57 protein-coding genes (2 of these 57 running past the window's edge) are annotated in these 56073 nt (G+C 60.1%); 26 read left to right on the forward strand and 31 right to left on the reverse strand.

All coding sequences use genetic code 11. The features are described 5' to 3' along the window. On the reverse strand, nucleotides 1–97 hold the 5' portion of the coding sequence (locus D8U71_RS03940) for a S1-like domain-containing RNA-binding protein (protein WP_130887198.1). The gene continues 740 nt to the left of window position 1, outside the view; the window shows 97 of its 837 coding nt (coding positions 1–97); it begins with the start codon at nucleotides 95–97; the stop codon falls past the left edge of the window. A 339-nt stretch (nucleotides 98–436) separates the two neighbouring features. Between D8U71_RS03940 and D8U71_RS03945 the strand changes: the two genes are divergently transcribed. The 3 genes from D8U71_RS03945 (at nucleotide 437) to D8U71_RS03955 (ending at nucleotide 2492) form a co-directional block, all read left to right on the forward strand. After that, on the forward strand, nucleotides 437–625 hold the full coding sequence (locus D8U71_RS03945; protein ID WP_016985943.1) for a hypothetical protein: 189 nt from the start codon (nucleotides 437–439) through the stop codon (nucleotides 623–625). 203 nt (nucleotides 626–828) lie between these two features. Next, nucleotides 829–1545 (forward strand): TorF family putative porin, encoded by a 717-nt coding sequence (locus D8U71_RS03950; RefSeq protein WP_016771158.1) that lies wholly within the window; start codon nucleotides 829–831, stop codon nucleotides 1543–1545. A gap of 77 nt (nucleotides 1546–1622) precedes the next feature. Next, the gene (locus D8U71_RS03955; RefSeq protein WP_130887199.1) at nucleotides 1623–2492 is read left to right on the forward strand and encodes a DUF6279 family lipoprotein; all 870 of its coding nucleotides are present in this window, start codon (nucleotides 1623–1625) and stop codon (nucleotides 2490–2492) included. A gap of 120 nt (nucleotides 2493–2612) precedes the next feature. On the opposite strand, the gene D8U71_RS03960 is transcribed toward D8U71_RS03955, so the two are convergent. Continuing rightward, on the reverse strand, nucleotides 2613–3005 hold the full coding sequence (locus D8U71_RS03960) for a transcriptional regulator (protein ID WP_130887200.1): 393 nt from the start codon (nucleotides 3003–3005) through the stop codon (nucleotides 2613–2615). 172 nt (nucleotides 3006–3177) lie between these two features. Between D8U71_RS03960 and D8U71_RS03965 the strand changes: the two genes are divergently transcribed. Then, nucleotides 3178–3912 (forward strand): thioredoxin family protein, encoded by a 735-nt coding sequence (locus D8U71_RS03965; protein WP_130887201.1) that lies wholly within the window; start codon nucleotides 3178–3180, stop codon nucleotides 3910–3912. An 89-nt stretch (nucleotides 3913–4001) separates the two neighbouring features. Further along, nucleotides 4002–4277, forward strand: coding sequence for a hypothetical protein (locus D8U71_RS03970; protein ID WP_073472880.1), 276 nt, complete (start codon nucleotides 4002–4004; stop codon nucleotides 4275–4277). A 50-nt stretch (nucleotides 4278–4327) separates the two neighbouring features. Here D8U71_RS03970 and D8U71_RS03975 read toward each other — a convergent pair whose 3' ends face one another. After that, entirely contained in the window at nucleotides 4328–5668 is a 1341-nt protein-coding gene (locus tag D8U71_RS03975) for a DEAD/DEAH box helicase (RefSeq protein WP_024012040.1), read from the reverse strand. A 191-nt stretch (nucleotides 5669–5859) separates the two neighbouring features. On the opposite strand from D8U71_RS03975, the gene D8U71_RS03980 reads away from it, so the two are divergent. Then, nucleotides 5860–7158, forward strand: a complete 1299-nt coding sequence (locus tag D8U71_RS03980; RefSeq protein WP_056783642.1) for a mechanosensitive ion channel family protein — start codon at nucleotides 5860–5862, stop codon at nucleotides 7156–7158. A 106-nt stretch (nucleotides 7159–7264) separates the two neighbouring features. Here the strand turns inward: D8U71_RS03980 and D8U71_RS03985 are convergent, their stop codons facing one another. The 3 genes from D8U71_RS03985 to D8U71_RS04000 all read right to left on the reverse strand — a co-directional run bounded on the left by D8U71_RS03985 (nucleotide 7265) and on the right by D8U71_RS04000 (nucleotide 9639). Further along, nucleotides 7265–8131, reverse strand: a complete 867-nt coding sequence (locus D8U71_RS03985) for a carboxylate/amino acid/amine transporter (RefSeq protein ID WP_016771196.1) — start codon at nucleotides 8129–8131, stop codon at nucleotides 7265–7267. A gap of 361 nt (nucleotides 8132–8492) precedes the next feature. Further along, a complete protein-coding gene (locus D8U71_RS03990) occupies nucleotides 8493–9092 on the reverse strand; it encodes an FMN-dependent NADH-azoreductase (RefSeq protein ID WP_130887202.1) in 600 nt (199 codons plus the stop codon). 232 nt (nucleotides 9093–9324) lie between these two features. Continuing rightward, on the reverse strand, nucleotides 9325–9639 hold the full coding sequence (locus D8U71_RS04000; protein WP_016771198.1) for a hypothetical protein: 315 nt from the start codon (nucleotides 9637–9639) through the stop codon (nucleotides 9325–9327). Between the two features lie 49 nt (nucleotides 9640–9688). Here D8U71_RS04000 and D8U71_RS04005 point away from each other — a divergent pair, with 49 nt between their 5' ends. From D8U71_RS04005 to D8U71_RS04020, 4 genes are all read left to right on the forward strand, one after another. Further along, a complete protein-coding gene (locus D8U71_RS04005) occupies nucleotides 9689–10612 on the forward strand; it encodes a LysR family transcriptional regulator (protein ID WP_016771199.1) in 924 nt (307 codons plus the stop codon). Between the two features lie 14 nt (nucleotides 10613–10626). Beyond that, nucleotides 10627–11430 (forward strand): alpha/beta hydrolase, encoded by an 804-nt coding sequence (locus D8U71_RS04010; RefSeq protein WP_123442890.1) that lies wholly within the window; start codon nucleotides 10627–10629, stop codon nucleotides 11428–11430. A 3-nt stretch (nucleotides 11431–11433) separates the two neighbouring features. Then, complete coding sequence (locus D8U71_RS04015) at nucleotides 11434–11997, forward strand: peptidylprolyl isomerase (RefSeq protein WP_041478824.1); 564 nt, start codon at nucleotides 11434–11436, stop codon at nucleotides 11995–11997. An 88-nt stretch (nucleotides 11998–12085) separates the two neighbouring features. Then, nucleotides 12086–13918, forward strand: a complete 1833-nt coding sequence (locus tag D8U71_RS04020; protein ID WP_130887203.1) for an ABC transporter ATP-binding protein — start codon at nucleotides 12086–12088, stop codon at nucleotides 13916–13918. A gap of 117 nt (nucleotides 13919–14035) precedes the next feature. Here D8U71_RS04020 and D8U71_RS04025 read toward each other — a convergent pair whose 3' ends face one another. Next, the gene (locus D8U71_RS04025; protein ID WP_130887204.1) at nucleotides 14036–15160 is read right to left on the reverse strand and encodes a GNAT family N-acetyltransferase; all 1125 of its coding nucleotides are present in this window, start codon (nucleotides 15158–15160) and stop codon (nucleotides 14036–14038) included. A 281-nt stretch (nucleotides 15161–15441) separates the two neighbouring features. On the opposite strand from D8U71_RS04025, the gene D8U71_RS04030 reads away from it, so the two are divergent. Beyond that, a complete protein-coding gene (locus D8U71_RS04030) occupies nucleotides 15442–16764 on the forward strand; it encodes a putative porin (RefSeq protein WP_016771204.1) in 1323 nt (440 codons plus the stop codon). 143 nt (nucleotides 16765–16907) lie between these two features. On the opposite strand, the gene D8U71_RS04035 is transcribed toward D8U71_RS04030, so the two are convergent. The 5 genes from D8U71_RS04035 to aceK form a co-directional block, all read right to left on the reverse strand. After that, nucleotides 16908–17144 carry a zf-HC2 domain-containing protein gene (locus D8U71_RS04035; protein WP_016771205.1) on the reverse strand — a complete coding sequence of 79 codons (237 nt, stop codon included), beginning with the start codon at nucleotides 17142–17144 and terminating at the stop codon, nucleotides 16908–16910. Further along, a complete protein-coding gene (locus D8U71_RS04040) occupies nucleotides 17138–17749 on the reverse strand; it encodes an RNA polymerase sigma factor (RefSeq protein ID WP_130887205.1) in 612 nt (203 codons plus the stop codon). Before D8U71_RS04040 ends, D8U71_RS04035 begins: the two co-directional genes overlap by 7 nt. Before the next feature lie 135 nt (nucleotides 17750–17884). Beyond that, entirely contained in the window at nucleotides 17885–19006 is a 1122-nt protein-coding gene (locus D8U71_RS04045) for a beta-ketoacyl-ACP synthase III (RefSeq protein ID WP_016771207.1), read from the reverse strand. A 452-nt stretch (nucleotides 19007–19458) separates the two neighbouring features. Beyond that, entirely contained in the window at nucleotides 19459–23370 is a 3912-nt protein-coding gene (gene hrpA / locus D8U71_RS04050; RefSeq protein WP_130887206.1) for an ATP-dependent RNA helicase HrpA, read from the reverse strand. A gap of 232 nt (nucleotides 23371–23602) precedes the next feature. Further along, complete coding sequence (aceK, locus tag D8U71_RS04055; protein WP_130887207.1) at nucleotides 23603–25324, reverse strand: bifunctional isocitrate dehydrogenase kinase/phosphatase; 1722 nt, start codon at nucleotides 25322–25324, stop codon at nucleotides 23603–23605. Between the two features lie 214 nt (nucleotides 25325–25538). On the opposite strand from aceK, the gene D8U71_RS04060 reads away from it, so the two are divergent. Next, nucleotides 25539–26447 (forward strand): DMT family transporter, encoded by a 909-nt coding sequence (locus tag D8U71_RS04060; RefSeq protein ID WP_122505875.1) that lies wholly within the window; start codon nucleotides 25539–25541, stop codon nucleotides 26445–26447. Nucleotides 26448–26560: 113 nt separating this feature from the next. On the opposite strand, the gene D8U71_RS04065 is transcribed toward D8U71_RS04060, so the two are convergent. Further along, the gene (locus D8U71_RS04065; protein ID WP_130887208.1) at nucleotides 26561–27424 is read right to left on the reverse strand and encodes a DMT family transporter; all 864 of its coding nucleotides are present in this window, start codon (nucleotides 27422–27424) and stop codon (nucleotides 26561–26563) included. A gap of 550 nt (nucleotides 27425–27974) precedes the next feature. Here D8U71_RS04065 and D8U71_RS04070 point away from each other — a divergent pair. Together D8U71_RS04070 and D8U71_RS28325 are read left to right on the forward strand one after the other, a co-directional pair. Then, nucleotides 27975–28397 (forward strand): hypothetical protein, encoded by a 423-nt coding sequence (locus D8U71_RS04070; protein WP_307845087.1) that lies wholly within the window; start codon nucleotides 27975–27977, stop codon nucleotides 28395–28397. Nucleotides 28398–28432: 35 nt separating this feature from the next. Beyond that, nucleotides 28433–28594: a hypothetical protein gene (locus tag D8U71_RS28325; RefSeq protein WP_016771212.1), complete on the forward strand. Its 162-nt coding sequence runs from the start codon at nucleotides 28433–28435 to the stop codon at nucleotides 28592–28594. A 54-nt stretch (nucleotides 28595–28648) separates the two neighbouring features. Here D8U71_RS28325 and D8U71_RS04075 read toward each other — a convergent pair whose 3' ends face one another. After that, nucleotides 28649–29587 (reverse strand): aspartyl/asparaginyl beta-hydroxylase domain-containing protein, encoded by a 939-nt coding sequence (locus tag D8U71_RS04075; protein WP_041478836.1) that lies wholly within the window; start codon nucleotides 29585–29587, stop codon nucleotides 28649–28651. 184 nt (nucleotides 29588–29771) lie between these two features. Then, nucleotides 29772–30746, reverse strand: coding sequence for a cysteine synthase A (gene cysK, locus D8U71_RS04080; RefSeq protein WP_016771214.1), 975 nt, complete (start codon nucleotides 30744–30746; stop codon nucleotides 29772–29774). Between the two features lie 141 nt (nucleotides 30747–30887). Between cysK and D8U71_RS04085 the strand changes: the two genes are divergently transcribed. The 3 genes from D8U71_RS04085 (at nucleotide 30888) to D8U71_RS04095 (ending at nucleotide 34183) form a co-directional block, all read left to right on the forward strand. Continuing rightward, a complete protein-coding gene (locus tag D8U71_RS04085) occupies nucleotides 30888–31964 on the forward strand; it encodes a DUF748 domain-containing protein (protein WP_122611698.1) in 1077 nt (358 codons plus the stop codon). Between the two features lie 182 nt (nucleotides 31965–32146). Then, a complete protein-coding gene (locus D8U71_RS04090; protein WP_007911294.1) occupies nucleotides 32147–32992 on the forward strand; it encodes a MoxR family ATPase in 846 nt (281 codons plus the stop codon). Nucleotides 32993–33004: 12 nt separating this feature from the next. Beyond that, entirely contained in the window at nucleotides 33005–34183 is a 1179-nt protein-coding gene (locus D8U71_RS04095; RefSeq protein WP_016771218.1) for a VWA domain-containing protein, read from the forward strand. A gap of 143 nt (nucleotides 34184–34326) precedes the next feature. Here D8U71_RS04095 and D8U71_RS04100 read toward each other — a convergent pair whose 3' ends face one another. From D8U71_RS04100 to D8U71_RS04115, 4 genes are all read right to left on the reverse strand, one after another. After that, the gene (locus D8U71_RS04100) at nucleotides 34327–35250 is read right to left on the reverse strand and encodes a biotin-dependent carboxyltransferase family protein (protein WP_130887209.1); all 924 of its coding nucleotides are present in this window, start codon (nucleotides 35248–35250) and stop codon (nucleotides 34327–34329) included. Continuing rightward, on the reverse strand, nucleotides 35247–35951 hold the full coding sequence (gene pxpB / locus D8U71_RS04105; RefSeq protein WP_130887210.1) for a 5-oxoprolinase subunit PxpB: 705 nt from the start codon (nucleotides 35949–35951) through the stop codon (nucleotides 35247–35249). The genes D8U71_RS04100 and pxpB overlap by 4 nt, the downstream gene beginning before the upstream one ends. Then, the gene (locus tag D8U71_RS04110; RefSeq protein WP_130887211.1) at nucleotides 35948–36700 is read right to left on the reverse strand and encodes a 5-oxoprolinase subunit PxpA; all 753 of its coding nucleotides are present in this window, start codon (nucleotides 36698–36700) and stop codon (nucleotides 35948–35950) included. Before D8U71_RS04110 ends, pxpB begins: the two co-directional genes overlap by 4 nt. Nucleotides 36701–36762: 62 nt before the next feature. Beyond that, nucleotides 36763–38049, reverse strand: a complete 1287-nt coding sequence (locus D8U71_RS04115; protein WP_125925308.1) for an MFS transporter — start codon at nucleotides 38047–38049, stop codon at nucleotides 36763–36765. 159 nt (nucleotides 38050–38208) lie between these two features. Here D8U71_RS04115 and D8U71_RS04120 point away from each other — a divergent pair, with 159 nt between their 5' ends. After that, nucleotides 38209–39123: a LysR family transcriptional regulator gene (locus D8U71_RS04120; RefSeq protein ID WP_071174694.1), complete on the forward strand. Its 915-nt coding sequence runs from the start codon at nucleotides 38209–38211 to the stop codon at nucleotides 39121–39123. Nucleotides 39124–39375: 252 nt separating this feature from the next. Here D8U71_RS04120 and D8U71_RS04125 read toward each other — a convergent pair whose 3' ends face one another. Genes D8U71_RS04125 through D8U71_RS04135 form a run of 3 tightly spaced genes read right to left on the reverse strand, consistent with a single transcriptional unit; the run spans nucleotide 39376 to nucleotide 41220 of the window. Beyond that, entirely contained in the window at nucleotides 39376–39918 is a 543-nt protein-coding gene (locus tag D8U71_RS04125; RefSeq protein ID WP_016771223.1) for a DUF2937 family protein, read from the reverse strand. A 12-nt stretch (nucleotides 39919–39930) separates the two neighbouring features. Next, nucleotides 39931–40707 carry a class II glutamine amidotransferase gene (locus tag D8U71_RS04130; protein ID WP_024012022.1) on the reverse strand — a complete coding sequence of 259 codons (777 nt, stop codon included), beginning with the start codon at nucleotides 40705–40707 and terminating at the stop codon, nucleotides 39931–39933. Between the two features lie 15 nt (nucleotides 40708–40722). Then, nucleotides 40723–41220, reverse strand: coding sequence for an MFS transporter (locus tag D8U71_RS04135; protein WP_125917781.1), 498 nt, complete (start codon nucleotides 41218–41220; stop codon nucleotides 40723–40725). A 236-nt stretch (nucleotides 41221–41456) separates the two neighbouring features. Between D8U71_RS04135 and D8U71_RS04140 the strand changes: the two genes are divergently transcribed. Together D8U71_RS04140 and D8U71_RS04150 are read left to right on the forward strand one after the other, a co-directional pair. Further along, nucleotides 41457–43511 (forward strand): S9 family peptidase, encoded by a 2055-nt coding sequence (locus D8U71_RS04140; RefSeq protein ID WP_130887212.1) that lies wholly within the window; start codon nucleotides 41457–41459, stop codon nucleotides 43509–43511. 236 nt (nucleotides 43512–43747) lie between these two features. Then, nucleotides 43748–44221, forward strand: a complete 474-nt coding sequence (locus tag D8U71_RS04150) for a cyclic nucleotide-binding domain-containing protein (protein ID WP_130887213.1) — start codon at nucleotides 43748–43750, stop codon at nucleotides 44219–44221. On the opposite strand, the gene D8U71_RS04155 is transcribed toward D8U71_RS04150, so the two are convergent. After that, on the reverse strand, nucleotides 44218–44502 hold the full coding sequence (locus D8U71_RS04155; RefSeq protein ID WP_016771228.1) for a hypothetical protein: 285 nt from the start codon (nucleotides 44500–44502) through the stop codon (nucleotides 44218–44220). The genes D8U71_RS04150 and D8U71_RS04155 overlap by 4 nt on opposite strands. 80 nt (nucleotides 44503–44582) lie before the next feature. Between D8U71_RS04155 and D8U71_RS04160 the strand changes: the two genes are divergently transcribed. From D8U71_RS04160 to D8U71_RS04175, 4 genes are all read left to right on the forward strand, one after another. Then, nucleotides 44583–45269, forward strand: a complete 687-nt coding sequence (locus tag D8U71_RS04160) for an MnmC family methyltransferase (RefSeq protein WP_016771229.1) — start codon at nucleotides 44583–44585, stop codon at nucleotides 45267–45269. Between the two features lie 49 nt (nucleotides 45270–45318). Continuing rightward, nucleotides 45319–45690: a YajD family HNH nuclease gene (locus tag D8U71_RS04165; protein WP_007944009.1), complete on the forward strand. Its 372-nt coding sequence runs from the start codon at nucleotides 45319–45321 to the stop codon at nucleotides 45688–45690. 130 nt (nucleotides 45691–45820) lie between these two features. After that, nucleotides 45821–46291, forward strand: a complete 471-nt coding sequence (locus tag D8U71_RS04170) for an RNA methyltransferase (RefSeq protein ID WP_007911337.1) — start codon at nucleotides 45821–45823, stop codon at nucleotides 46289–46291. An 81-nt stretch (nucleotides 46292–46372) separates the two neighbouring features. Beyond that, nucleotides 46373–46750, forward strand: coding sequence for a DUF2892 domain-containing protein (locus tag D8U71_RS04175; protein ID WP_110645006.1), 378 nt, complete (start codon nucleotides 46373–46375; stop codon nucleotides 46748–46750). Nucleotides 46751–46871: 121 nt separating this feature from the next. On the opposite strand, the gene D8U71_RS04180 is transcribed toward D8U71_RS04175, so the two are convergent. From D8U71_RS04180 to D8U71_RS04200, 5 genes are all read right to left on the reverse strand, one after another. Continuing rightward, entirely contained in the window at nucleotides 46872–47321 is a 450-nt protein-coding gene (locus D8U71_RS04180) for a YcgN family cysteine cluster protein (RefSeq protein ID WP_016771232.1), read from the reverse strand. A 252-nt stretch (nucleotides 47322–47573) separates the two neighbouring features. Then, entirely contained in the window at nucleotides 47574–48506 is a 933-nt protein-coding gene (locus tag D8U71_RS04185; protein ID WP_016771233.1) for a D-2-hydroxyacid dehydrogenase, read from the reverse strand. 105 nt (nucleotides 48507–48611) lie between these two features. Further along, nucleotides 48612–48905 (reverse strand): YcgL domain-containing protein, encoded by a 294-nt coding sequence (locus D8U71_RS04190; RefSeq protein ID WP_016771234.1) that lies wholly within the window; start codon nucleotides 48903–48905, stop codon nucleotides 48612–48614. Then, complete coding sequence (rnd, locus tag D8U71_RS04195; protein WP_125925306.1) at nucleotides 48902–50035, reverse strand: ribonuclease D; 1134 nt, start codon at nucleotides 50033–50035, stop codon at nucleotides 48902–48904. The genes D8U71_RS04190 and rnd overlap by 4 nt, the downstream gene beginning before the upstream one ends. A gap of 163 nt (nucleotides 50036–50198) precedes the next feature. Next, nucleotides 50199–51848, reverse strand: a complete 1650-nt coding sequence (locus D8U71_RS04200) for a phosphoethanolamine--lipid A transferase (RefSeq protein WP_130887214.1) — start codon at nucleotides 51846–51848, stop codon at nucleotides 50199–50201. Between the two features lie 403 nt (nucleotides 51849–52251). On the opposite strand from D8U71_RS04200, the gene D8U71_RS04210 reads away from it, so the two are divergent. Continuing rightward, nucleotides 52252–53424, forward strand: a complete 1173-nt coding sequence (locus D8U71_RS04210) for a cyanate transporter (protein ID WP_130887216.1) — start codon at nucleotides 52252–52254, stop codon at nucleotides 53422–53424. A gap of 177 nt (nucleotides 53425–53601) precedes the next feature. Further along, nucleotides 53602–54537: a LysR family transcriptional regulator gene (locus tag D8U71_RS04215; protein WP_130887217.1), complete on the forward strand. Its 936-nt coding sequence runs from the start codon at nucleotides 53602–53604 to the stop codon at nucleotides 54535–54537. Between the two features lie 3 nt (nucleotides 54538–54540). On the opposite strand, the gene D8U71_RS04220 is transcribed toward D8U71_RS04215, so the two are convergent. The 3 genes from D8U71_RS04220 to D8U71_RS04230 form a co-directional block, all read right to left on the reverse strand. After that, nucleotides 54541–54906 carry a 5-carboxymethyl-2-hydroxymuconate Delta-isomerase gene (locus tag D8U71_RS04220; RefSeq protein WP_016771238.1) on the reverse strand — a complete coding sequence of 122 codons (366 nt, stop codon included), beginning with the start codon at nucleotides 54904–54906 and terminating at the stop codon, nucleotides 54541–54543. Nucleotides 54907–55072: 166 nt separating this feature from the next. Then, nucleotides 55073–55993, reverse strand: coding sequence for a LysR substrate-binding domain-containing protein (locus tag D8U71_RS04225; protein WP_024012013.1), 921 nt, complete (start codon nucleotides 55991–55993; stop codon nucleotides 55073–55075). Nucleotides 55994–56068: 75 nt separating this feature from the next. Further along, nucleotides 56069–56073 carry the 3' end of a DUF6311 domain-containing protein gene (locus D8U71_RS04230; protein WP_130887218.1) on the reverse strand. Its footprint extends 2092 nt past the window's final position, so 5 of the gene's 2097 nt are visible here — the last part of the coding sequence; its start codon lies off the right edge, out of view; its stop codon occupies nucleotides 56069–56071.

The raw sequence follows: 56073 nt of genomic DNA on the forward strand, positions 1-56073 counted from the left end.
GCAAAAGAATTTCGCCGTCGGCACCGCCGTCCAGATATAAACCGAAGTTAGTGTGTTTAACCACTTGCAAACTGTTGTAACGCCCGACTAAAGCCATTTCCGAAACCCTCAATACGTGGGCGGCATTCTACCCGTTTTTGCCGCCAACGTCGGGCGACAGATCCTCGCAGCGGAAAATCTGCGTCAACCTGTTGATTTTGCTTGATCACTGCCCTACGGGGTGCCGCTCGTCAGTCCGGTCCGACGCTTCACAGCCGTGCTGATTTGCCTCACTTCAATTAAATGTTCTTATTTAAAACAGCAGGTTAGCTGCTTATTACGAGTGAGCGGCCGGTAATAATGCAGCGTTACGGTTGGTTAATCCGGGGGATATTTACCAAGCTATTGTCAAGTTATTCCTGTACGATGCCTGGCCGAGTTACTTTTCTAAAGGTTAATGGCCGCCATGCGTGTAAAAGCATCCACCAGCAAAGCAAAGCCAGCTCCAGCCGTTGAAACCAGCGAATCGATCAACGATCAGATCGCAGCATTCCTCAAGTCCGGCGGCGAGATCCAGCAAATTGCCAAAGGCGTCAGCGGCCAGACATTCGGCCCGTCCAAGCAGATCAGCCTGGGCAAGAAGTAATACCGGTTTCACCCCGTCCAGAGGCGCTTTGAGCTTCGAAGCGCCTGGACTGGCACCGCGCAATCCCCCTTCGCTTTAAACAAAAATTCCCGAAAATCGACGAACGGCCATCAATGCCGGGCATTCGCCGGTATCCTTGCACGCGTCTAGATCAAGCGTTTCAGCAGGCCTTCGCCCTGCGCTCGCGGTTCACGGAGTGACGCATGCGCCCATTTCCCTGTTTATTGTTCGTCAGCCTGCTGTCAGGCGCGACCGCGCACGCGCAGGTTTTTCAGGGTGAACTGGGTGACTTCGATCTCAAGCTCGGCACTACGCCCAGCCGCAGCATGGCCCAAGGTCTGGTGAAACCGGCGGCGGTCGGCTCGTTCCACGGTGGCCTCGACCTGAGCCACGACAGCGGCGTGTATTTCGGCCAGTACGCGCCGAGCATGGGCATCAGCCCGGGCAAGAACCTCGAGATCGATTCCTATGTCGGCTTCAAGCAGCCGTTCGATCAGGTGCTCGGCTATGAAGTCGGGATGATCCATTACAGCTATCCCCGCGTGGACACCCTCGACAGCCAGGAGCTGTTTGGGGGCCTGACTCTGCTCGGTAGTCGCTTTGGCATTGCCCTGAGCAACGACCCGGATAAACAGAACAACACCTTGTTTGCCGACCTCACTGGCAATCAGCCGTTCGGCATTGGCGTGAGCATGAAATACACCACGCACCAGTTGAATACACCGGCGGCGGTGGACGGTGGCTATATCAGCAGTTTCACTGATTGGTCGGTGAAACTGTCGCGGCCGTTCATGGGCGTCGATCTTGATCTGATCTACAGCGACTCCAGCCTCAGCGGCAGTGATTGCTCGGCCTATTCCGGGCACAACAGCGAGTGCGACGGCCTCGTCACCCTTAAGGCTGTACGCACGTTCTATTGATCGGCTGAACTGCCGCGCGCATCCTGCATCACATAAGAATCAGATTTCCGACGCCAGGCTCTCGCAAGGATTTGCCCATGTCTCGCTGGTTCAAACAGATTGCCGCCCTGCTGATCTTCACCCTCGCCCTCGGCGCTTGCAGCCGCGTGGGCCTGGCCTACCGCAACCTCGACGTAATCATCCCGTGGTCGCTGAGCGACTACGTGGACATGAACGGCGAACAGAAAGACTGGTTCAATGAACGCCTCAAGGAACATCTGAGCTGGCACTGCACCACGCAGTTACCGGGTTACCTCGACTGGCTGGACCGTTTGCAGGCCATGGTCGAGAGCAATCAAGTGAGCGACGCCGCGCTGCAGGAGCGCACCGCCGAAGCCAAACAGGCCATCGCCGAAACCGCCCGGGAAATCACCCCTTCGGCCATTGAGTTGCTGCAAGGCCTGGACGATAAACAGGTGGCTGAAATGAACGACGCGTTTGCCAAGGATTTGCGCAAACGTCAGCAGGAATACGTGAAACCGCCGCTGGCTCAGCAGATCAAGGAACGCGGCGAGCGCATGGAAAAACGCCTGAACGATTGGCTAGGCCCGCTCAGTGACACGCAGAAACAACGCGTCGTGGCCTGGACCAACGCCTTGGGCGACCAGAACACCCAATGGATCGCCAACCGCGCGCACTGGCAGCAACAGTTCAGCGCCGCCGTTGCGCAACGCCAAAGCCCCGAATTCCCACAACGCATCGAGACACTTCTGGTCAATCGCGAGCGCTTGTGGACAGCGGACTACCGCAAGGCCTACGCCAACACCGAAGCCCAGGCGCGCTCGCTGTTTGTCGACTTGATGGCCGAGAGCACGCCGCAACAGCGTCAGCGTTTGTTGAAGAAAATCGAGGGAGTGCGTAAGGACTTCAATGACCTCAAGTGCCTGAAGGCCGCGCAGAAACCTTGAAATCACTGGAATCCAATGTGGGAGCGAGCCTGCTCGCGAAAGCGGAATATCAGACAGATCAAATGTCACTGACAGACCGTATTCGCGAGCAGGCTCGCTCCCACAGGGGATTTCGCTGGCTCAGGCGATTTGAGCCTTCGAGGCGACTTCATCAAACGTCACCTCATCCAGCGCATCCTCCTGCTCATCCAGCACCTGACGCGGATGGTCGTTGCCGGGGATGCTGCTGTCGATCAGGCTCAGCAGGCTGGAGCCGCGCGGGGTCAGAATGAAGTTGTTGCCAGTACTGCCCTCGTGATCCGGCCGCGGCTCGATGAATCCGCGCTCCAGCAACATCTTTTCATAATCACAGGCCAGGGTTTTCAAGTGATCGAGATTGTCGATCGGCTCGCCGGCGCTGGCTTTCTCGGCCGCGTGGTCTTCGGCATACGCGCGGGGAGCGAAGCTGTGGCCAGCGCTGTTCTGCACTTCATGCAGCAAACGTTCAATCAAATCCCAGTTATAAGTCGTCATCCTGATCCAACCTCCGGTGCGGGTGATTTTGTGCCGCGTTCAAGGTTGTGACCGAAGCGCTGCGCAGCCGTTCAGCAGTATTTCCGGCCCCGACCGACCGACGGCTGTCGATTAGCTCGCACGTTGAACGACTAGGCTGAAACAGCCGGTTCAACCCGCAGGAGACATCGTCATGAACGTTGCAAACCATCCGGTGGTATCACGCGAAGAATGGCTCGCCGCCCGTCAACAGCATCTGGCCCACGAAAAAGCCTTCACCCGGGAACGCGATCGCCTCAGCGCCGAGCGCCGCGCCCTGCCGTGGGTGAAAGTCGACAAGGACTATCATTTTCAAGGGCCGAACGGCGAGCTCAAGCTCAACGACCTGTTTGGCACCAACAGCCAGTTGATCATCTACCATTTCATGTTTGCCAAAGGCTGGGAGCAAGGCTGCCAGGGCTGCTCGTTCCTCAGTGACCACATTGATGGCGCCAACCAGCACCTGGCCCATCACGACGTCGCGGTGGTTGCAGTTTCCCATGCGCCATTCAACGAGTTTCAGGACTTCAAAAAGCGGATGGGCTGGAAGTTCGACTGGGTCTCGTCAGAAGGTTGCGATTTCAATTACGACTTCGGCGTCTGCGCCCGGGCTGAGGACGTCGCGGCGGGAAAGGCTACCTACAACTACGAAAGAACCGACAGCGCCGAGGAAGAAATGCCGGGGCTGAGCGTGTTTTATCGCAATGACGAAGGCGAGATTTTCCACACCTATTCCACATACGCGCGCGGTCTGGACATGCTGGTTGGCGCTTACCACTACCTTGATCTGACGCCCAAAGGCAGGAACGAGGACGAGATCATGGAATGGGTGCGGCATCATGATCGCTATGACGGTGCGCCGAAGTCGGGCTGCTGCCATGCCGATTGAGCGCAACCCTGCCCCCACAGTTTCTGAACTTTTACCAGGCTTCAGCCCTCAACCGGTTAACCCGCCTTAACCGGAACTGAGGCCTGCCCATGAAAACCCTGATCAAGCTCTCCCTCGCCGCCACCCTTGCCTGCGCCCTGCCCGTCTGGGCTTGCACGCCGGAAGAGGCGACGATCAAACGCGAACAACTGGCCAAGGAAGTCTCCAAGCTCACCGAGCAGAATCCGGCAAAAGCCAAGGAGATCAACGCCGAGTTGCAGAAAATGGATCTGGGCACGGCCAGTGCGGATCTGCCGGACAAGTGCCAGTTGATCGATCAGCGTTTGAAGGAACTGGGTTCGGCGGAGAAAAAGGCCGACAGTTGAGGCGAAAAAAAACCGGACAATGTCCGGTTTTTTTATGCGCGGTCTAAAGCTTACTCAGCCGCAGGTTCAGCTGGCTTGCGACGCTTGAGCGGGGCCATGCCGTCGCTGCTCACCAGAGAATCCGGCTTTGGACGGTTGACGCTCTTGCGCTTGGTCGGCGTCTTGGCGGCGGTTTTCTTTTTGTCGCCCTTGGCGTCAGTCTTTTTCTTCTTCACACCAACCGCTTTACCCGAAGCCTTGACCTTTTTAGGGCCGCCGTAGGTGCCTTTGACTTCCTTGATGGTGCGGCGCTCGAAGCTCTGCTTCAGGTAGCGCTCGATGCTCGACATCAGGTTCCAGTCGCCGTGGCAGATCAGCGAGATCGCCAGACCATCGTTGCCGGCGCGGCCGGTACGACCGATGCGGTGTACGTATTCGTCGCCGCTGCGTGGCATGTCGAAGTTGATCACCAGATCCAGACCGTCGACGTCCAGACCACGGGCTGCAACGTCGGTAGCGACGAGGATCTTCACACCGCCCTGCTTCAGACGATCGATCGCCAGTTTGCGATCCTTCTGGTCTTTCTCGCCGTGCAGCACGAACGCTTTGTATTCCTGAGCCACGAGGCGGCCGTAGATGCGGTCGGCCATGGCGCGGGTGTTGGTGAAGACGATGGCCTTCTGGTAGGTCTCGTTGGCCAGCAGCCAGTTCACAATCTGCTCTTTGTGCTGATTGTGGTCGGCGGTGATGATTTGCTGACGAGTCGTCGAGTTGAGCTGGCTGACGGCGTTGAGCTGCAAGTGCTCAGGGTTGTTCAGGACCTTGGCGATCATCTCGCGCAGACCGGAACCGCCGGTGGTCGCGGAGAACAGCATGGTCTGCTGACGGTTCGGGCACTCGTCGACCAGACGCTGCACGTCTTCGGCGAAACCCATGTCGAGCATGCGGTCGGCTTCGTCGAGCACCAGCACTTCGACTTCTTTCAGGTCGAGGTTGCCGGCATTGAGTTGCTCGATCATTCGCCCCGGAGTGCCAATGAGGATGTCTGGCACTTTGCGCAACATGGCGGCCTGGACTTTGAAGTCTTCGCCGCCAGTGATCAGGCCGGACTTGATGAAGGTGAACTGCGAGAAGCGTTCGACTTCCTTCAAAGTCTGCTGGGCCAGCTCACGGGTTGGCAGCAGGATCAGCGTCTTGATGCTGACGCGGATCTTCGCCGGGCCGATCAGGCGATTGAGGATCGGCAGGACGAAAGCGGCGGTTTTGCCGCTACCGGTTTGCGCCGTCACCCGCAGATCACGCCCCTGGAGCGCCAGCGGAATGGCCGCGGCTTGCACAGGCGTTGGCTCGACAAATTTCAGCTCGGCCACGGCTTTGAGCAGGCGTTCGTGCAGGGCGAATTGGGAAAACACGGGTGCTACCTCGAAGATATGCAAAAAAACAGCTGCATAGGTTACCGGTTTCGAGCGCTCAGGCCGAGTTTCTTTGTGCAAACGCCGACAATCAGTGGTTTTTTTGTTGCCCGATTTGTCACTCGCTGCAATACACAGCGTCTTAAATGCTCTAATCGGCCCTCGCGTCTTACAGAAGAAATGTTTCGCTTATGGATATCAAACAGCTCTGGCTCAAAGCCCAAGGCCTCTGGGGCACGCTCGAAGAGCACCCACTTCTGCAATCGGGACTGGCGCTGCTGGTGCTGCTGGTCATCGCGCTGGTGCTCGGACGGGTGGCGCGTTACCTGATCCTGCACGCCAGCCGCATGCTCGGCCGCCAGCCGGCGCTGCACTGGATCAACGACTTCCGCCACAACAAGGTGTTTCAACGACTGGCGCAGATGACGCCGTCGCTGGTGATCCAGTTCGGCCTGCACCTGGTGCCGGAGCTGAGCAAAACCGCGATGAATTTTCTCGGCAACGTCGCGCTGGCGTTCACCATCCTGTTCCTGCTGCTGGCGGTCAGCGCCCTGCTCAACGCCCTGCTCGACATCTACGCGCGCACCGAGCATGCGCGTACACGCTCGATCAAAGGCTACGTGCAACTGGCGAAAATGGTTTTGTACGTGTTCGGCGCGATCATCATCGTCGCCACCCTGATCGACCGCTCGCCGCTGTTGCTGCTGTCGGGTCTGGGTGCGATGTCGGCGGTGATTCTGTTGGTCTACAAGGACACGCTGCTGTCGTTCGTCGCCAGCGTGCAGCTGACCAGCAACGACATGCTGCGCGTCGGCGACTGGATCGAAATGCCACAAGTCGGCGCCGATGGCGACGTGGTCGACATCACGTTGCACACCGTCAAAGTGCAGAATTTCGACAAAACCATCGTCTCGATCCCGACCTGGCGGCTGATGTCCGAGTCGTTCAAGAACTGGCGCGGCATGCAGCAGTCCGGCGGTCGGCGGATCAAACGCAGCCTGTTCATCGATGCCAGCGGCGTGCGCTTCATCCGCGACGACGAGGAAGAAAAGCTTTCCCAGGTGCACCTGCTGACCGACTACATGGGCCGCAAGAAAGCCGAGCTCAAGGCCTGGAATGAGGCCCAGGGCAATGTCGCGGCAATGTCGGCCAACCGCCGCCGCATGACCAACATCGGCACCTTCCGCGCCTACGCGCTGGCGTATCTGAAGAGTCATCCGGAGATTCAGCCGAACATGACCTGCATGGTCCGGCAGATGCAGACCACCGCGCAGGGCATTCCGCTGGAAATCTACTGCTTCACCCGCACCACGGTGTGGGCCGATTACGAGCGGATTCAGGGGGATATTTTCGATTACCTGCTGGCGGTTTTGCCGGAGTTTGGCTTGAGCCTGTATCAACAGCCGAGTGGCGGGGATTTGCGCGCAGGCTTGCTGCCAGCGGTGTTGGGCTCGGCGAGTATTCCGGAGCCGGAAAAACACCTGATGTAACCCAAAGATCCAATGTGGGAGCGAGCCTGCTCGCGAATGCAATGTGTCAGTCGCCCCATACTTATCTGACCCAACGCCTTCGCGAGCAGGCTCGCTCCCACAGGGGTTATGCGGCGGCCGGAGATTTACGGATGCCCAACCGACTGATCCACACAGCCGCCAGAATCACACCCCCGCCAAGGAACAATCTCCCCAGTTCCTCATGCTGATTCCAGATCAGCAGATTCAACAACAATCCCACCGGCACATGCAGGTTGTTCATCACCGCCAGTGTGCCGCCGTTGACCATGCATGCACCTTTGTTCCACCAGTACAGACCCAGCGCCGTCGACACCAGTCCGAGAAACAGCAACACCGCCCATTGCAGCGGCGCTTCCGGCAGGAAGTTCGACTTGCCGAATAACAGGAACGCTGGCAGCACAACCGCCAATGCACCGAGGTAGAAATAACCGAAGCGGCGGTAATGCGGCAGATCGCTCGGATGCTTGGCCACCAGATGCTTGTACAACACTTGCCCGGCGGCATAAGTGAAGTTGGCCAGTTGCAGCAGCAGGAAGCCCATGAAGAAGTCGGGACTGATGCTGTCGAAGCGAATCACCGCCGCACCGCCCACGGCCACCAGCGCAGCAACCAATGCCCACGGATTAAAGCGGCGGTTCAGCGCGTCTTCGATCAACGTCACGTGCAGCGGCGTGAGAATGGTGAACAGCAACACCTCCGGCACCGTCAGCACGCGGAAGCTCAGGTACAGGCAGACGTAAGTGACCCCGAACTGCAACGCGCCGATCAGCAACATGCCACGCATGAACGCCGGCTCCACCGAACGCCAGCGGGTCAGCGGAATGAACACCAGCCCCGCCAGCACCACACGCACCAGCACCGCGAAGTAACTGTCGACATGCCCGGCCAGGTATTCGCCGATCAGACTGAAGGAAAACGCCTGGATCAGCGTGACAAAAAGTAGATAGCCCATGTTCGCCTCGAAAATCGAATGGCGGCGACGATAGCGGGTTTTGCGCCAGACCGCGAACCCTCGAACAGCACAAATCCCTGTGGGAGCGGGCTTGCCCGCGATGAGGGAGGGTCAGGCAAGTATTTGTCGACTGACACTCCGCCATCGCGGGCAAGCCCGCTCCCACAGGGACTTATGTGAAATTCGGATGTGCAGTGTTCAGAAAAATCGCAGGCAAAAAAAAGCCCGATCTCGCTAAAGCGTTCAATCGGGCTACAGCACTCAGGAGCAAAAGTGCAAAGGGAGGTTCGATGCGCGTGGAACCTTGAAGGGGTAGCGCCAGGTCACTAGACCATCCAGCGATTATCTGGCGATTAACCGATCAAGCGACCTGAGACAGTTTGGCGTTGGCCTGATTCAGGCCCTTCTCCTGGAAGTCACCGCCCAGGTTCATGCCCTCGGCATGGATAAAGGTCACGTCGTTGATGCCGATGAAACCCATCACCTGGCGCAGGTACGGTTCCTGATGATCCGCAGGACCACCGGCATACACACCACCGCGAGCAGTCAGGACAAAGGCGCGCTTGCCGTTGAGCAGACCTTGCGGACCGGTTTCGGTGTACTTGAAGGTCACCCCGGCGCGCAGCACATGATCCAGCCAGGCCTTGAGCGTGCTCGGGATCGCAAAGTTGTACATCGGTGCCGCCAGCACCAGCACGTCGGCGGCAAGCAGCTCATCAGTCAATTGGTTGGAGCGGTCCAGCGACGCCTGTTCGCTGTCGTTGCGCTGTTCGGCGGGCTTCATCCAGCCACCCAGCAAGTCGGCGTCCAGATGCGGCACCGGGTTCGCGGCGAGGTCACGCACGGTGATCTGATCGGCAGGGTGCGCGGCTTTCCACTGAGCGATGAAGGTCTGGGTCAGTTGACGGGAAACCGAGTCTTGCTGGCGGGCACTGCTTTCGATGATCAGAACGCGGGACATGGTGTGTAGCCTCCATCCGAATATGTTGTAAGTCGATGGAGTGAAGGTTAAACAGAGTCGAATCGATGAAAAAGCGCAAATAATTGCTGCAAAGCATCGAATAATTAGTTTAGATGCTGACACATACCCTGTGGGAGCGAGCTTGCTCGCGAATTGGCCGTATCAGTCGACATCATTGTTGAATGACATACCGCCTTCGCGAGCAAGCTCGCTCCCACAAGGGTTCGCGGTGCTATTTCGGGGTGCAGGTCAGTTTGATGCGCAGCTTGATGATCTCGCGGGTGAACTTGGCCGTGGCGTTTTTATGCTTGCCCGCCGGCACATCGATGCTGCGCGTGCGTGGTGCTTCCGGGCCGTTGCTGAACACCGCACGGCAGGTCGCATCGACATCACCGTAGTTGGCCACGCGGATTGAGCCGATGTCGTTGTCCGTGTCGTAAGTCTCGTAATCGATCTTCATGCCGTTGAGATCCTTTTGCACGTCGATCGGATAGGCAAACGCGGTCAACGGCAGCAGCGCCAGCACCACACAACAGAATTTTTTCATTCGGCAGTCTCCATGAGGGACGGCCAGCTTAGGACAAGAGGAGCTATTGATGAAAGCGCCCCGCGTGACCCTTGATCAATGGCGAACGTTGCAGGCCGTGGTCGACCACGGCGGATTCGCCCAGGCCGCCGAGGCCCTGCACCGTTCGCAATCGTCGGTGAGCTACACCGTCGCCCGCATGCAGGATCAGCTCGGTGTGCCGTTGCTGCGCATCGACGGGCGCAAAGCTGTGCTCACCGAAGCCGGCGGCGTATTGCTGCGCCGTTCGCGGCAATTGGTCAAACAGGCCAGCCAACTGGAAGACCTCGCCCATCACATGGAGCAAGGCTGGGAAGCGGAAGTGCGGCTGGTGGTCGACGCCGCCTACCCGAGCGCGCGGATCGTCCGCGCCCTGACCGCGTTCATGCCGCAGAGTCGCGGCTGCCGCGTGCGTCTGCGCGAGGAAGTGTTGTCGGGCGTCGAGGAAGTGCTGCTCGAAGGCGTGGCGGACCTGGCGATCACCGGCCTGAGCATTCCGGGCTACCTGGGTGCGGAGTTGAGCGATGTCGAGTTCGTCGCCGTTGCCCATCCTGATCACCCGCTGCATCGGCTCAACCGCGAGCTGAGCTTTCAGGATCTGGAAACCCAGATGCAAGTGGTGATCCGCGACTCCGGCCGCCAGCAGCCGCGCGATGTCGGCTGGCTCGGCGCCGAGCAGCGCTGGACCGTCGGCAGCCTCGCCACCGCCGCGACCTTCGTCAGCAGCGGCCTGGGCTTTGCCTGGCTACCGCGGCACATGATCGACCGCGAACTCAAGGATGGTTCGCTCAAGCTGCTACCGTTGGACCGAGGCGGCAGCCGCAATTCGAGTTTCTATCTGTATTCGAACAAGGACAAACCCTTGGGCCCAGCCACGCAAATCCTCATCGAACTGCTGCGCACCTTCGACACCTTGCCGCTGGACGCACCGTTTGCCGCACCTGAACAAGCCTGACACGGAGTTCACCGATGGCGTATTTCGAGCACGAAGGTTGCAACCTGCACTACGAGGAATATGGCCACGGTGCGCCGTTGCTGCTGGTTCACGGGCTCGGCTCGAGCACCCTGGACTGGGAAATGCAGATCCCCGCGCTGGCCGCGCACTACCGGGTGATCGTCCCGGACATACGCGGCCACGGGCGCTCGGACAAACCCCGCGAGCGCTACAGCATCGCCGGGTTCAGCGCCGACCTGCTGGCCTTGATCGAACACCTGCGCCTCGGCCCGGTGCACTACGTCGGGCTGTCGATGGGCGGAATGATCGGTTTTCAACTGGCCGTCGATCAGCCGCAGGTGCTCAAGAGCCTGACCATTGTCAACAGCGCACCACAGGTCAAATTGCGCAGCCGCGATGATTATTGGCAGTGGTTCAAACGCTGGAGCCTGATGCGCCTGCTCAGCCTGGAAACCATCGGCAAAGCCCTCGGCAGCAAACTTTTCCCCAAGCCGGAACAGGCCGATCTGCGACGGAAAATGGCCGAACGCTGGGCAAAAAACGACAAACGTGCTTATCTCGCCAGCTTCGATGCGATCGTGGGCTGGGGCGTTCAGGAACGACTTTCCCGGGTGTCCTGTCCAACGCTCGTCATCAGCGCCGACCGTGACTACACACCGGTGGCGTTAAAGGAAACCTATGTAAAACTGCTGCCGGATGCGCGGCTGGTGGTCATTGACGACTCGCGCCATGCCACCCCGCTCGATCAACCCGAACGCTTCAATCACACGCTGCTGGATTTTCTCGCCACAGCCGACCTTCACTCTCAGGATCACTGACCCATGCTGAAAAAACTCGCCCTCGCCGCCGGCTCCGTACTGTTTGCCGCCAACCTGATGGCTGCTACCCCGGCCAAGGCGCCTCACGTGCTGCTGGACACCACCAACGGCCAGATCGAAATCGAACTGGACCCGGTCAAGGCACCGATCAGCACGAAGAACTTCCTTGAATACGTCGACAGCGGCTTCTACAACAACACCATTTTCCACCGCGTGATCCCGGGCTTCATGGCTCAGGGCGGCGGCTTCACCCAGCAGATGCAACAGAAAGAAACCAAGGCGCCGATCAAGAACGAGGCCAGCAATGGCCTGCACAACGTTCGTGGCACCCTGTCGATGGCGCGTACTTCCAACCCTGATTCGGCGACCAGCCAGTTCTTCATCAACGTTGCCGACAACGCATTCCTTGACCCGGGCCGTGACGCCGGTTACGCGGTGTTCGCCAAAGTGGTCAAGGGCATGGACGTCGTGGACATCATCGTCAACTCGCAGACCACCACCAAAAGCGGCATGCAAAACGTGCCTGTCGACCCTGTGATCATCAAGTCGGCCAAGCGCATCGACTGAGTTTCGCCGGGCATATCGAGCGGCGCCCGGCTGAGCTTGCGCCGCTCGCACTGATAAAAGGAGAGCCCGGATTCCGGGCGGTTATCTGATGCTCTATCGCCGTTTCGAACAACTGATCGATATCTTCCGCGACGCCCCGACGGCGTCCCCGCCGGACCGCGTCTGGCCCTTCTACGTCTATTACCTGAAGCAGGTCTGGCCAAGTTTTGCTGCCCTGCTCGTCATCGGCCTGTTTGCCTCATTGATCGAAGTAGCGCTGTTCAGCTACCTGAGCCGCATCATCGATCTGGCCCAAGGCACGCCCAACCCGAATTTCTTCAGCGACCACGCCCTCGAATTGACCTGGATGCTGGTGGTCGCTCTGGTGCTGCGACCGATCTTCTTTGCCCTGCACGACCTGCTGGTGCATCAGACCCTGAGCCCCGGCATGACCAGCATGATCCGCTGGCAGAACCACAGCTACGTGCTCAAGCAGAGCCTGAATTTCTTCCAGAACGACTTCGCCGGGCGCATCGCCCAGCGCATCATGCAGACCGGCAACTCGCTGCGCGATTCTGCCGTGCAAGCGGTCGACGCGCTGTGGCACGTGGTGATCTATGCGATCAGCTCGCTGGTGCTGTTCGCCGAGGCCGACTGGCGCCTGATGATCCCGTTGCTGACCTGGATCGTCGCCTACATCGGCGCGCTGTATTACTTCGTGCCACGGGTGAAGGAGCGCTCGGTGGAAGCCTCTGACGCGCGCTCGAAACTGATGGGGCGCATCGTCGATGGCTACACCAACATCGCCACGCTGAAATTGTTTGCCCACACCAACTTCGAACAGCACTACGCCAAGGAAGCCATCGAAGAACAGACCGTCAAAGCGCAGATGGCCGGTCGTGTGGTGACCAGCATGGACGTGGCGATCACCACCATGAACGGCCTGCTGATCGTCGGCACCACGGCGCTGGCGTTGTGGCTGTGGACGCAGTCGCTGATCACCGTCGGCGCGATTGCCCTGGCCACCGGCCTGGTGATTCGTATCGTCAACATGTCCGGCTGGATCATGTGGGTGGTCACCGGCATTTTCGAAAACATCGGCATGGTTCAGGACGGTCTGCGCACCATTTCGCAACCGGTCAGCGTCACCGACCGCGAGCAGGCCAAACCGCTGGCCGTGGCCTCGGGCGAAGTGCGTTTCGAGCACGTGGATTTTCACTACGGCAAGAAGCACGGGATCATCGGCGACCTCAACCTGAACATCAAACCGGGGGAAAAAATCGGTTTGATCGGCCCGTCCGGCGCTGGCAAATCAACCCTGGTCAACCTGTTGCTGCGCCTGTATGACGTCGAGGGCGGGCGCATCCTGATCGATGGGCAGAACATCGCCGACGTCGGCCAGGAAAGCCTGCGCGCGCGGATCGGCATGATCACCCAGGACACCTCGCTGCTGCACCGCTCGATCCGCGACAACTTGCTCTACGGCAAACCGGATGCGACCGATGCCGAGCTGTGGGAGGCGGTGCACAAGGCTCGCGCTGATGAGTTCATTCCACTGCTGTCCGACGCTGAAGGCCGCAGCGGTTTCGATGCGCATGTCGGCGAGCGCGGGGTGAAATTGTCGGGCGGTCAGCGCCAGCGCATCGCGATTGCGCGGGTGCTGCTCAAGGACGCGCCGATCCTGATCATGGACGAAGCCACCTCGGCACTGGATTCGGAAGTCGAAGCGGCGATTCAGGAAAGCCTCGAGACCTTGATGCAAGGCAAAACCGTGATCGCCATCGCCCACCGTCTCTCGACCATCGCGCGCATGGACCGTCTGGTGGTGCTGGAAAACGGCAAGATCGCCGAGAGCGGCACCCACGCCGAACTGCTCGCCCATCGTGGTCTGTATGCGCGGTTGTGGGCGCACCAGACCGGAGGGTTTGTCGGTATCGATTGATCGCGCGATATGATCGTTCCCACGCTCCGCGTGGGAATGCCTCAAGGGACGCTCCGCGTCCAGTGACGCGGAGCGTCACGGCCTGCATTCCCACGCAGAGCGTGGGAACGATCATGGTCAGGTTTGGCGATAAGGCAACGCGGTGCGGGCCTCTTCGGCATAGGCCAGAACCCCGGCGCGCTCCTGCTGGAGGAAATCCTTCACCGCCGCTTTCAGCCCCGGATGGCGCAGGTAATGCCAGGAATGGGTGATCACCGGTTCGAAGCCGCGAATCAACTTATGCTCGCCCTGTGCCCCGGCATCGAAACGCTGGATGCCTTGGGCAATCGCGTAATCCATGCCCTGGTAGAAACACGTCTCGAAATGCAGCCGATCAAACTCGGCCAGGCAGCCCCAATAACGCCCGTAGAAACTGTCGCCACCGACCAGGCTGAACGCCATCGCCACCGGCCGTGAGCCCTGTTTGGCCAAGACCACGCGAATCGCTTCGGGCATGCGTTCAGCCAGCAGACTGAAGAACTCGCGCGTCAGATATGGCGCCTGACGCCGCACCGCGTAGGTGTTGGCATAGCAGGCGTACACGAAATCCCACTGCGCCTCGCCCAGCTCACGCCCCTCCAACCACTCGAACTCAAAGCCCTGCCCCGCCACCTGCTCGCGTTCCTTGCGCATCTGCTTGCGCTTGCGAGAGCTGAGGGCGTCGAGGAAGTCCTGAAAGTCGCGGTAATCACGGTTCTGCCAGTGATATTGACAGCCGATGCGCTGCAGCCAGCCCGGTTGCTCGGCCATCGCCGCATCGGTAAACGGATCAGTGAAATTGATGTGCGCGCTGGAGAGCTCTTCGATCTGCAAATAGCCGGGCAGGCTTTTCAGCAGTTCGAAACCGTCCTCCACTTTCGCCGCCAGCAAGCGCGGGCCGCTGACCGGGCTGAAGGGCACGGCGGTCAACAGTTTGGGGTAGTAATCGATGCCGGCACGCGCGCAGGCGTCGGCCCAGCCGTGATCGAAGACGTACTCGCCGTAGGAGTGCCACTTGCGATAACTGGGCAGTGCGGCGATCAGTCGATCATCTTCGATGTGCAGCAAATGCTCCGGCTGCCAGCCTGTATGCGGGCCGACACTGCCGCTGTCTTCCAGCGCGCTGAGGAAGGCGTGACGCAGGAACGGCTGGTTGTCCGGCACCAGCGCATCCCAGCTTGCCGGGGCGATTTCTGACAGGTCTTGCAGGCGTTGCAACGGCATTCACTGGCACTCCACAGCTTGGCGACAAAGCCCGGCGAGTATCGCTGATCGCGACCCCGTTGCACACGCTCAATCGGCCGACAGCGCTCTAACTCGATAGTTCACGCCTGATCCGCATCGTCATCAACCTGCCATCACTGTGCCACCGCCCTGTCATAAACCATCGCGATACTGGCGCCTGTTTTTAGAGCGCCGGGTTCTAACCCGGACACAGTTTTCCGGCCTTCAGGCCGGTTGTGCCCAGGATGGTTCAGCCATCCCCTTCATCTTCGGAGATTGCTATGCGTCTTGCTTCCACGAAAACTGCAGCGGCCCTGTGCGGCGGCTTGTTGCTGGCCATGAGCGTTCCGGCCAGTGCTGCAGTCGACGCCAAACTGCTCGACATGCTCAAGGCCAACGGGTCGATTTCCCAGGCGCAGTACATCGAGCTGCAAACAGAACTGGCCAAGGATCAGAAGGCTCAGCAAATCGCCCAACAGGCGCAGCAGGAAACCAACGAACAAGTAGCGGCGGTCGCGAAGAAGACCAACGAACAGAGCCTGTTCGATCAGAAACTGGCCTGGGCGGCCAAGACCCAGTTCAAGGGCGACGTCCGTATCCGTCAGGAAACCATCAAGATCGACGGCGAGCCGAACAACGGCGGCCGCGACAAGGACCGCCAGCGCATCCGTGCGCGTCTGGGCGCCTATACCGAGATCAACCCGCAAGTCGACACCGGTATCCGTATCGCCACCGGCGGCGGTGACGACGCGCGCTCGACCAACCAGGATCAGGACAACTACTTCGACAAGAAGCAGATCTGGCTCGACCTCGGCTACATCGACTATCACCCGGATCAGATCAAGAACCTGCACGTGATCGGCGGCAAGATGCTGCAACCATGGGTAAGCATGGGTGACGTGATCTGGGACAGCGACATCAACCCGGAAGGTCTGGCCGTTACCTACAAATACCCACTGGGCGGCAGCGCCGAACTGTTCGGCAGCCTGGGTAACTACAACCTCAAGGACAACGTTGACGGCGACGGCGTGCAATTCCGCCACGACCTGCGCCTGACCGCTGGCCAGTTGGGCAGCCGCTTCAACATCACCGACAACCTGAAGATGACCGTCGGCGGCAGCGTTTACGCTTACCAGAATGACGATGACAGCCGCTGCACCGGCACCTCGACGCCGTGCGCGCTAGCAGTCAACGGCAACTCGGCCGACAACGAATTCCGTCTGTATGAAGGGTTCAGCCAGATCGACATCGGCGGCCTGCCAATGCCGCTGTCGTTCTACGGCCAGTACGTGAAGAACAACGATGCCGTAACCGATCAAGACACCGCATGGTTGCTCGGCGCCAAGTCGAAAGTCTTCGGCTTCAACCTCGACTACAACTATCGCGACGTGCAGCGCAACGCCGTGGTCGGCGCCTTCACCGACTCCGACTTCGCCAACGGCACCACCGGTTCGCGCGGGCACAAGTTCAAGGTCGGTTACGACATCGACAAGAACTTCGCCGTCGGCGCCACGTACTTCCTGACCAAGGCCGACTTCGCCAGCCGCAGCCAGCGCGATGCAGATGCCAACACCCTGCAGCTGGATGCTGAAGCGAAGTTCTAAGAAAACAGCTACAAGCTTCGAGCGACAAGCTGCAAGTCACCGCTCCCCTTGCGACTTGTCGTTCGAAGCTGATGTCCTGCAGCCCGGTGCAATGCCAGCGATCCCCATCATCCGTTCGCTGACGCTGCCCCGGGCTGACTCTTTCAAGGACTGTCGTCGCGCCTCTGCGTCGCCAGACGCTCAGCCAAAGCATCCACTCCCTCTTCCGGTTGTTCCGGCAGCGCCTTCAGGGTTGCCTGCATCACGCGCATCTGCCGCATGAAGCGCCGGCAGTTGGGGCAGAACAACAGGTGATGACGCACCATCAGCGTCTCGCGAAAGCTCAGTTGGCCATCGAGATAATCGCTGGATCGTGCCACTTGCTCCTTGCAGGTCAACATTCTCCTGTCTCCTCAAAATGTTCCACGGTCGCGAAGACCTTCAAGCGTGCCCGGTGCAGCAGCACGCGAACATTGGAGAGCGAGATCTCCAGAAGATTACAGATTTCTTCCAGCTCCAGGCCCTGGCGTTCGCGCAACAGCAGGACACCGCTCTGCAACTCGGAAAGACTCAGCAACGTGTGTTCGAGGCATTCGCGCAGTTCGTTTTCGGTGAGCAGCGCCTCTGGGGTGTCCTGATGCCAGGCAAATGGCGCGACCAGCCAATGACCGTCGCTCGAGGAAAATCGATCGTCACCGATGGTGCCGTGGGGCGATGGCAGGTCGTCGAGCAGGACTTCCCGGCGATTGAGCTTGTAGCGACTCTTGGCCGAATTGGCGGTAATGGTCAGCAACCAGGTTTTGAGGCTGGACCGGCCTTCGAAACTGGCCAGATGGCGCACCACCGACAGCCAGGCATCCTGCACCACTTCCTCGACATGACGCTGGCCGACAATCGCGTAAGCCACGGCGCGCATGGCGCTCTGATAGGTGGTGACCAGTTCCTTGAAAGCCTTTTGCTCCCCCGCCAGCAAGCGCGTGAGCAGTTGGGTGTCGTCAGCCGCCATCCATCAATCCCCTTGTCCGGACTTCGAAAATGAACGCGGCAGGTGTGCACCTGCCGCGACGTCCGAAAAATTACAGCGTTTCAGCCGCTTCGAATGTAGGAAAGATCGACGCGATTAAGGGGAAATTAACCTATATCAGCGCTTGCGCAGCAACACGCTACCGATCGAATAACCGGCACCAAACGAACTGAGCACCGCCAGCGAACCCGAGGCCAGATCATCCTGATATTTGTGGAAAGCAATGACCGAACCGGCCGAGCTGGTGTTGGCGTAGCTGTCGAGAATCACCGGGGCTTCTTCTTCGGTAGCTTCGCGGCCGAGCAGCTTGCGCACGATCAGGTGGTTCATGCTCAGGTTGGCCTGGTGCAGCCAGAAACGCTTCACGTCGCCGACGTTGAGCTGGTTCTCTTCCAGGTGCTCGCCAATCAGTTCGGCGACCATCGGGCAGACATCCTTGAACACCTTGCGGCCTTCCTGCACGAACAGCTTGTCGCGGGCACCGATGCCCTCTTCCGCCGCTCGGTTGAGGAAGCCGAAGTTGTTGCGGATGTTGTTGGAGAACTTGGTCAGCAGTTTGGTGCTGACCACGTCGAACTGGTACGGGGAGGTCGCCAGATCCGCGCGCTCGATGATCACCGCAGTCGCGGCATCGCCGAAGATGAAGTGGCTGTCGCGATCACGGAAGTTCAGGTGCCCGGTGCAGACCTCCGGGTTGACCATCAGGATCGCCCGCGCCTGGCCCAGTTGCACGCTGTTGGCGGCGGCCTGGATGCCGAAGGTGGCCGAAGAACACGCCACGTTCATGTCGAAACCGAAACCTTCAATGCCCAGCGCTTCCTGGACTTCGATAGCGATGGCCGGGTAGGCGCGTTGCAGGTTGGAGCAGGCGACGATCACGCCGTCGATGTCGGCGGCGGTTTTGCCGGCTCGTTGCAGGGCTTGTTCAGCCGCGCCAACCGCCATCTGGCAGAGCACCGACCATTCGTCGTTGGAACGCTCGGGCAGGCGCGGGGCCATGCGTTGCGGATCGAGGATGCCGTCCTTGTCCATGACAAAGCGGCTCTTGATGCCCGAGGCCTTTTCGATGAACGCGGCGCTGGATTCGGTCAGGGCCTGGACTTCACCGCTGGCAATGGCCTCGGCGTTATCGGCGTTGAACTGGGCGACGTAAGTATTGAAAGACTGCACCAGCTCTTCGTTGGAGATGCTGTTGGCCGGTGTGTACAGGCCGGTGCCGCTGATGACGACGTTATGCATGGTCGTTTCTCTAATCTGTTCAGGCAGAAAGTGCTGGAACCGTCGTACCAACACGCAAAGGGTCTATTCCCATCCGGGGGACGCAAACCTGCATCGTTTTATTCCGCAGCGCGACACGGCCGAAGGCTCTGGGTCGCGAAACGGCGGGTTATGGTGGCGAAGTTTGCCATAAACCCGAGGTTTTGGCGCCTTTCTCCTGCTCAACCCGATCCCTGCAGGAGCGGCCGAAGGCTGCGATCTTTTGATGATCGTTCCCACGCTCCGCGTGGGAATGCAGCCCGTGACGCTCCGCGTCACTGGACGCGGAGCGTCCCCAGAGGCATTCCCACGCAGAGCGTGGGAACGATCGATGAACCGAGGTCGTAGGTTTTGGGGCGGCTTCGCCACCCAACGGGGATAAATCCCCTCGCCACAAAGCCCGCTTCCACAGGGGGATTGTGTATGGCTGCAGGTCAGGGCTCGACCTGGCTCCACTGTTTGCTCAGGCGCTTGTCGGAGATCGGCACTTTGGTGCCCAACTGTTGAGCGAACAGCGACACGCGGTATTCCTCCAGCCACCAGCGGTACAACTCCAGCTGCGGATCGCGCTTGCCTTCCTGCGCATGCTTGGCCGCGCGGGCCTGGTATTGCGCCCACAGGCCAGCGAGTTCGCCGCTCCAGACCCGATCTTTCTGCACCTGCGCACCGAGTTTCTCGAAACGCTGCTCGACCGCTTTCAGGTAACGCGGCAACTCTTTGAGCCACTGCATCGGCGTTTCGCGAACGAAACCCGGATAGACCAGATTGCCGATCTGTTGCTTGATGTCGTTGAGTGCCACCGCTTGCGCCAGATCGATCTTGCCCTTGAAGCGTTTTTGCAGACCGTGCCAGATCTTGAGAATTTCCAGAGTCAGCCGCGCAACCCGCTCGGCGTGCTCGGTCCAGTTGCCGCGTTTGCGTTCGGCCAATGCCGCCAACCCGGCGCCATCGCGGGGCAACGGGTCTTCACCTTCGAGAATGCAGCTGTCGAGGCTGGCCAGCAGAATGTCTTCGACCAGCGCATCGACCCGGCCCAGTTCGCGATACAGCAAGCCCAGTTCAGTCTGCCCGGGCAACTTGCCGCGCAGGAATTTCGCCGGCTCGGCCAGTTGCTGCATCAGCAAGCGCTGCAAGGCGCGACGATGCTGGAACTCGGCTTCGGCGGGGGTGGAGAAACGCCCTTCCTTGACCGTGCCGCCCTCTTCCACCAGCGCCGGGTACACCGTCATCGACAACCCGGCGATCTTTTGCTGGGTCTTTTCCGCCACCGGGGCAAAGACTTTTGCCTCGACCGGTTGCTGACTCTTCGCACTCTGCGGCACCGCCAGCGCGGCCTGGCTGGCTTCAGCGAAGCGTGCGGTCAGCTCGGCCAGATCGCGACCTTCGCCGAGGAACTTGCCCTCGCCGTCGACGATTTCCAGGTTCATGCGCAGATGGCTCTCAACCTGCTGCGCCGCTTCTGCCCACGCTTCATCGCTGACCCGCGCGCCGGTCATGCGCAGCAGCTCGCGACCGAGCGCTTGCGGCAGCGAACCTTCGGCGAAAGTCATGCGCTGCAACGCGGCCTTGATGAAGTCCGGCACCGGCACGAAGTTCTTGCGCAGGGCTTTCGGCAGGTTGCGCACGAGGGCAATGCACTTGGCCTCGATCAGCCCCGGCACCAGCCATTCCAGACGCTCCGGCGGCAACATCGGCAGCAACGGCGCCGGCACGCGCAAGGTCACGCCGTCGCGCGGGTGATTGGGCTCGAAATGATAAGTCAGCGCCAGTTCCAGATCGCCAATGTGCAACGTATCCGGGTAATCACGGGCGGTGACTTCGCTGGCCTCGCGGGCCAAAACGTCTTCTTCGCGCATGATCAGCAGTTGCGGATCTTTCTGGCTGTTGACCTTGTACCAACTGTCGAAGGTCGCGGTCTGGTGGATCTCCGCCGGCAGACGTGCATCGTAGAAGGCGTAGAGGGTTTCTTCGTCGGCGAGAATGTCGCGCCGGCGCGCCTTGGCCTCCAGTTCGTCGAGCTGCTCGAGCAGTTTCTGATTGGCGCTCAGGCATTTGGCCCGCGACTGAATCTCGCCGCGCACCAGACCTTCGCGGATAAACAGCTCACGCGACACCACCGGATCGACCGGGCCGTAATGCACCGGGCGGCGACCGACGACGATCAGGCCGAACAGGGTGATCTGCTCGTAGGCGACGACCTGACCGCGCTTCTTTTCCCAGTGCGGCTCGAAGTGGTTTTTCTTGATCAGGTGCCCGGCCAGCGGTTCGATCCAGTCGGCGTCGATCTTGGCGACCATGCGCGCGTAAAGCTTGGTGGTTTCCACCAGTTCGGCGGTCATCAGCCACTGCGGGCGCTTCTTGCCGATGCCCGACGACGGATGAATCCAGAAGCGCCGCTGCCGCGCCCCGAGGTAATCGCCGTCTTCGGTTTTCTGGCCAATCTGGCTGAGCAAGCCGACCAGCACCGCTTTGTGCAGCTTCGGATAATCCGCCGGTTCTTTGTTCAGGCTCAGCTGCATGTCGCGGCAGATCAGACTTAACTGACGATGGGAATCACGCCACTCGCGCAAACGCAGGTAATTGAGGAAATTCTTCCGGCACCAATTGCGCAGCGGATTGGCGGTCAGCGCCTGGCGCTGTTCTTCAAAACCACGCCACAGATTGACCAGCCCGGCGAAGTCGGAATCCGGATCCTTCCATTGCGCATGGGCCTGATCCGCCGCTTGCTGACGCTCCGGCGGACGCTCGCGCGGGTCCTGAATCGACATGGCGCTGGCGACGATCAGCACTTCCTGCAGACTGCCAAGTTTGGCCGCTTCCAAGAGCATGCGGCCCATGCGCGGGTCGACCGGCAAGCGCGCCAACTGGCGACCGAGCGGCGTCAGCTGACTGTTGCGATCCACCGCCGACAGTTCTTGCAGCAAGTTGAAACCGTCACTGATCGCCTTGCCGTCCGGCGGCTCGATAAACGGGAACGCGGTGATTTCACCGAGGCGCAGATGGAGCATCTGCAGGATCACGGCGGCGAGGTTGGTGCGCAGAATTTCCGGATCGGTAAATTCCGGGCGCCCAAGGAAGTCCTCTTCGCTGTACAAACGCACGCAGATACCCGGCTCGACCCGGCCGCAACGACCTTTACGCTGATTGGCGCTGGCCTGGGAAATCGCCTCGATCGGCAAGCGCTGCACCTTGGCGCGGTAGCTGTAACGACTGATGCGCGCGGTGCCGCTGTCAATCACATAGCGAATGCCCGGCACGGTCAGCGAGGTCTCGGCGACGTTGGTCGCCAGCACCACGCGGCGGCCCGGATGCGACTGGAAAATCCGCTGCTGTTCAGCCGGCGACAGGCGCGCGTACAGCGGCAGGATTTCGGTGTGTTTGAGCTGGGCCTTGCGCAACATGTCGGCGGCGTCGCGAATCTCGCGCTCGCCGGGCAGGAACACCAGCACATCGCCGGGGCTGCGTCGTTCGCTGCGCTCGTAGGCGGCGATTTCGTCGAGAGTGGCCAGAATCGCCTGATCGACGGTCAGGTCGTCCTCGACCCGGTTGCCCTCTTCGTCCTGCTCCAGGGTCAGCGGCCGGTACCAGGTTTCCACAGGAAAAGTACGGCCCGACACTTCGACGATCGGCGCGTCATCGAAGTGCTTGGAGAAGCGCTCCAGATCGATGGTCGCCGAAGTAATGATGACCTTGAGGTCGGGACGGCGTGGCAGCAGGGTTTTCAGGTAGCCGAGGAGGAAATCGATGTTGAGGCTGCGTTCGTGGGCTTCGTCGACGATGATCGTGTCATAGCGTTCCAGATAACGATCGTTCTGGGTTTCCGCCAGCAGAATGCCGTCGGTCATCAGCTTGATCAGGGTGTTGGCATCGCTCTGATCCTCGAAGCGCACCTGATAGCCGACCAGCGCACCGAGCGGCGTGCCGAGCTCTTCGGCGACACGGCTGGCGACACTGCGCGCGGCGATCCGACGCGGCTGGGTATGGCCGATCAGACCGTGCTGGCCGCGACCGATTTCCAGGCAGATCTTCGGCAACTGGGTGGTTTTGCCCGAACCGGTTTCGCCGGCGATGATCAGCACCTGGTGTTGCTCCAGGGCCTTTTTGATCTCGTCGCGCTTGGCCGCGATCGGCAAACTGTCGTCGTAACGAATCACCGGCAGGCTCGCGCGACGCGCCAGTACCTGATCACAGGACGCCTGCATCCGCGCCACCCACTGGGCCAGTTTGGCCTCGTCGGGTTTCTTGCGCAGCTCAAGCAACTGCCGCCGCAGCCGGTGACGGTCGGCGAGCATGGCGTGATCGAGGTTTTTCAGCAGTTTGTCGATGGAGGGCGATTCGTCGGTCATCGGGTAGGCAATTCGGTCGTCTATTTATGCAGGGGGCGGATTGTCGCAGATTTGCGGCACCGAACACGACTGTGAGGTGCTCTTGTGGCGAGGGGATTTATCCCCGATCGGCTGCGCAGCAGTCGCCGACTGGATATCAACGTCGATCTGAAGCGTCTGAGTTGAATGGTTTTGGGGGTGCTTCGCAACCCATCGGGGATAAATCCCCTCGCCACAATGTATTCAGGGGGATTTATTCGTTATCGCGGCCCTTGCGCCGGTATGGGAAGACATCGATGACCTTCCCCGCCCGAATCGCCTCCTGCAAGCCCTTCCAGTAATCGGCGTTGTACAACTCGCCGTGCAATTGATCGAACAATTTCCGCTGGCCCGAATCGGCAAACAGGAACGGCGGAAACTCTTCGGGAAACACGTCAAGCGGGCCGATCGAGTACCACGGCTCAGAGGCCATTTCATCCTCCGGCGTGCGCGGTTGCGGGATGTGGCGGAAGTTGGCTTCGGTCAGGAAGCAGATTTCGTCGTAGTCGTAAAACACCACGCGCCCGTGACGGGTGACGCCGAAGTTTTTCAGCAGCATGTCGCCGGGAAAGATATTCGCCGCCGCCAGTTGCTTGATCGCCAGACCGTAATCTTCCAGCGCTTCGCGCACTTGCGCGTCGTTGGCATTTTCCAGATATAGATTGAGCGGGGTCATCCGCCGCTCGGTCCAGCAGTGGCGGATCAGCACGGTTTCGCCTTCGACCGAAACCGTCGACGGCGCGACCTCTAGCAGTTCCTCCAGACACGCCGGATCGAACTTGCTCAGCGGAAAACGAAAGTCGGCAAATTCCTGGGTATCGGCCATACGCCCGACCCGATCGACGCTTTTCACCAGACGATACTTTTCGATCACCGTGGCGCGGTCGACGTTTTTCGACGGAGAGAAACGGTCCTTGATGATTTTGAATACGGTGTTGAAACCCGGCAGGGTGAACACGCTCATGACCATGCCGCGCACGCCCGGGGCCATGATGAACTGGTCGTCAGTGTTAGCCAGGTGATTGATCAGCGCGCGGTAAAACTCCGACTTGCCGTGCTTGTAGAAGCCGATCGAGGTGTACAGCTCGGCGATGTGCTTGCCCGGCAGAATGCGTCGCAGAAAACCGATGAACTCCGCCGGCACCGGTACATCGACCATGAAATACGAACGGGTGAAAGAGAAGATGATCGACACATCGGCTTCGTCGGTGATCAACGCATCGATCTGAATGCCCCGACCTTCGCGGTGCAACAGCGGAATAACAAGCGGCCATTGCTCATCGCGGGTGTAGATGCGCCCGACCAGATACGCGCCTTTATTGCGGTAGAGCACCGAGGAAAATAGCTCGACGCTCAGCTCCGGGTCCTTGCACACCCAGTCAGGCAGGTTCTCGCGCAATTGCGCTTCGAGCCGCAGCAGGTCGCCAGGCAGATCGGCGTAATCTTCGCTGAAACGGTAGTCGGCGAAGATACTGGCGAGCATGGCGGACAACTGGCCCTGCGGCTTATAGGTGCGGGTTTGCGCAGCGCGGGCCCGGCGCAGGCTCGGGCGCGTGGTGTGGATGAACATGCAGCCGTCGCTGATCAGGTCGTGGCTGAACAGCCCGCAGAAAATCGAGTTGTACCAGGTTTCGGACAGCTCATCGTCGAAGCGCAGGTCGATCACACTGATATAGGCGCTTTTCACCAGCGGCCAGCAGCTGACGTTCATCAGGGTTTCTTCGTCGAAATACTCGCGCAGGCGAGCGACGGTTTCGCCGACCTTTTCTTCGTACAGACTGATCCGCGCCGCCGAGGCGGCCTGGGCTTCTTGCCAGCGCGCCTGTTCGAAACGCTCCCGCGCGCCGTCGGTGATGCGGCGGAAATGCTCGCGGTAATCGTCGAAGCCGGCGAGGATCATCCGGGCGATCTCGGTGGCTGGCCATTGCTGCGACATAAATGAAACCTCGGCGGGAAATCGATTCGTTTGAGCTTAGTCACGGAACCGTCCGCAGGAAAAGCGCAATTTCTGCCAAAATCGATACGGGGTTGACCGTTGACGGGGTTTCTCGTGCCGATGCATCGGCAAGCAGAATTAAAAGCCCGAATAGCGGTTGCCATGATCCGGACGCTCGGCAACACTCTCGTCCCGATCAAGGAAGGAGCCCGCCGTGAGCCCTGTCGATATTTTCCGCATGTTGTCGCTGGCCGCTATCTGGGGCGCGAGTTTTCTGTTCATGCGCATCATTGCCCCGGTGATCGGCACGATCCCGACCGGTTTCTTTCGGGTGTCGATCGCGGCTGCCGGGCTGCTGGTGATTCTTGGGCTGATGCGCATCAGCTGGGATTTCAAGGGCAAGCTGAAGACCGTGATGCTGCTGGGCGTAATCAACTCGGGGATTCCGGCGACGCTGTATTCGGTGGCGGCGCAGGTATTGCCGGCCGGCTATTCGGCGATCTTCAACGCCACGACGCCGCTGATGGGCGTGTTGATTGGCGGTTTGTTCTTCAGCGAAAAGCTCACGGCGGCCAAGCTCAGCGGCGTGTTCCTCGGTCTGTTCGGCGTCGGTGTGCTGACGCGTGCCGGTCCCGTAGCCTTCGATCTGCAACTGCTGATGGGCGCGGTCGCCTGCCTGCTGGCGACCACTTGCTACGGCTTTGCCGGATTCCTCGCACGGCGCTGGCTGGATCAGGCCGGTGGGCTGGACAGCCGTTTGTCGGCACTGGGCAGCATGCTCGGGGCGACGTTGTTTTTGCTGCCGCTGTTCGCCTACAGCACCATCACCGCGCCGCCGGTCAGCTGGGGCGGCTGGCAGGTCTGGCTGTCGCTGCTCGGCCTGGGCCTGGGTTGCACGGCGTTTGCCTACATCATCTATTTCCGCCTGCTCAGCTCGATCGGCCCGGTGAAATCGATGACCGTGACCTTCATGATCCCGCCGTTCGGCGTGTTGTGGGGGGCGTTGTTGCTGGATGAGCCGTTGTCGATGGCGCACATTTATGGCGGCGTGCTGATTGCGGCGGCGTTGTGGCTGGTGTTGAAGCCGGCGGTGGTGAAGCCTGCAAACGCGTCAGTCCGTTAGATTTTCTGCCGCAGATATTCGCGAGCAGGCTCGCTCCCACAGAAAAATACATTCCAATGTGGGAGCGAGCCTGCTCGCGAACGGCGGCGCAACAAGCGCCACCTGCCTATCGGCTATCCGGTTTTACGGAACACAAATACCAATCCAACAATGATCAGCAGCATCCCCAGCACACCCAACGCCGCCAGACGATTACCGAAAATCAGGTAATCCATCACTGCCGTCACCGCGGGCACCAGATAGAACAGGCTGGTGACATTCACCAGATTGCCCCGCGCGATCAGTCGATACAGCAACAGCGTCGCCAGCACTGAAACCACCAGCCCCATCCATAACACCGGGACAATGAAGCCTGTGCTGTGTTCGAAGTGAAACGGCTGGAACGGTACGAAAATCGCGCACAGCAACAGGCCGGCCAGGTATTGCACTGGCAGCGTGCCGAGCGGATTGTCGGTGATGCATTTTTGCATGATCGAGCCGAGCGTCATGCTCGCCAGCGCCAGCAAACCGAACAGCATGCCGGCCCAGGACATTCCAGCCAGACCGATGCCCTGGTAAACCACCATGATCAGCCCGGCCAAGCCCAGCGCCAGGCCGAACAGGCGGCTCGCCGAACGCTGCCGTTCCATCAAGACCACGGTAAGGATCGGCTGAACGCCCATGATCGTCGCCATTACCCCCGGCGTGACTTTGCAATTCAGCGCCAGCAGATAAAAGATCTGATAGGCCCCGAGCAACACCAGTCCCGTGGCGATCGCGAACAGCATCGGCTTGCCACCCTTGGGCAGCTTCAATCTCAGCAGCGGCGCCAGCAAGACCAGCCCGCACAGGGCGATGGCGAAGCGAATCAGCAGAAAGGCAAAGGGCGAAGCATGGGCGAGGCCCCATTTGGAGAAAATCGCCCCGCTGCTCCACAGCAGAACGAACAGGCTCGTGGACGTCGCCGCGAGCGCGGATTGTTTCGAAAGGACAAACATGAATACCACCTGTAGTCAGGCAAGAAGCCAACTCAGCCGAAGCTGAAATTCAGTAGGTTGTTCTGGCGGGCGCAGGGGTCAGCAGAAACTGCCGATCAACCCCGCACACCAACGCCCGGCGGCGAAACGACTGCGCACACCGGCGTGCTACTGACAGGTGGAGGGTAATGACTGATCTGCACAGGCTGCCGATTCCCGCACGGCACGACGCCAGCGTTGACCGCTGAATCGACTACCGCGTTGATGAGGGATGCAGGCATGAATGCTGATCTTTAGTGAGGAAATGAACGCGCGAGCCAGGCGGCTCGCGGGCTGACTATAACCAGCCCGGGACATAGATTGCAATGACTTGGGCGAAGGGCCGGTAGCGACAGTCTGGCGCCGGGTGGTTAGGGTTATTGGCGCGGCAACGGATTGTCAGGAGACATGGAATGCAAGAGATCATATGCCAAGGGAACGGACGTATTTGCGGTATCAGGTTTATCGGTCGGAGGCGAGGAAGCGGGCGGGTGTTGCGACTGCGCAGATGCGATGCATTTCGGGAGCCGACATGTCAGAAGTCCGCTTTGAGCCTATTGATGCGGAAGCACTCGCAGTTTATCAGTCTTGGGACGACCCCATTTTCTCGTGGGAAGACGTCGTCGTCTGGAAAGCTCGAGAACCTCTGTCTCTGGATATCGCAATCTGGTTTGAACTAGAGCTCTGCGGGCTATGCTTCGCAAATCCCAACAATAGCCGCCAGCGGATTCGCATCGTGCGACTGGAGGGCAAACCCGGAAAGGCTCACCCGCTGAAAAACCAAATAGCCGCTTTGGCATTGCTCGCCATCGACGAATTCGCCCGAATTATTGGCAGCCAAGTCATCGAAGTTCAGGAACCTATGCCGGGAGCCATTCCGGTTTATCAACAACTCGGCTTCACATTTGATGTTCAAGGTCGCCTTGTTCTACCAGTGGAGAGTAAAGTATCGTGACATCTGTTCATTTAATGACCAGCGAGGGAGGGAGTATGCGCAAAGTCGTAAGAAAATCCCCAAGCAAGAAGGAATTGCGCGAGCCGGTGGAAAAGCTTGATCGACTGGAGTTATCCGCGAATCAGCGCCGTTTTCTGCAGGTCCTTGAAAACGGAACCGACGTGACCGAGCCCAACCTGCTCGCCGGACGTCCTTGAACCCATCAATAAAAAACCGCTCCTGAGGAGCGGTTTTTTATTTCTGAGCCAGCGTCAACCAAACAACCAATACCCCAGCAACGTCAGCACCAACACCGCCAGCACCGGGCGCATTACCCTGTAGGCCTTGGGGTGCCGGCGCTTCCACTGCTTGACCACGCCGCTGAAACGGTCGCTGAAGTTCTTGCTCCAGGCATAAGCCTGGTTGATGCCGCCAACGCGTTCATCATCAAGATTCTGCGGCGCGGTGGCGCGGCCGAGCCAGCCACTGATGAAGCGATTGATGCGGGTCATCAGGCGGTTGCTCAGCGGGCGTTCGATGTCACAGAACAGAATCACTCGAGTCTGAGCGGTTTCATTCTTGACCCAGTGCACGTAGGTCTCGTCGAACATCACGTCATCGCCGTCGCGCCAGGCATAGACCTGACCGTCGACGAAGATCCGGCAATCGTCGGAGTTGGGTGTCGACAGGCCGAGGTGATAACGCAGGGAGCCGGCGAACGGGTCACGGTGCGGATTGAGGTGACTGCCGCCCGGCAGCAGCGCGAACATCGCGCCCTTGACGTTGGGTATGGCACTGACCAGCGCCACGGTTTTCGGGCAAAGAGCTTCGGCCGATGGCAGCGGTTTGTCGTACCACTTCAGATAAAAACGCTTCCAGCCCTTCTTGAAGAACGAACCGAAACCCGCATCGTTGTTCTTCTCGGCGGCGCGAATGTAGCCTTCGTCGAACAAGTGCATGGCTTCGTCGCGAATGGTTTCCCAGTTGTCGCGCAGTACATCCAGCTCCGGAAACTTGCTGCGATCCAGATACGGTCTGGATGGCACTGCGGAAAACAGGTACATCAACGCGTTGTACGGAGCAAACAGTGCGGAGTGGTTGACGAACTGGCGCAATACCGGCAAACGCGCCTTGCCGCGCAAATGCACATAGAGCGTGCTGCCCAGGAACAGCAACAGCACAAACGCCTTGGCGGCAAACGAAACGGTCATCAACGACTCCTTGAATAAAGACAACGCTGCGCAATGCCCTTTTCCCGGCATGGCAGCCGGCCATGATAAACACTACCGGCTCCGGGAAAAACCCGCCTGACACAAGATTCAGTGTTAAGCATTACGCAACAAAGCCTTTATTAACATGCAGCGCCTGAACCCTGGCTGACTTGAATCAACAGGCTTACTGCTGGTTCTCCTGCTCGGTAAACAGGTCACTGAACAGCATGCTCGACAGATAACGCTCGCCCGAATCCGGCAGCACCACGACGATGGTTTTACCCTGCATCTCTGGTTTCTCCGCCAGACGCACCGCCACCGCCATGGCAGCACCGCAGGAGATGCCGCACAAAATCCCCTCTTCCTGCATCAGGCGCAAAGCCATGGCCTTGGATTCTTCATCGGTCACCTGTTCGACGCGATCGACCATCGACAGATCAAGATTCTTCGGCACAAAACCGGCGCCAATGCCCTGAATCTTGTGCGGGCTCGGCTTGATCTCGGCACCGGCCAACGCTTGCGTAATCACTGGCGAAGACGCCGGCTCGACGGCCACCGACAGAATCGGTTTCCCGGCGGTGTTCTTGATATACCGCGAGACACCAGTAATGGTTCCACCGGTACCTACGCCAGCCACCAGCACATCCACGGCGCCGTCGGTGTCGTTCCAGATTTCCGGGCCGGTGGTCTTCTCATGAATCGCCGGGTTGGCCGGGTTATCGAACTGCGCCGGCATGAAGTATTTGTCGGCATCGCTGGCGACGATTTCCGCAGCTTTCTCGATGGCGCCCTTCATGCCCTTGGCCGGCTCGGTCAATACCAGTTCCGCGCCCAAGGCTTTCAGAACCTTGCGGCGCTCGATGCTCATCGACGCCGGCATGGTCAGCATCAATTTATAGCCACGCGCAGCGGCAACGAAGGCCAGACCGATACCGGTATTACCGGAAGTCGGCTCGACAATGGTCATGCCCGGCTTGAGTCTGCCGCTGCTTTCGGCGTCCCAGATCATGTTGGCGCCGATTCGGCATTTGACCGAGTAACCGGGGTTGCGCCCCTCGATCTTGGCGAGGATGGTGACCCCGCGCGGCGCGATGCGGTTGATCTGGACCAGCGGCGTATTACCGATGGAATGGGCGTTGTCAGCGTAAATACGGCTCATGGCTGGGTCCTTATGCAGCGTTGAATTCAGCCTTCCAAGGTAAGCCCGTTGCCGATCACAGTCCAGTCGGGTCGAACGTCTGCAAACGCGCGGAGTCAATCGCATTGAATCGTCAAGCCACACTCTTGAAGGAACAATGGCATGAAACGTCGTTACAGCTGGCCGCTCTGGACCCTGACGGGTGTCGTGGTGCTGCTGGTCGCCCTGCATTTCGCCCTGCCCTATCTGGTACGCGACTACCTCAATGACAAGCTCGCGGACATGGGCGATTACCGCGGCCAGATCACCGATGTCGACCTCGCGCTGTGGCGCGGCGCATACAAAATCAACGGTCTGAAGATCGTCAAGGTCGATGGCAAAGTACCGGTGCCGTTCGTCGATGCGCCGTTGATCGACCTGTCGGTAAGCTGGCATTCGTTGTGGTACGACCATGCCGTGGTCGCGCAGGTGCAATTCCTCAACCCCGAAATCAACTTCGTCGACGGCGGCCCCAACAAGCAGAACTCGCAGACCGGTCAGGGCACCGACTGGCGTGAGCAGTTGGGCAAGCTGCTGCCGATCACCCTCGATGAGGTGCAGATCAACGACGGCCGTATCACCTTCCGCAACTTCAATTCCAAGCCGCCGGTGAACATGAATGCCAGCAACGTCAACGCCAGCATCTACAACCTGACCAATGTGGTCGACAAGGAAGGCAAACGCGACGCCCGCTTTGAAGGCAAGGCTTTGCTGCTGGGCCACGCGCCGCTCGAAACCACCGCCACCTTCGATCCACTGAGCAACTTCGAAGACTTTGAATTCCGTCTGCGCGCCCGTGACATCGAGCTCAAACGCATGAACGACTTCGCCGCCGCCTACGGCAAATTCGATTTCAACGCCGGCCACGGCGATGTGGTTATCGAAGCGAAGGCAGAGAAAGCCCGACTCACCGGCTACATCAAACCCCTGCTGCGCGACGTCGACGTATTCAACTGGCAGCAAGACGTCGAAAACAAGAACAAAGGCCTGTTCCGCTCAATCTGGGAAGCGCTGGTCGGCGGCACCGAGACCGTGCTGAAAAACCAGAACAAAAACCAGTTCGCCACCCGCGTTGAACTCAGCGGCAATGTTCACCAGCAGAACGTCAACGCCTTTGAAGCGTTTTTGCAGATTTTGCGCAATGGCTTCATCCAGGCATTCAATGCGCGGTACGAACGGCCGAAGCCAGATGAGGGTTAAGTTTTGCCGTTGACAAAATATTCGGCCATCCGCCGAGACTGAGTCAACATGTGACGCTCCATTCAGAGACTGAATAAGCCGTCTGCGTTCACAGTCGACCGGCGTGCGCGTTATAGTCGGGCATCCGATTATTTCGCCCCGCCCTGCCCGTAAGGTCAGCGTTACCGTTCGAGGATTTGCAGATGAAGTTCGAAGGCACCCAGGCCTACGTCGCCACCGATGACCTGAAGCTGGCGGTCAACGCCGCCATCACCCTGGAACGACCGCTGCTGGTCAAGGGTGAGCCGGGCACCGGCAAGACCATGCTCGCCGAGCAACTGGCCGAGTCGTTCGGTGCCAAGCTGATCACCTGGCACATCAAATCCACCACCAAGGCCCATCAGGGTCTGTACGAGTACGACGCGGTCAGCCGTTTGCGCGACTCGCAGCTGGGCAATGAAAAAGTCCACGATGTGCGCAATTACCTGAAGAAAGGCAAGCTTTGGGAAGCCTTCGAGTCCGAGGAGCGGGTGATTCTGCTGATCGACGAAATCGATAAGGCCGACATCGAGTTCCCTAATGACTTGTTGCAAGAACTCGACAAGATGGAGTTCTACGTTTACGAAATCGACGAGACCATCAAGGCCAAGAAACGCCCGATCATCATCATTACTTCCAACAACGAGAAAGAGCTGCCGGACGCCTTCCTGCGCCGCTGCTTCTTCCACTACATCGCTTTCCCCGACCGCACTACCCTGCAGAAAATCGTCGACGTGCACTACCCGGACATCAAAAAGGACCTGGTCAGCGAAGCGCTCGACGTTTTCTTCGACGTGCGCAAGGTACCGGGCCTGAAGAAAAAGCCTTCGACGTCCGAGCTGGTCGACTGGCTGAAACTGCTGATGGCCGACAACATCGGCGAAGCGGTGCTGCGCGAGCGCGATCCGACCAAAGCCATTCCGCCACTGGCAGGTGCACTGGTGAAGAACGAACAGGACGTGCAACTGCTTGAGCGCCTTGCGTTCATGAGCCGGCGCGGCACCCGCTAAGAGGCCGCTGCCATGTTGCTCAACCTGTTCAACGAAATGCGTGCAGCCAAGGTACCGGTATCGGTGCGCGAGCTGCTCGACCTGATCAACGCGCTGAAACAGCGTGTGACCTTCGCCGACATGGACGAGTTCTATTACTTGTCGCGGGCGATCCTGGTGAAGGACGAGCGCCATTTCGACAAGTTCGACCGCGCGTTCGGTGCCTACTTCAATGGCCTGGAGAAACTCGACGACCACTTGCAGGCGCTGATTCCCGAGGACTGGCTGCGCAAGGAATTCGAGCGTTCGCTGAGCGACGAAGAACGCGCGCAGATCCAGTCCCTTGGCGGGCTGGACAAGCTCATCGAGGAATTCAAAAAGCGTCTGGAAGAACAGAAGGAACGCCATGCCGGCGGCAACAAGTGGATCGGCACCGGCGGCACCAGCCCGTTCGGCTCCGGCGGTTTCAACCCTGAAGGCATCCGCGTTGGCGATGCCGGCAAGCGTCAGGGCAAAGCGGTCAAGGTCTGGGATCAGCGCGAGTACAAGAACCTCGACGATTCGGTGGAACTGGGCACACGCAATATCAAGGTCGCCTTGCGTCGTCTGCGCAAGTTCGCTCGCCAGGGTGCGGCGGAAGAACTCGACATCGACGGCACCATCGACCACACCGCCAAGGACGCCGGCCTGCTGAATATCCAGATGCGCCCGGAACGGCGCAACACGGTGAAGCTGCTGCTGTTGTTCGACATCGGCGGCTCGATGGACGCGCACGTGAAGATCTGTGAGGAATTGTTCTCGGCCTGCAAGACCGAGTTCAAGCACCTCGAGTACTTCTACTTCCACAACTTCATCTATGAATCGGTGTGGAAGAACAACATGCGCCGCACTTCCGAACGCACTTCGACCCAGGATCTGCTGCACAAGTACGGCGCCGACTACAAAGTGATTTTCATCGGTGACGCCGCCATGGCGCCCTACGAAATTACCCAGGCCGGTGGCAGCGTCGAGCACTGGAACGAAGAGCCGGGTTACGTGTGGATGCAGCGCTTCATGGAGAAATACAAGAAGCTCATCTGGATCAATCCGTATCCGAAGGACACGTGGGGCTATACCTCGTCGACCAACATCGTCCGCGATCTGATCGAGGATCAGATGTATCCGCTGACGCTGCGCGGGCTTGAAGAAGGGATGCGGTTTCTTTCCAAATGACGACCTGACCGTTCCCATGCTCCGCGTGGGAATGCATCAAGTCACGCTCTGCGTCACAGGGACGCGGAGCGTCCCGGGCGGCATTCCCACGCGGAGCGTGGGAACGATCAACATCTGTGGGAGCGAGCCTGCTCGCGAAGCTTTTAGCGATCTTTGAAGCGCTGCAAATATTCGACATGCTCGCGGTGCGCGACGTCCTGCACCACCGGCCTTAACCTCACCTTCGCTCCCGGCAGGCACTGCGCCAATCGCGCCAGCGCCAGCGGTGTCAACGCACCCAGGCGCGGATAGCCGCCAATGGTCTGGCGATCGTTGAGCAACACAATCGGCTGCCCGTCCGGCGGCACCTGCACTGCCCCCAACGGAATCCCCTCGGAGATCATCGGCGCGCCTTGATATTGCAACGCCGCGCCGAGCAGGCGGATGCCCATGCGGTCGGCGCGACTGTCGATGGTCCAGGCGCTGTTGAAGACATCGAACAGGCTCTGCCCGCTGAACTGGCCGATCTGTGCGCCGAGCACCAAGTCCAAAGGCGCGTGCATTTTGAAATCCGGCCGCAGCGCTGAAGGCATTTCCCGCGTCGCCAACGCTTCGCCGCTGTAACCGAGCGCCGCCCCTTTGGCGAGCGGAAGGCCCATGCCATCAAGTCCGCCCAATTCTTCTCGCAGTACCGTGGCACTGCTGCCCAGTACCTTGGGCGCAGTAAAACCACCGGGTGCGGCCAGATAAACCCGGGCGCCAAGCAAAGGCTGGGTGAAGCGCAATGTCTGCCCTTTCGCCAACCGGAAACTGCGCCACGGCGCCAGCGGTTGGCCGTCGATCTGCGCGCCGAGATCCGCTCCCGCCAGCGCCAGCAGGCAATCCTCCTCAGCCACCACGGCAAACCCGCCGAGGGTGATTTCAACTACCGCTGCATCCAGTTCATTGCCCAATAGCCAATTGGCCCAGCTCATGGAGCACCAATCCGCCGCGCCGCCCTGGGTCACGCCCAGATGTCGCACGCCAAACCGCCCGGCGTCCTGCAACAGGCACAGCGGCGTGCTGGCTTCGATCGTCAATCGACTCATGCCAGCGCCTCCAGTGGGGTGTCATCGCCGCCCAGACGAATGAATTCGGCGTGGTCGACCACTTCGAAGCGCACCGTGTCGCCGGGTTGCATCAGGCTGTAGCCGTCGCGATGGCGATCGAAGAGTTTCGCCGGGGTGCGACCGATCAGGTTCCAGCCACCGGGCGAGACCACCGGATAGGCAGCGGTCTGCCGTTCGGCGATACCGACGCTGCCGGCGGCGACTTTCTTGCGCGGTGTGCTCAAGCGTGGCGCGGCGAGCATTTCTTCGACCAGGCCCATGAAGGCAAAACCCGGCGCAAAGCCAAGAGCGAACACCTGATATTCCCGCGCACTGTGGCGACGAATCACCTCCTCCACCGCCAGCCCGCTGCGTTCGGCCAACAGGCTCAGTTCCGGGCCGACACTCAAGTCGTACCAGACCGGCAAGACGTGACACTGCCCAGCGCTTCGCGCATTCGGCGCCAGATCGACCAGCGCTGCGGCGATCAATTCGCGCGCCTGCGCCGGACTCAACAGCGTAAGATCGTAATGCACCATCAACGTCGTATAGGACGGCACCAGATCGATCAGTTGTGCACCAAACGCCGTGCGCAAGCGCTCGCTGGCGGCGAGCATCCACGGCATGTTGGCTTCGGCGATTTCATCGAACAGACGCAGCATCAGGCAATCGAGCGCCACCACTTCAACCCGTGGATTCATGACGCACTCGACTGCTGCAAGGCCTGACGAATACGCCGCACGGCGGCCACGGAACTGGCGTTGTCACCGTGGACGCACAAGGTGTTGGCGCGCAGGATCAAGGCGCTGCCATCGCTGGCGCTGAGTTCGCCGCCACGGGCGATGGTCAACGCTTGCTCGATGATTTTTTCGGCATCGTGATGCACGGCGCCCGGCAGTTGCCGTGAGACCAGCCGACCGCCACTGTCATAGGCGCGGTCGGCAAAAGCTTCAAACCACAGGGTTACGCCGTATTCATCGCCGATCTGCTGCGCCGCAGCGTTGTCCCGGCTCGCCATCAACATCAGCGGCAGGCTGCGGTCATACGCGGCCACGGCCTGCACCACCGCGCGCAACTGCGCCGGGTTGGCCATCATGTCGTTGTACATCGCGCCGTGGGGTTTGACGTAACTCACACGCCCGCCCTGCGCCTTGCAGACGCCGTCAAGGGCGCCGATCTGGTAATGCAGGATGTCTTGCAACTCTTGCGCGGAATACGCCATGGAGCGTCGGCCGAATCCGACCAGATCCTGATAGGCCGGGTGCGCGCCAATCTGCACGCCGTGTTCGAGGGCCAGCGCCACGGTTTTGCGCATGATGCTCGGGTCGCCGGCATGGAAACCACAGGCAACATTGGCGCAATCGATGAAGGGCATGACTTCGGCGTCCAGACCCATGGTCCAGCTGCCGAAGCTCTCGCCAATGTCGCAATTCAATAGCAGGCGGCTCACGGTGAACACTCCTGTAGCTGCTGGTCTTTTTATCTGTAGGAGACTTCTGCGCAGGGTATCAGTTACTGCGCGTCGAGTTGCTTGCCACGGGTTTCCGGCAGGCTCAGCGCCGCCAGAATCACCACGCCATATGACACCGCCGCGAAGGCGCCGATGCCCATGCTCAATGGCACTTGCTGGCTGAGCAGGCCGATCAACAGCGGGAACAACGCCGCCAGTGCGCGGCCGATGTTGTAGCAGAAACCCTGACCCGAGCCGCGAATCCGCGTGGGGAACAATTCAGTCAGAAACGCGCCCATGCCGCTGAAAATCCCCGAGGCGAAGAAGCCCAGCGGAAAGCCCAGCCACAGCATCACGCCGTTGCTGACCGGCATCTGCGTGTAGAGCAGAACGATGGTGAACGAGCCGACCGCGAACAAGATGAAATTCTTTTTCCGCCCGAGCAGGTCGGTCAGATACGCGCTGATCACATAGCCGACGTAGGAACCGACGATCACCATCGCCAGATAACCACCGGTGCCGAGCACGCTCAAACCGCGCTCGTTCTTGAGGAAAGTCGGCAGCCAGGAGGTAATCGCGTAGTAGCCGCCCAACGCACCGGTGGTCAGCAAGGAAGCGCGAAACGTGGTGAAGAGCATTCCCGGTGCGAAGATCTCGTAGAACTTCGCCGGGTTTTCCGGAGTTTGCGCGGCTTTGGCTTCGCGATATATCTCCGGATCTTTCACCAGGCGACGGACGAAAATCACGAATATCGCCGGCACGATGCCGAGGATGAACAGCGCGCGCCAGGCATCTTCCGCTGGCAACACCGAAAACAGCAGCGCGTACAGAATCGCCGTCAGGCCCCAGCCCAGCGCCCAGCCGGATTGCACCATGCCCACCGCTTTGCCGCGATCCTTGGCGCGGATCACTTCACCGATCAACACCGCGCCGGCGGTCCATTCACCGCCGAATCCGAAGCCCATCAGGGTGCGGGCGATCAGCAATTGTTCGTAGTTTTGCGCGAAGCCGCAGAGGAAGGTGAAGAAGGCGAACCACAGCACCGTCAGTTGCAGGGTGCGCACGCGGCCGATGCGGTCGGAGAGAATCCCGGCGACCCAACCGCCGATGGCCGAGGCGATCAGGGTGCTGGTGTGAATCAGCCCCGCTTCGCCCGTGGTGATGCCCCACATCGCGATCAGCGTCGGCACAACGAAGCTGAGCATCTGCGTGTCCATGCCGTCCAGACCGTAGCCGATCTTGCAGCTCCAGAACGTGCGGCGCTCCTGCTGGTTGATGTTGCGGTACCAGTCGAGCGGCCCGGGGCGCGTTACAGGCTTGGATAACGGGAGGGTGTCGGGAGCACTCATGGCAAATCTCCGCAGGGCTTTTATTGGTCTTGTTCGAAGCTCCGACGACGCCTATCGTGGGAACCGGATGCGCCGATTTTTCGTCGCCCTGCCCTGCGCCGTCCAACGAATAAAAACCCGCCTTAGGCATAAGAAAAATTTGTCAGCCGAGCCTTGTCCATGAATCTGAAGTTTCTCGAGACCTTTGTCTGGGTCGCGCGCCTGAAGAGTTTTCGCCTGACCGCCGACAAGCTGTTCACCACCCAGGCGTCGATTTCCAGCCGCATTGCGGTGCTCGAAGGCGAACTGGGCGTGAAGCTGTTTCTGCGCGATTCACGCGGCGTCAGCCTGACCCCGGAAGGCTTGAAGGTGCTCGATTACGCTGAACAGATGCTCGACACCATGGCGGCGCTGAAACAATCGATCGAAACCCGTTCGAGCAAGGTCGGGCGGGTGCGTATCGGCGTGATGGACACGGTGATTCATACCTGGCTGAGCCCGCTGGTGGCGCAGATGACCGATCTGTACCCACGGGTGGAGATCGAGTTGGTCGCAGATACCGCGCTGAACCTCTGCGATCAGCTGCAAAAAGGTTTTCTCGATCTGGTGTTGCAAACCGATCTGATCCGCCACGAAAGCGTGCGCAGCCTGGAGTTGGCCAGCCATCCGCTGGGCTGGATCGTCGCCAGCAATTCGATCTACAACCGCGACTACGCCGACCTCGCCGAACTGGCGCAGGAGCGGATCATCACCTACTCGAAAAACTCACGGCCGCATCAGGATATCGTCGCCCTGATGCAGGCCAACGGCGTCATGGCGCCACGTTTGAATTGCGTGAATTCGGTGTCAGCGATCACCCGGTTATTGCGCGATGGCTTCGGTATCGGCGCGCTGCCGCCGGTGCTAGTGGCCGAGGAATTGGCGCGTGGCGAATTGATCTTGCTCGACATCGAGCAGCGACCAGCGAATCTGCCGGTGGTGGTGTCGTGGCGGGTCGGGGTTGAGTGGGTCGAGGAGATTGTGACGTTGTGTCAGCAGGTCTTGGCGGGGTATGCGCACAAGGTGGGCAAGGACTGCATCACCCTCACTGGATGATCAGTGGCGAGGGGATTTATCCCCGCTCGGCTGCGCAGCAGTCGTGATTGCGGCCAACGCGGTCTTTCAGTGCAGGTTTTGGGGCTGCTGCGCAGCCCAACGGGGATAAATCCCCTCGCCACAGAACCCACTCGCCACGGAACTCATTCGCCACAGAACCCACTCCCCCCATAGCCCATTCACCACAGAACTCATTCACCACAGAATCGCCATGCCATAAAGCCTCTGTTGCCAGAGGGGATTGAGCAGGTCTTACAAACCGCGGACGTCGCGATCTTCGATCGGTCGGCTCTGGCGCAGGCGGCGGCCGCCGAGAACGACCCAGTCGATCAGGCGGAACAGGCATTCGATGCCGAACGACAGCAGCAACGCGCCGCTCATGCCCCAGATCATCGCCTCTGGCGTCAGCAGGATCTGGTAGCTGTAGCCGTTCCAGGTTTCCTTGCGAATATCCGGATCGGCGGCCAGGACCACTTGCAGGAAGCGCACATACCACGGGCCTTGCATCGCCTGGAATTGCTTGTCCAGCGCGACCTGGCGGGTCAGCAAGGTGTTCAGGCTGTCGGCATCGCTGCGGAAAATCGGGTCTTCGCTGGCCCGGTAATGCGCGACCAGCGCCTGCATGTCGCCTTTGAAAAACTGATCCGCCGTGCCCTGGAAACCCCGCAGGCCGGTCTGCGCTTCGATCAGATGCGCTTCGACACGCTGGGCGTAATCGTTGATAAACCCCGGCACCTGGACACCGATCAACAGGCCCGCCGCAAACAACACCAGCCGTAGATAACTGAGCAACATGGGTGCAAATCCTTATTCGGTCTTGCCCTGGCTGACGCATTCGCCGCGTCGCCACAGGCTCCATTGGCCCGGTTCGTAGCGGGTCCAGGTTTCATTTTCGGTCAAAGGCTCGGTGGCAATCACCGTGACCACGTCGTTGGGCGTGGTTTCGGCCTGGAAGTCGACAATCACATCGACATCCTTGAGCCGCGCCGGGCCGAACGGTGCGCGGCGGGTGATCTGAGCGAGTTTGGTCGAGCAGTAACAGAACAGCCAGTCACCGTCGCTGAGCAGGCAATTGAACACGCCTTTGCTGCGATATTCGGCGCACGCTGCGACCAGATCCGGCAGCAGCACTTCGATATCGACCGGCTCGGGGAAGGCTGCGCGTACCCGGTTGAGCAAATCGCAGAAGGCCGCTTCGCTGTCGGTATCGCCGACCGGGCGGTAGAAACTCTTGATCGGAGTGAAGTCGGCGAGTTGACCGTTGTGCGCGAAACACCAGTTGCGCCCCCACAGTTCGCGGACGAACGGGTGGGTGTTGGACAGGCAGACCTTGCCGACGTTGGCCTGGCGGATGTGGCCGATGACCACTTCGCTCTTGATCGGATAACGCTGCACCAGATTGGCCACTTCCGACTCGCTGCTCGCCGCCGGGTCCTGAAACAGACGCAAGCCGCGCCCCTCGTAGAAGGCAATGCCCCAGCCGTCGCGGTGCGGGCCGGTGCGTCCGCCGCGCTGCATCAGGCCGGTGAAGCTGAACACGATGTCGGTCGGCACGTTGGCACTCATGCCCAATAATTCACACATGTGCGGACTCTCGGGTTACAGACGCGGCTCGACCCGCATGCGCTGCGGATTGTTCGGCACTGGCGGGCGGCCGTAGCGGTCATCACCGGCGCCGCCGAACGGTTGATCATCGTCGCGCTCTTCGGCACGGGCCGCGGCCTTGGCGGCCTCGGCGCGTTCACGCCGCGCTGTCGAGGCGCGCTCGATCGGCAGGCGGATCAAGACGAAAACCAGATACGCCCCGAAGGCGATCATGCCGTACATGAACAGATCGGAAACCGCGCGCCAGGCGTTGTTGCCGACCTTGAACAGCATGTCCAGGGCGGTGATGGCGATGGCCGGTGCAACTTTGGCTTTCACCGGATCGACGATGGTCGGGCTGAACAGCAACACCGCCATCAGCACACGCAGCGGCTCGCGCAGCCAGCGCCACATCCAGGTGGTCAGGCGCATCCATACCAGCAGGCAGCCCACGGCGGCAAAGGCGTAAAGGCCCCAGGCGATCAGATAGTCGTTCTCGGTCATGGTGTCCATGGCAAGGCAGGCAAATAGGCGCTTATAGTAACGACTTTTCGCCCATGCGGCTTGTCCCAATACCAGACGGCCAGCAGCCGCCCCTGTGGGAGCGAGCCTGCTCGCGAATACGGACTGTCAGTTGCAACAGCGTTGCCTGACACACCGCTTTCGCGAGCAGGCTCGCTCCCACAAGGGCTGCGGCGCTTTCAAGACCTGCGAACAACCCAATTCCGAATATTGTCCGAGAGCCTTCCATGCCCCAATCCGCCAATGTCATGACTGCCCCGATTGCCCAGCGGGCGCCCGGCGCCGACCCGTATGCCTGGCTGCAGGAGCGCGACACCGACGCGGTGCTCGACTACCTCAAGGCTGAAAACGCTTATCAGGAAGCGCAAACCGCCGATCAGGCCGAGCTGCGTGAAAGCCTGTTCAATGAGATCAAGGGACGGATTCTCGAGACTGATCTGTCCCTGCCCTCGCCTTGGGGCCCGTATCTGTATTACACGCGCACCACCGCCGGTGACGAATACGCCCGGCACTACCGCTGCCCGCGTCCTGCCGACGACAGCCTGACCCTCGATGAAAGCCGCGAACAATTGCTGCTCGACCCGAATGCGCTGGCCAATGGCGGCTTCTTCTCGCTCGGTGCTTTCAGCATCAGCCCCGATCACCAGCGCCTGGCCTACAGCGTCGATGCTTCGGGCGACGAGATCTACACGCTGTTCGTCAAAGAGCTGTCCAACGACAGGGTCAGCGAACTGGAATTCGAGGACTGCGACGGCAGCATGACCTGGGCCAACGACAGCCTGACCCTGTTTTTCGGCGTGCTCGACGACACCCATCGCCCGCATAAACTGTTCCGCTATCGCCTCGATGGCACTGCCGCTGAAGAGGTTTTTCACGAGCCGGATGGGCGGTTCTTCCTGCATTGCTACCGCGCCAGCTCCGAACAGCAATTGCTGCTGTCGCTGGGCAGCAAGACCACCAGTGAAGTCTGGGCGCTGGAAGCCAATCAGCCGCATCTGCCGTTCAGCTGCCTGGCGCCACGGGTCGAAGATCACGAATACGACGTCGACCACGGCCTGCTCGATGGCGTCTGGACCTGGTTTATCCGCACCAACCGCGACGGCATCAACTTCGCTCTGTATCAGGCCCCGGACACTGGCGTGCCGCCAAGCGAGGCCGAGTGGCAGAACCTTATCCCGCACAACGAAGAAGTGATGCTCGACGGCGTCAGCCTCAACGCAGAGGCTATGACCTTGAGCCTGCGCGAAGGTGGTCTGCCGATCATCGAGGTTCACCCGCAGGGCCAGGCGTCGTATCGCGTGCAGTTGCCCGATGCGGCCTACAGTCTGCATGTGCAAAACAGCCTGGAATTCGAGAGCGATCGCATTCGCTTGCGCTACGAAGCGTTGAATCGCCCGGCTCAGGTGCGCCAGTTGATCCTCGCCAGCGGCGAGCAAACGGTGCTCAAGGAAACTCCGGTACTCGGCCAATTTGATGCCGACGCCTATGTCAGCCAACGTCTATGGGCCACCGCCCCGGACGGCACGCAGGTGCCGATCAGTCTGGTGATGAAGCGCGAGATGGTCGGTAAACCGGTGCCGCTGTATCTGTATGGTTACGGCGCTTACGGTTCCAGCCTCGATCCGTGGTTTTCCCATGCACGCCTGAGCCTGCTCGATCGCGGCATGGCCTTCGCCATCGCTCACGTACGTGGTGGTGGTGAATTGGGCGAAGCCTGGTATCGCGCCGGCAAGCAGGAACACAAACACAACACCTTCAGCGACTTCATCGCTTGCGCCGAATTCCTGATTCTCAACGGCATCACCACGGCGGAGAAACTGGCGATCAGCGGCGGCAGCGCCGGTGGCCTGCTGATCGGCGCGGTGCTCAACCAGCGCCCGGATCTGTTCGGCGTGGCGATTGCCGAAGTGCCGTTCGTTGACGTGCTCAACACCATGCTCGACCCCGAGCTGCCGCTGACCGTCACCGAATACGACGAATGGGGCAACCCGGAAGAACCGGACGTCTATGATCGGATCAAGGCTTACGCGCCGTACGAAAACGTCACCGCGCAGGCTTATCCGCCACTGCTGGTGATCGCCGGTTACAACGACAGCCGTGTGCAGTATTGGGAGGCGGCCAAGTGGGTGGCGAAATTGCGCGCGACCAAGACCGACGACAATGTGCTGCTGCTCAAGACTGAATTGGGTGCTGGGCATGGCGGCATGAGCGGGCGCTATCAGGGATTACGTGACGTAGCGCTCGAATATGCATTTGTGTTCAAGGTTTTGGGAATTGCCTGAGGAACTCTGTGGGTGGCTTGGGTCTTAACTGCAGACCCTTGTGGCGAGGGGATTTATCCCCGTTGGGCTGCGAAGCGGCCCCAAACCCTGCAAACTCAGTATTCCTGAAGCACCGAGTTGGCAGGATTTGCGACTGCTGCGCAGCCGAGCGGGGATAAATCCCCTCGCCACAAAAGCCCATTCCTACGGGATCCGTGTATAGCCTTGAAATGTGATAACAAAAAGACCGCATCGACATGTCTGAACCGACCTTTCTGAACAACGAAATTCGCGACTGGCTGATGGACTGTGGCCTGTTCGATCAATTGCAACTGGCCGACTTTGCGGCCGCTTCCGGTTACTTCAGCATCAGCACCGTGGCTGAGGGCGAGGCGATTTTTCGCGAGGGTGATGCCGGCAGTTTCATGTGCATCATCCACACCGGCCAGGTCGCCGTGCAGAAAACCAGCGCTGACGGCCAGGTGATCACCATGGCCACCCTGCGCAGCGGCCGGGCCTTCGGTGAAATGGCCGTGCTTGATGGCGAACGCCGTTCGGCCACATGCATCGCGGCGAGCAATTGTCAGTTGCTCAACCTGGGCAAGGACTCGCTGGAGAAAATGCTCAACGACGCACCGAAAATCGCCGCAAAAATCATCCGCGCCCTCGCCGTCTCGCTGTCCAAACGCCTGCGCATGGCCGACGGCCAACTCGCCGCACAACAGGTTTAACCGCCGGGGGACTTGACCTTGTTGCCGTTCGGCTCGATACCCGGCACAGGTTGATCCTTGCTCGGCGGGCTGGGCATCTCGATCGGTACCAGCGGCGGGCTGCCGCTGCCGGCGCCCGACTTGGGCAGGGTGATCGGGGTGATCTGCGGATACGGCGTCGGCGTCGCAGTGCCGGGCGAACCGGGTTGCGGCGTCGGGCTGACCGGAACGCTCTGCTGGGCCTGCACCGCAGTAATCGCGAGCGCGGCCAGGGTAATGACCGTTAGAATGGTGCGCTTCATCAAGGGCTCCGTTTGGCCTTTAGTCTGTGCTCAGGCTACTCCCAACGCGCCTGCTTGCCTTCCCCCCTTTAGAGATTTCCATGAAACGTTTCGTTCTGCTCGACACCACCCCGATCCCTGAAAACGGCGGTGCCCTGTGCCTGTTCGAGTATGGCGAGGATTTCGTCATCAAGATCCAGGGCGGCGACGGCGGACAGTTGATGAACACGCGCATGCACGGTTCTGAAGATGCGCTTGCCGAGATTCCCTGCCGCAAGGTCGCCGGCCGGCCGAATTCGCGGGTGTTGATCGGTGGCCTGGGCATGGGTTTCACCCTCGCCTCGGCACTCAAGCACCTGGGCAAGTCCGCCGAAGTGGTGGTCGCTGAGCTGGTGCCCGGCGTAGTCGAGTGGAATCGCGGCCCGCTCGGGGAGAAGTCCGGTCGGCCATTGCTCGATCCGCGCACGGTGATCCGCATGGAAGATGTGGCCAACGTGCTGCAAAGCGAGCCGAACGGTTTCGACGCGATCATGCTCGACGTCGACAACGGCCCTGAAGGTCTGACCCAGAAGGCCAACAGTTGGCTGTACTCCGCCGCTGGTCTGAATGCCTGCGCCAAGGCCCTGCGCCCCAAAGGCGTGCTCGCGGTGTGGTCGGCCAGCGCCGACCGGCAGTTTTCCGACAAATTGAAGAAGGCCGGTTTCAAGGCCGAAGAAGTCCAGGTCTTCGCCCACGGCAACAAGGGCACCCGCCACACGATCTGGATTGCCGAGAAGCTCAAGGGCTGAGCTAAACTCTGCGCATAACCGTCATCAGTCTTTCTGCAAAGGTGAACCCATGAGTTCGTCCACCCCCACCAACACGTCGAAGCTGGACCGCATCCTCGCCGACAACCAGCGCGACAAGGAAATGGGCTACCGCGACAAGGCCCTGAAGATGTACCCGCACGTCTGCGGCCGCTGCGCCCGCGAGTTTTCCGGCAAGCGCCTGAGCGAACTGACCGTCCACCACCGCGACCACAACCACGACAACAACCCGCAGGACGGCTCGAACTGGGAGCTGTTGTGCCTGTATTGCCACGACAACGAACACTCGCGTTACACCGATCAGCAGTATTTCGGCGAGGGCTCGCTGAGCACACCGAAGATCGCCAAGGCCACGCATAACCCGTTTGCGGCCCTGGCTGGCTTAATGAAAAAAGAAGATTAAAAGCAAAGATCGCAGCCTTCGGCAGCTCCTACACGGTGTACGCCATTAGACTGTAGGAGCTGCCGGAGGCTGCGATCTTTTGATCTTATCCCCGTATAATCGCCCTCTTTTTCCCGAAGGCACCCCGCTCGTGGCAGACAAACGGTACAGCTGCATTGGTTTGTATAACCCAAAATCACCGGAGAACGTCGGTTCGGTGATGCGCGCCGCAGGCTGTTACGGCGTGGCGTCGGTGTTCTACACCGGCAAGCGTTATGAACGCGCCGCCGACTTCGTCACCGACACCAAACGCGTGCACTACGACATCCCGCTGATCGGCATCGACGACCTGAAAAAAATCCTTCCGCTCAACTGCGTGCCCGTTGCGGTAGAGCTGGTCGAAGGCGCACGGCCGCTGCCGGAATATACCCACCCCGACCGCGCCCTGTACATCTTCGGGCCGGAAGACGGCTCGCTGGATAAAGAGATTCGCGACTGGTGCGAAGACGTCGTGTACATCCCGACCACCGGCTGCATGAACCTCGCCGCCACGGTCAACGTCGTGCTCTACGACCGCATGGCCAAAGGCCTGAACACCCGCTCCGGGCCGAAATTCCGCTGAAGCGTCGCACATTCGATGGAACAAGCTGACCGCCCTGGCAGTCAGCTTATCTATCAATCGCACCCTGCCTGGAGATAGACCATGAGCGAGCTCAAACGCGTAGAACGCATCGAATCCACCCCGTTCCAGTCGCCTTCGCACAAGAACGTGCATGGCTGGGAGCGCGTCGGCTCGTTGACCGGCGGCGTGCTGATGGTCGGCAAGGGCCTGCGCCGTGGCGGCGTGTTCGGCCTGATTCAAGTGGCGCTCGGCGGCATGGCCGTGGCCCGTGGCATTACCGGGCACTGCTCGGCGAAAAGCCTGCTGGAAAAAGGCCGTCAGGACATGAGCAACGTGCGGGCGAAGATCGAACGCGCTGGGGAAGAGCTGAGCAAGCTGAAGACCAATGCCGAAGTGGCCACCGAAACGGCAACCGTTACCGGCAATGATTCGCTGACCTCGCCGAAAGCCGGCGTCTGAGGCTTTAAAGCAAAAGATCGCAGCCTCCGGCAGCTCCTACACGGAATCACGTTTTCCATTGTAGGAGCTGCCGAAGGCTGCGATCTTTTGATCTTTACGGGTTCAACAACCCACCACCTCATCAGCCCGCGCGAAAAATCAGATGATCTTCCCAGTCATCCTCCGGCACGCTGCCTTCGGCGAGCATGCGCCCGGACTGGGAAATCCGCTCATGGTGCACCGCATCGCGGTCGCCACACACCAGGTGATGCCATAACGGCAGATCCTTGCCCTCGCTGACCAGACGATAACCGCAGGTCGGCGGCAGCCATTTGAATTCTTCCGCCTGACCCGGCGTGAGCTGGATGCAGTCCGGGACAAACTTGATCCGGTTCGGATAATCGCTGCACTGGCAGGTTTTCAGATCCAGCAGTTTGCAGGCGATGCGCGTGTAATAGACGCTGTTGTCTTCTTCATCCTCGAGCTTTTGCAGGCAGCACAGACCGCAGCCGTCGCACAGCGATTCCCATTCCTCGTGATCGAGTTGATCGAGGGTTTTGCGTTTCCAGAACGGTTCGACTATGGCGGCCATGGCTCAAGCATCAACATCAAGGTGGTGAAAAGGCCGCCAGTCTAGTGCCAGCGGACGCAAGGGCCAAGCGCTGGCGACTGTCGGTAAATCCGCTTGTCAGCGCCAGCGCCGCCCGCTGAGCAAACTGGTGGCTGCACTTTGAAACAAATGTGGGAGCGAGCCTGCTCGCGAAAGCGCTGTGTCAGACACGCTGTTGTCGACTGACACGCCCTCTTCGCGAGCAGGCTCGCTCCCACAGCGAAATCGGGTGAGTCAGTAACCGCGGGTGAAATCCACCTCGCCGCGCAACGCTTCACCCGCCTCATACGCTTTCAGATTCTGCACAAACAAATCCACCATCAGCGCCGGCGAGGTCGGTGCCGAGCTGTGCCCGGTCAGGAGCAAGCCCCACGCGGTCCAGAACGGATGGCGTTGCGGCAATGGTTCCTGACGGCAGACGTCGATCACCGCGCCGGCCAGGTGCCCTTCTTTCAAAGCTTCAACCAGATCGGCATCGACCACTGCCACACCGCGTCCAGCGTTGATGAACAGTCCGGTCGGTTTGAATTGCTTGAACAGCGCCGCGTCGTAGATATCGTGGGTGTGTTCGGTGTTCGGCAGCAGATTGACCACGTAGTCCACCTCGCCCACCAGACGCGGCAGATCCGCCAGCGCGCCGACTTCGACAAACGGCGCCTGTTCGCGGGCGCTGCTGGCGATGCCATAAAGCTCGACGCCGAACGGCAGTAGAAACTGCGCAACGCTCTGGCCGATGTCACCGGTGCCGACGATCAGCACCTTGCGCCCGACCAGACTCTGGCCGCTGCGGTTGTCCCACTTGCGCTCGACCTGACTGACCAGCCGCGCCAGCACTTCGCGTTCGTGGCCGAGGATGTAGGTCAGCACGTATTCGGCCATGACCTGACCGAAAATCCCCACGGCGCGGGTCAGGCGATAATCGCGGCGCAGGCCGTCGGCGAGCAGCGGCGTGATGCCGGCCCAGGTCGATTGCAGCCATTGCGGTTGATGGCCCTGGCGCAGCAGGGTCGCGAGCAGATCCGGCTGGCCCAGCCACACCGGGCAATCGGCGGCCTGCCGCGCCAGTTCGGCGGAGTCGCCGCTGGTCAGGACTTCAAGCTCGGGCAGTGCCTGACGCAGCAGGCGGGCGTATATCGCGTGGTCGTGTTCAGCAATCAGAACGCGCATCTTCAAACCTTTCGCAAACCGTGCAGACAGCCGCCGGGTTGGGGCCGGCCATCGCGGTAAAAACAGTTCCAGGGTTAACCGAGGCCCAGGACAGGGCCTCGCGGGTCAGACTGGATCGTTGCGTCGCAGCAACTCTTCGGGCAGGTGCTCGATGTACTCGTCCTCGGCCGGCGGCATTTGCAGGTGGTAGCCCTGCTTGTCGAGGTTTTCCAGGACCACGGTGATGTCTTCGCTGGCCAGTTTGCGCTCGGGCGACAGCACCAGATCGAAGGAATGCTTCGCTTTGCCGAAAGCCGTCATCAGCGCATCCGGCACGCGCTCGAGCGCATCGCTCTTGAGCACGTAGAGATACATGCCGCTGCGCTTGGAGCTTTGGTAGATGGAGCAAATACGTTTCAAGGCTGTTCTCCGGCGGTGGCCAGGCTGTCGAGCAGCTTCTGGCCGAGCAATTCGCGGCGCCAGCCACGCAGCGAATCGGGCAATTGGTAAGGACCCTCGGGGAAGCCGCTTTTGACCAGGGCTTCGAGGGTTTTCTTGCGCAGCATCAGTTCCGGGGCAATACCCAGGCGTTCGGCCTCGGCCTGACCCAGCGCGCGCAGTTGTTTGATCAACGCAGCGGCTTCGATCGGCAACGGCTCGGGCACTGCCGGCGGCCATTGATCCGGCCCCACACTGCCAGAGCGCTTGATCAGATCAAGCAGAAACTGACCGTCCTGACGTACGGTACGCGGGTGCATGTCTTCGATCTTGCCCAGCGCCGCGAGGTTATCCGGCTGCGTGCGGGCCAGGGGCCACAGCGAGTGTTCCCGGACGATGCGGTTGCGCGGCAGGTCGCGGGCGCGGGCTTCTTTTTCGCGCCAGGCGCACAGCTCACGCAGCACGGCCAGTTGCGCTCGGGACAGCTTCCACGCCAGTTTCGCCTCGCGATAGACCTCGTACGGATCGGTCTCGCGGCGCAGGTTGGCAACCAGTTCGGCGCCATCCTCCAGCACCCAGGCGAACTTGTCGTCGGACAGCCTGGGGCGCAACTCGACGAACACTTCGGCCAGATGCACGGCGTCTTCGGCGGCATAGCTGATCTGGGTTTCGGACAGCGGACGCTGCAACCAGTCGGAGCGGGTTTCGCCCTTGGGCAGGTCGATGCCGAGCACTTCCTGCACCAGACGCGAATAGCCCATCGAGAAGCCGAGGTTCAGGTAAGCGGCGGCCAGTTGCGTGTCGAACAACGGCGCCGGCAGGCTGCCGGTCAGGCGCAACAGCACTTCGAGGTCTTCGCTGCAGGCGTGCAGGACTTTCAGCACCGCCGGGTTCTCCAGCAACGCGGCCAGCGGTTGCCAGGCGTTGATGGTAAGCGGGTCGATCAGGTAGGCGCGTTTGCCGTCGCCGATCTGCAACAGGCCGGCAATCGGGTAGAAGGTGTCGACCCGCATGAATTCGGTGTCGAGGGCAACGAACGGCAGCTGCTGCCACTCGGCGCAAAACTGCGCGAGGCTTTCGTTGTCGCGAATCCAGTGAATATCGATAGCCACACGGCTCTCCCTTGAAGAATGGCGCGCAGTATATATCGCCACCGACGATTTACGCGCCTTTGAAGGGCAAGAGCTGTAAGGAAATGTCTTGCCTGTCAGCAAGAATAGTCTGACAGCAGAAACAGAAAGGCCCGTCGCATTGGCGCGACGGGCAGGAAACACTTCACTGCTTGGCCAACACGCCGTCGATCACCGCGCCGCGACAACCGGCAAACATGTCCAGCGCCGGCTGATACACGCTGCTGCGCACTTCCAGCAGGCCGAGCATCGAGTGAAACAGATTGTCCTGGCTCAGCGGTTTGTCCCGGCTCAGTTGCAGGCAATGGGTGTCGACCGAGTAGGCTTTCTGATAGCTGTCGGAGAACCACGCCAGCATCGCTACATGCTTCTGTTGCTCGGGCGCCAGCATATAAGGCGTGCCGTGCAGAAACAGGTTGTACTCGCCCAGCGATTCGCCGTGGTCCGACAGATAGAGCATGGCGGTGTCGACTTTGTCCTTATTGCTGCGCAGCACATCGATCAGGCTCGCCAGCACATGGTCGGTGTAGACCAAGGTGTTGTCGTAACCGTTGACGATACTTTCGCGGCTGCAATTGTTCAGCGCGTTACTTTCACAGACCGGAGTGAAGTGTTCGTACTCCTTGGGATAACGCTTGAAGTAGTCCGGGCCATGACTGCCCATCTGGTGCAGAACCAGCACGGTGTCCTTGTCCAGATGATCGATGAAACTTTGCAGGCCTTGCAGGAGAATTTCATCGCGACATTCGCTGTTGGCGCATAACGCAGGGTCCTGCAACTTGCTGACATCCTGCACCGTGACGCGGTCGCAAGTGCCTTTGCAGCCGGACTGGTTATCGCGCCAGATCACATCGATGCCGGCACGCTTGAGCACATCGAGCAAGCCTTCTTCATTCTTGGCCTTGCTGGCGTTGTAATCCTTGCGACCCATATTGGAGAACATGCACGGTATTGAAACTGCGGTTTCCGTGCCGCAGGAATGGACATCGGTAAAGGCGATCAGCCCGGCCTCCTTGTCCAGTTGCGGCGTGGTGTCGCGGTCGTAACCGAGAATGCCGAAGTTCTGCGCCCGCGCACTCTCCCCCACCACCAGCACGGTGAGGGATTTGCGTGGCTGTAGCTGCAAGTCGGGGTTGCGCTGGGCATCTTCGCCGATCTTGATGAACGGCTGCTGCGCCGAGACCACTTGCTCTTGCAGATAACCAATGGATGCGCCGATGTAATTGCTCGGCACCAGCATCAGGCGAATTTCGTGGTGATTGCGAAATAGCGACGACAAACCTTGATAGTTGGCCAATGCGACAACACCGATCACCGCTGCCGAGGCAACACTGACAATAACTTTGCTGAACAACTCGCGATGCCAGCGCCGATAACTGACCGGAACTTTCCACAACAACAAACACGGCAGGACACCCAGCAAGAGAATATAAGCAAACAACTTCAATGAGAGCAGATCACGCACTTCCGTGACGTTGGTCTCGGCAAAGTTGCGCAACATGCCGGCATCGATCATCACGCCATATTGGCTCATGAAATAAGCCACGCCGGCGCTGACTAAAAACAACAGGGTCAATAGTGGTTTAAGCAGTGGCCGGAAAGCGAATAATGTCAGGACTATGTTGAACGCGGCAAAGATCATCACGCCAAACGCAACGCGCATGGCGATGCCCTTGCCATCGGCGGCGGTGATCTCGAACAGATGTTGCCAAAGCACCAGATTGAAACCGAGCAACAAAAAGGCGCTGGCAAACAACGTCACCCATTCCGGGCGCACGGCTTTTAACTTCAACATGATGAGTGACTGTTCCTGAAAGAAGAACCTCGTCAAGTGTGAAAATTTCGTTCACCGAGGCATGCCAAACTTTAGGCAGCCATGGATCAATTTTTCGTGAAAAAGATGCTAATGATTAGTTGCCTCGGAGTACGAACGTGAAAGTTTGCGAGTATTTGAGAATGGTTCAGGTTTTATTCAGTTTCAGGCACTTCGCAATGTCCTCTGTGGGAGCGAGCCTGCTCGCGAAAGCGCAATGTCAGCAAATGAATGTCTGTCTGGAGGAACGCATTCGCGAGCAGGCTCGCTCCCACATCGGGACAGGGGTGTTATCGAGTTTTTAGGTCTGGCCCGCGACTTTCTGATTTGCCGACGTCGGCGACGCCAAGCCTAATCATCAGCCTCCGCACTCAAAGGCCCGCCGATGAATCACACCCGCCCCGCCGCTTGGCTGATGCTCGCGATCATCCTTGTCGCACTTAATCTGCGCCCCTCAATGGCAGCCATCGGGCCGCTGCTGTCGGCGATCCGCGGCGATATCCCGTTGAGCTTCAGCCTTGCCTCTCTGCTGACGATGCTGCCGGTGATGGCCATGGGGCTGGCGATGTTTTTCGGCCTGAGCATCAGCCGGCGCCTGGGCGACCGACGCACGGTGCTGCTGTCGCTGTTGATCATCGGGCTGGCGAGCGTGTCACGGCTGTTTATCGATTCGGCGATCGAGCTGATCGTCAGCGCGATGCTGGCCGGCATTGGCATAGCCCTGATTCAGGCATTGATGCCGGCGCTGATCAAATCGCGCTTTGCTGACAACGTGGCGTTATGCATGGGCGTCTACGTCACGTCAATCATGGGCGGCGCGGCGATTGCCGCCTCGTTCGCGCCACTGGTGATGGTGCAGGCCGGCAGCTGGCGCGTGGGGCTGGCCATCTGGGCGGCGTTGGCATTGGTCGCGTTGCTGGTCTGGTGCTTGCAGCCCGCGCAAGCCATATCAACGGTGACCCGGCGGGAGTCTTTCATCACCCGCCCTCGCGCCTGGTTGCTGGCGATTTTCTTTGGCCTCGGTACGGCGTCCTACACCTGTGTCCTCGCCTGGCTCGCCCCGTATTACGTGGAAAAAGGCTGGAGTGAACAGAACGCTGGGCTGCTGTTGGGTTTTCTTACAGCGATGGAGGTCATTTCCGGCCTGGCAGTGCCTGCGATCGCCAATCGCAGCCGTTATCGGCGTGGGATAGTGGCGGTTCTGCTGTTGCTGATCATCGGCGGTTTCTGCGGGCTGATACTCGTCCCGCAATATTTGGCCCTGCTGTGGCCTTGTCTGTTGGGCCTGGGGATTGGCGGTCTGTTTCCGATGAGCCTGATCGTCGCGCTGGATCATTGCGACGAGCCGCAGCGTGCCGGTGGCCTGACCGCGTTTGTACAGGGGATCGGTTATCTGATCGCCGGCCTCTCGCCGCTGTTGGCAGGGATGATTCGCGATCGGCTGGGCAATTTCGAAGGCGCGTGGTGGGCGTTGACGGCGATGATGGTGATCATGCTGCTGATGGTGATGCGCTTCGACCCTCGCCACTACGCGCGCCACTTGCCTCGCCCGGGCTAGAGGCCTCTGGCCATCTTTTGCGCACGAGATTGGCAACGTCGTGTTGCTAAAAGTTTCTGTCCCACATGTGTCCGTGAAATGTCCTACAAGGGTTTCTCCTGGCACCATCGTTCCGTTAGGATCGTACGCACACGTTTGCGCGAATTCTGCGCAAGGGGGCACAGCGAGACGGAACTCATGCTGAACAGTAATTTGCTTCGCAAGCTCGACATGCAGGACTTGATGGTATTCGTCGCCGTGTACGAGCAGAGCAGTGTCACCGATGTCTCGGAAACCCTGTTCGTCAGCCAGTCCACCGTCAGTTATTGCCTGAAGAAACTGCGCACCAGTTTCGAAGACGAACTGTTCATCAACACCCGCACCGGCATGCGCCCGACCTACAAAGCCTGCAGCATGTACGGCCATGTGCAGAAAATCCTCGAAAGCATCAACCTCTGCCACGCCGGTGCCCCGGCCTTCGACCCAAGCCGGCAGGCGGTGACTTTCAACATTTGCGCGCCGGAATACTTCGAACAACTGATTCTGCCGCGACTGTTGAAGCGCTTCGACTTCGATGACTTGCCGGTAATGGTCAACATGCACAAGTTTGAGACCGATGTGCCGGCCGAAGAGTTGCGCGACGGCAGCCTCGATCTGGTGATCAGTTTCGGCCCGCACTTTCACCGCCAGCATGCGGATCTGAAATCACGGATGCTGTTGGAAGATGACCTGGTCTGCGTCTTCGACAAACGCGCCACGCCACTCGAACCGCGGTTGAGCCTGCAAGCATTCACCGAACGTCGGCATGTGTTCCCGACGCCGTGGACTTCAAGCACCAACATGGTCGACGGCTGGCTGGCGCGGCAGGCGCAGAAACGCCAGATCGTCGCGCGCTCGAACAGCTACAGCGCCGCGTTGAAGATGATCACCGGCACCGATTTCATCCTCACCCTGCCCCGGCGTATCCAGCGTCTGTTGACCAACGACGCGGTGTTCAACCACTGCGAGGCGCCCAATGGCTTGCCGGGTTTCACTCTCGACATGCAGTGGAGCCAGAACGCCGATCGGGACAGCGCCAACGTCTGGCTGCGCGAGCAGGTGATTCAGGTGTGCAGCGAGCTGGAAAACGCCTGAGCGTCAGACGCCGATCGCGGCTTTGCTGTAGGACTCGCGATCGATGTCGAGCAGTTCGACGCAAAGTTGCACTTCAAGCCCGGCCGGCCATTCGCAGAGTTCCTGCAACACTGCCAGCAGACTTTGCGAGAGCTGCTTCTTGATCTCCGCCGAGCGCCCACTGAGCAAGGCCAGTTTCACATGGACGAAGGCGCGCTCGCCCTGCGCCGTACCGACCTTGAAGTTGTCGATCTTGATCGCGCGGCTCTTGATGTCGAACTCCGCGCCAAACTGACCGGAACCGACCAGCGTATTGTTGAGCCGGATCAGGGCGATGTCAGCGTTCAACTGCGTCAGGTTGGCGGTGTATTCCATGTGCAGGTGTGGCATTGCGGATCTCCAGTCGGCGGATGCGGGGGGCGTACATATACCACAATCACACAGCGTCATTTGTGGGAGCGAGCCAGCTCGCGAAAGCGTCCTTTAAGTTTACACACCCGCGCCTCCCGAACCGCTTCGCGAGCAAGCTCGCTCCCACAGGGTGGTGTGGTGCTTGTCAGGACGGAATCAGCGGCCGTTCACTCATGAACGCTTCCAGCCGCGAGCGCAGCCAGCGTTCGGCAGGGTCGCTGTCGACGTGGCTGAGCCAGACCATCGACAGGTCCAGTGTCGGCGTCTTGAACGGAAACGGTTCCTGGAACAGCGCCCCGGACGCCGCCATCGCCGCTGCGGTGTAATCCGGCAGGCTGGCGATCAGGTCGGTGCCGGCCAGCAACGCCGGCAATGCGCTGTATTGCGGCACCGACAACACCACCTGCCGCGTGCGGCCCAGTTCCGCCAGCCACTCATCGGCGTAGCCACTGACATTGGCCGTGTGCGACACCAGCACATGCGGGCGAGCGCAATATTCGTCGAGGGTCAGCGGCGTATCAGAGGCATCGGCACGCAGGATGCTCGGCTGGATGTGCCGCAGCAGTTTGCGTTTGGCGTTGGCCGGCAGGCCGCGGGTCTGGCTGATGCCGACGGTGATATCACCGGCGGCCAACAGGTCGGGAATGCGCCAGTAATCGACATGCTGCACCACGAACACCACGCTCGGTGCTTCCTGGCGCAGCGCGCGTAACAGCGGCGGCAGCAGGCCGAATTCGACGTCGTCGGACAGGCCGATGCGAAAGGTCATGGTGCTGGTGGCGGGATCGAAATCGCGGGTCAGGCTCAGCGCCGCCGACAGTGAATCCAGTGCCGGTTTGAGATGGCGGTAAATGTCTTCGGCGCGGGCCGTCGGTTCCATGCGATGGCCGACGCGGATGAACAGCGGATCATTGAGCATCGTGCGCAAACGGTTGAGTGCCGAACTGATGGTCGGCTGGCCGAGGAACAGCTTCTCCGCCGCGCGGGTCACGTTGCGTTCGAGCATCAGGGTCTCGAACACCACCATCAGGTTGATGTCGGCCTTGCGTAGTTCATTGCGGTTCATCCATCGCCCCTGCTCCCCGGAATTGCGGCAGTGTAGAAAGGCCTGGGACCCGACGTCCATCAGCGTTTACGCGATTTACT

This window comes from Pseudomonas sp. Sample_21 (assembly GCF_004307525.1).
Classification (GTDB): Bacteria; Pseudomonadota; Gammaproteobacteria; order Pseudomonadales; family Pseudomonadaceae; genus Aquipseudomonas; species Aquipseudomonas atacamensis.

Coding starts and splice junctions, on each gene's coding strand:
- D8U71_RS03945 (WP_016985943.1), top strand. CDS start 437: ATGGCCGCCATGCGTGTAAAAGCATCCACCAGCAAAGCAAAGCCAGCT.
- D8U71_RS03950 (WP_016771158.1), top strand. CDS start 829: ATGCGCCCATTTCCCTGTTTATTGTTCGTCAGCCTGCTGTCAGGCGCG.
- D8U71_RS03955 (WP_130887199.1), top strand. CDS start 1,623: ATGTCTCGCTGGTTCAAACAGATTGCCGCCCTGCTGATCTTCACCCTC.
- D8U71_RS03960 (WP_130887200.1), bottom strand. CDS start 3,005: ATGACGACTTATAACTGGGATTTGATTGAACGTTTGCTGCATGAAGTG.
- D8U71_RS03965 (WP_130887201.1), top strand. CDS start 3,178: ATGAACGTTGCAAACCATCCGGTGGTATCACGCGAAGAATGGCTCGCC.
- D8U71_RS03970 (WP_073472880.1), top strand. CDS start 4,002: ATGAAAACCCTGATCAAGCTCTCCCTCGCCGCCACCCTTGCCTGCGCC.
- D8U71_RS03980 (WP_056783642.1), top strand. CDS start 5,860: ATGGATATCAAACAGCTCTGGCTCAAAGCCCAAGGCCTCTGGGGCACG.
- D8U71_RS03985 (WP_016771196.1), bottom strand. CDS start 8,131: ATGGGCTATCTACTTTTTGTCACGCTGATCCAGGCGTTTTCCTTCAGT.
- D8U71_RS03990 (WP_130887202.1), bottom strand. CDS start 9,092: ATGTCCCGCGTTCTGATCATCGAAAGCAGTGCCCGCCAGCAAGACTCG.
- D8U71_RS04000 (WP_016771198.1), bottom strand. CDS start 9,639: ATGAAAAAATTCTGTTGTGTGGTGCTGGCGCTGCTGCCGTTGACCGCG.
- D8U71_RS04005 (WP_016771199.1), top strand. CDS start 9,689: ATGAAAGCGCCCCGCGTGACCCTTGATCAATGGCGAACGTTGCAGGCC.
- D8U71_RS04010 (WP_123442890.1), top strand. CDS start 10,627: ATGGCGTATTTCGAGCACGAAGGTTGCAACCTGCACTACGAGGAATAT.
- D8U71_RS04015 (WP_041478824.1), top strand. CDS start 11,434: ATGCTGAAAAAACTCGCCCTCGCCGCCGGCTCCGTACTGTTTGCCGCC.
- D8U71_RS04020 (WP_130887203.1), top strand. CDS start 12,086: ATGCTCTATCGCCGTTTCGAACAACTGATCGATATCTTCCGCGACGCC.
- D8U71_RS04025 (WP_130887204.1), bottom strand. CDS start 15,160: ATGCCGTTGCAACGCCTGCAAGACCTGTCAGAAATCGCCCCGGCAAGC.
- D8U71_RS04030 (WP_016771204.1), top strand. CDS start 15,442: ATGCGTCTTGCTTCCACGAAAACTGCAGCGGCCCTGTGCGGCGGCTTG.
- D8U71_RS04035 (WP_016771205.1), bottom strand. CDS start 17,144: ATGTTGACCTGCAAGGAGCAAGTGGCACGATCCAGCGATTATCTCGAT.
- D8U71_RS04040 (WP_130887205.1), bottom strand. CDS start 17,749: ATGGCGGCTGACGACACCCAACTGCTCACGCGCTTGCTGGCGGGGGAG.
- D8U71_RS04045 (WP_016771207.1), bottom strand. CDS start 19,006: ATGCATAACGTCGTCATCAGCGGCACCGGCCTGTACACACCGGCCAAC.
- hrpA (WP_130887206.1), bottom strand. CDS start 23,370: ATGACCGACGAATCGCCCTCCATCGACAAACTGCTGAAAAACCTCGAT.
- aceK (WP_130887207.1), bottom strand. CDS start 25,324: ATGTCGCAGCAATGGCCAGCCACCGAGATCGCCCGGATGATCCTCGCC.
- D8U71_RS04065 (WP_130887208.1), bottom strand. CDS start 27,424: ATGTTTGTCCTTTCGAAACAATCCGCGCTCGCGGCGACGTCCACGAGC.
- D8U71_RS04070 (WP_307845087.1), top strand. CDS start 27,975: ATGTCAGAAGTCCGCTTTGAGCCTATTGATGCGGAAGCACTCGCAGTT.
- D8U71_RS28325 (WP_016771212.1), top strand. CDS start 28,433: ATGCGCAAAGTCGTAAGAAAATCCCCAAGCAAGAAGGAATTGCGCGAG.
- D8U71_RS04075 (WP_041478836.1), bottom strand. CDS start 29,587: ATGACCGTTTCGTTTGCCGCCAAGGCGTTTGTGCTGTTGCTGTTCCTG.
- cysK (WP_016771214.1), bottom strand. CDS start 30,746: ATGAGCCGTATTTACGCTGACAACGCCCATTCCATCGGTAATACGCCG.
- D8U71_RS04085 (WP_122611698.1), top strand. CDS start 30,888: ATGAAACGTCGTTACAGCTGGCCGCTCTGGACCCTGACGGGTGTCGTG.
- D8U71_RS04090 (WP_007911294.1), top strand. CDS start 32,147: ATGAAGTTCGAAGGCACCCAGGCCTACGTCGCCACCGATGACCTGAAG.
- D8U71_RS04095 (WP_016771218.1), top strand. CDS start 33,005: ATGTTGCTCAACCTGTTCAACGAAATGCGTGCAGCCAAGGTACCGGTA.
- D8U71_RS04100 (WP_130887209.1), bottom strand. CDS start 35,250: ATGAGTCGATTGACGATCGAAGCCAGCACGCCGCTGTGCCTGTTGCAG.
- pxpB (WP_130887210.1), bottom strand. CDS start 35,951: ATGAATCCACGGGTTGAAGTGGTGGCGCTCGATTGCCTGATGCTGCGT.
- D8U71_RS04115 (WP_125925308.1), bottom strand. CDS start 38,049: ATGAGTGCTCCCGACACCCTCCCGTTATCCAAGCCTGTAACGCGCCCC.
- D8U71_RS04120 (WP_071174694.1), top strand. CDS start 38,209: ATGAATCTGAAGTTTCTCGAGACCTTTGTCTGGGTCGCGCGCCTGAAG.
- D8U71_RS04125 (WP_016771223.1), bottom strand. CDS start 39,918: ATGTTGCTCAGTTATCTACGGCTGGTGTTGTTTGCGGCGGGCCTGTTG.
- D8U71_RS04130 (WP_024012022.1), bottom strand. CDS start 40,707: ATGTGTGAATTATTGGGCATGAGTGCCAACGTGCCGACCGACATCGTG.
- D8U71_RS04135 (WP_125917781.1), bottom strand. CDS start 41,220: ATGGACACCATGACCGAGAACGACTATCTGATCGCCTGGGGCCTTTAC.
- D8U71_RS04140 (WP_130887212.1), top strand. CDS start 41,457: ATGCCCCAATCCGCCAATGTCATGACTGCCCCGATTGCCCAGCGGGCG.
- D8U71_RS04150 (WP_130887213.1), top strand. CDS start 43,748: ATGTCTGAACCGACCTTTCTGAACAACGAAATTCGCGACTGGCTGATG.
- D8U71_RS04155 (WP_016771228.1), bottom strand. CDS start 44,502: ATGAAGCGCACCATTCTAACGGTCATTACCCTGGCCGCGCTCGCGATT.
- D8U71_RS04160 (WP_016771229.1), top strand. CDS start 44,583: ATGAAACGTTTCGTTCTGCTCGACACCACCCCGATCCCTGAAAACGGC.
- D8U71_RS04165 (WP_007944009.1), top strand. CDS start 45,319: ATGAGTTCGTCCACCCCCACCAACACGTCGAAGCTGGACCGCATCCTC.
- D8U71_RS04175 (WP_110645006.1), top strand. CDS start 46,373: ATGAGCGAGCTCAAACGCGTAGAACGCATCGAATCCACCCCGTTCCAG.
- D8U71_RS04180 (WP_016771232.1), bottom strand. CDS start 47,321: ATGGCCGCCATAGTCGAACCGTTCTGGAAACGCAAAACCCTCGATCAA.
- D8U71_RS04185 (WP_016771233.1), bottom strand. CDS start 48,506: ATGCGCGTTCTGATTGCTGAACACGACCACGCGATATACGCCCGCCTG.
- D8U71_RS04200 (WP_130887214.1), bottom strand. CDS start 51,848: ATGTTGAAGTTAAAAGCCGTGCGCCCGGAATGGGTGACGTTGTTTGCC.
- D8U71_RS04210 (WP_130887216.1), top strand. CDS start 52,252: ATGAATCACACCCGCCCCGCCGCTTGGCTGATGCTCGCGATCATCCTT.
- D8U71_RS04215 (WP_130887217.1), top strand. CDS start 53,602: ATGCTGAACAGTAATTTGCTTCGCAAGCTCGACATGCAGGACTTGATG.
- D8U71_RS04220 (WP_016771238.1), bottom strand. CDS start 54,906: ATGCCACACCTGCACATGGAATACACCGCCAACCTGACGCAGTTGAAC.
- D8U71_RS04225 (WP_024012013.1), bottom strand. CDS start 55,993: ATGAACCGCAATGAACTACGCAAGGCCGACATCAACCTGATGGTGGTG.